At 66.1% G+C, this 55,710-nt stretch carries 52 protein-coding genes and 2 pseudogenes; 37 read left to right on the top strand and 17 right to left on the bottom strand.

The window, feature by feature from the left end:
• Positions 1-486, top strand: a pseudogene (locus tag KW83_RS21600) (transposase); the annotation flags it as partial.
• Positions 487-733: 247 nt separating this feature from the next.
• Here the strand turns inward: KW83_RS21600 and KW83_RS16705 are convergent.
• From KW83_RS16705 to mntR, 4 genes are all read right to left on the bottom strand, one after another.
• Positions 734-1,270 (bottom strand): helix-turn-helix transcriptional regulator, encoded by a 537-nt coding sequence (locus KW83_RS16705; protein ID WP_036181236.1) that lies wholly within the window; start codon positions 1,268-1,270, stop codon positions 734-736.
• Positions 1,267-1,851, bottom strand: a complete 585-nt coding sequence (locus tag KW83_RS16700) for a cytochrome b/b6 domain-containing protein (protein ID WP_051928608.1) — start codon at positions 1,849-1,851, stop codon at positions 1,267-1,269. The genes KW83_RS16705 and KW83_RS16700 overlap by 4 nt, the downstream gene beginning before the upstream one ends.
• Positions 1,852-1,858: 7 nt before the next feature.
• Positions 1,859-2,110, bottom strand: a complete 252-nt coding sequence (locus KW83_RS16695; RefSeq protein ID WP_036181235.1) for a PepSY domain-containing protein — start codon at positions 2,108-2,110, stop codon at positions 1,859-1,861.
• Between the two features lie 124 nt (positions 2,111-2,234).
• Positions 2,235-2,681, bottom strand: coding sequence for a manganese-binding transcriptional regulator MntR (mntR, locus tag KW83_RS16690; RefSeq protein ID WP_036181233.1), 447 nt, complete (start codon positions 2,679-2,681; stop codon positions 2,235-2,237).
• Between the two features lie 161 nt (positions 2,682-2,842).
• Between mntR and KW83_RS16685 the strand changes: the two genes are divergently transcribed.
• The 3 genes from KW83_RS16685 (at position 2,843) to asnB (ending at position 7,549) form a co-directional block, all read left to right on the top strand.
• Positions 2,843-4,132, top strand: a complete 1,290-nt coding sequence (locus tag KW83_RS16685; protein WP_036181231.1) for an Nramp family divalent metal transporter — start codon at positions 2,843-2,845, stop codon at positions 4,130-4,132.
• Positions 4,133-4,467: 335 nt separating this feature from the next.
• Positions 4,468-5,595 (top strand): glycosyltransferase, encoded by a 1,128-nt coding sequence (locus tag KW83_RS16680; protein ID WP_051928607.1) that lies wholly within the window; start codon positions 4,468-4,470, stop codon positions 5,593-5,595.
• A gap of 1 nt (position 5,596) precedes the next feature.
• Entirely contained in the window at positions 5,597-7,549 is a 1,953-nt protein-coding gene (gene asnB / locus KW83_RS16675; RefSeq protein WP_036181226.1) for an asparagine synthase (glutamine-hydrolyzing), read from the top strand.
• Positions 7,550-7,879: 330 nt separating this feature from the next.
• Here asnB and KW83_RS16670 read toward each other — a convergent pair whose 3' ends face one another.
• Complete coding sequence (locus KW83_RS16670; protein ID WP_051928606.1) at positions 7,880-8,926, bottom strand: LacI family DNA-binding transcriptional regulator; 1,047 nt, start codon at positions 8,924-8,926, stop codon at positions 7,880-7,882.
• Between the two features lie 150 nt (positions 8,927-9,076).
• On the opposite strand from KW83_RS16670, the gene KW83_RS16665 reads away from it, so the two are divergent.
• The 14 genes from KW83_RS16665 to phnE (KW83_RS16600) all read left to right on the top strand — a co-directional run bounded on the left by KW83_RS16665 (position 9,077) and on the right by phnE (KW83_RS16600) (position 21,710).
• The gene (locus KW83_RS16665) at positions 9,077-9,292 is read left to right on the top strand and encodes a hypothetical protein (protein ID WP_036181223.1); all 216 of its coding nucleotides are present in this window, start codon (positions 9,077-9,079) and stop codon (positions 9,290-9,292) included.
• An 11-nt stretch (positions 9,293-9,303) separates the two neighbouring features.
• Complete coding sequence (locus KW83_RS16660) at positions 9,304-10,449, top strand: TRAP transporter substrate-binding protein (RefSeq protein ID WP_036181220.1); 1,146 nt, start codon at positions 9,304-9,306, stop codon at positions 10,447-10,449.
• A gap of 120 nt (positions 10,450-10,569) precedes the next feature.
• The gene (locus KW83_RS16655) at positions 10,570-11,085 is read left to right on the top strand and encodes a TRAP transporter small permease (RefSeq protein WP_036181215.1); all 516 of its coding nucleotides are present in this window, start codon (positions 10,570-10,572) and stop codon (positions 11,083-11,085) included.
• Between the two features lie 10 nt (positions 11,086-11,095).
• On the top strand, positions 11,096-12,427 hold the full coding sequence (locus KW83_RS16650) for a TRAP transporter large permease (protein ID WP_036181214.1): 1,332 nt from the start codon (positions 11,096-11,098) through the stop codon (positions 12,425-12,427).
• A gap of 10 nt (positions 12,428-12,437) precedes the next feature.
• Entirely contained in the window at positions 12,438-13,745 is a 1,308-nt protein-coding gene (gene hisD / locus KW83_RS16645; protein WP_036181213.1) for a histidinol dehydrogenase, read from the top strand.
• The gene (locus KW83_RS16640; RefSeq protein ID WP_036181212.1) at positions 13,738-14,511 is read left to right on the top strand and encodes an SDR family oxidoreductase; all 774 of its coding nucleotides are present in this window, start codon (positions 13,738-13,740) and stop codon (positions 14,509-14,511) included. The genes hisD and KW83_RS16640 overlap by 8 nt, the downstream gene beginning before the upstream one ends.
• On the top strand, positions 14,508-15,470 hold the full coding sequence (locus KW83_RS16635; RefSeq protein ID WP_036181211.1) for an alcohol dehydrogenase catalytic domain-containing protein: 963 nt from the start codon (positions 14,508-14,510) through the stop codon (positions 15,468-15,470). Before KW83_RS16640 ends, KW83_RS16635 begins: the two co-directional genes overlap by 4 nt.
• A 12-nt stretch (positions 15,471-15,482) precedes the next feature.
• Positions 15,483-15,773, top strand: a complete 291-nt coding sequence (locus KW83_RS16630) for a UxaA family hydrolase (protein ID WP_036181210.1) — start codon at positions 15,483-15,485, stop codon at positions 15,771-15,773.
• A gap of 12 nt (positions 15,774-15,785) precedes the next feature.
• Entirely contained in the window at positions 15,786-16,964 is a 1,179-nt protein-coding gene (locus KW83_RS16625) for a UxaA family hydrolase (protein ID WP_036181209.1), read from the top strand.
• Positions 16,965-17,093: 129 nt separating this feature from the next.
• Complete coding sequence (locus KW83_RS16620; protein ID WP_036181208.1) at positions 17,094-18,119, top strand: YeiH family protein; 1,026 nt, start codon at positions 17,094-17,096, stop codon at positions 18,117-18,119.
• 181 nt (positions 18,120-18,300) lie between these two features.
• Positions 18,301-19,278: a phosphate/phosphite/phosphonate ABC transporter substrate-binding protein gene (gene phnD, locus KW83_RS16615; RefSeq protein ID WP_200879704.1), complete on the top strand. Its 978-nt coding sequence runs from the start codon at positions 18,301-18,303 to the stop codon at positions 19,276-19,278.
• A gap of 58 nt (positions 19,279-19,336) precedes the next feature.
• Positions 19,337-20,113: a phosphonate ABC transporter ATP-binding protein gene (phnC, locus tag KW83_RS16610; protein WP_036181206.1), complete on the top strand. Its 777-nt coding sequence runs from the start codon at positions 19,337-19,339 to the stop codon at positions 20,111-20,113.
• The gene (gene phnE, locus KW83_RS16605; RefSeq protein WP_036181205.1) at positions 20,110-20,904 is read left to right on the top strand and encodes a phosphonate ABC transporter, permease protein PhnE; all 795 of its coding nucleotides are present in this window, start codon (positions 20,110-20,112) and stop codon (positions 20,902-20,904) included. Before phnC ends, phnE (KW83_RS16605) begins: the two co-directional genes overlap by 4 nt.
• Positions 20,901-21,710, top strand: coding sequence for a phosphonate ABC transporter, permease protein PhnE (gene phnE, locus KW83_RS16600; RefSeq protein ID WP_036181204.1), 810 nt, complete (start codon positions 20,901-20,903; stop codon positions 21,708-21,710). Before phnE (KW83_RS16605) ends, phnE (KW83_RS16600) begins: the two co-directional genes overlap by 4 nt.
• Before the next feature lie 75 nt (positions 21,711-21,785).
• On the opposite strand, the gene KW83_RS16595 is transcribed toward phnE (KW83_RS16600), so the two are convergent.
• Positions 21,786-22,616, bottom strand: a complete 831-nt coding sequence (locus tag KW83_RS16595; protein WP_051928605.1) for a DUF6635 family protein — start codon at positions 22,614-22,616, stop codon at positions 21,786-21,788.
• A 793-nt stretch (positions 22,617-23,409) separates the two neighbouring features.
• On the opposite strand from KW83_RS16595, the pseudogene KW83_RS16590 reads away from it, so the two are divergent.
• The 4 genes and pseudogenes from KW83_RS16590 to KW83_RS19370 form a co-directional block, all read left to right on the top strand.
• Positions 23,410-23,738, top strand: a pseudogene (locus KW83_RS16590) (TRAP transporter large permease); the annotation flags it as partial.
• Between the two features lie 96 nt (positions 23,739-23,834).
• On the top strand, positions 23,835-25,346 hold the full coding sequence (locus KW83_RS16585) for an AMP-binding protein (protein WP_036181202.1): 1,512 nt from the start codon (positions 23,835-23,837) through the stop codon (positions 25,344-25,346).
• Between the two features lie 251 nt (positions 25,347-25,597).
• Complete coding sequence (locus KW83_RS16580) at positions 25,598-26,026, top strand: cytochrome P460 family protein (RefSeq protein WP_161785521.1); 429 nt, start codon at positions 25,598-25,600, stop codon at positions 26,024-26,026.
• Between the two features lie 5 nt (positions 26,027-26,031).
• Complete coding sequence (locus KW83_RS19370) at positions 26,032-26,691, top strand: DUF4405 domain-containing protein (RefSeq protein WP_235191454.1); 660 nt, start codon at positions 26,032-26,034, stop codon at positions 26,689-26,691.
• 129 nt (positions 26,692-26,820) lie between these two features.
• Here KW83_RS19370 and KW83_RS16570 read toward each other — a convergent pair whose 3' ends face one another.
• Complete coding sequence (locus KW83_RS16570; RefSeq protein WP_081904669.1) at positions 26,821-27,867, bottom strand: FUSC family protein; 1,047 nt, start codon at positions 27,865-27,867, stop codon at positions 26,821-26,823.
• 351 nt (positions 27,868-28,218) lie between these two features.
• Here KW83_RS16570 and KW83_RS16565 point away from each other — a divergent pair, with 351 nt between their 5' ends.
• A complete protein-coding gene (locus tag KW83_RS16565; protein WP_036181200.1) occupies positions 28,219-28,656 on the top strand; it encodes a universal stress protein in 438 nt (145 codons plus the stop codon).
• A 14-nt stretch (positions 28,657-28,670) separates the two neighbouring features.
• A complete protein-coding gene (locus KW83_RS16560; protein ID WP_036181199.1) occupies positions 28,671-30,197 on the top strand; it encodes an alanine/glycine:cation symporter family protein in 1,527 nt (508 codons plus the stop codon).
• A 78-nt stretch (positions 30,198-30,275) separates the two neighbouring features.
• Here KW83_RS16560 and ahcY read toward each other — a convergent pair whose 3' ends face one another.
• Positions 30,276-31,667 carry an adenosylhomocysteinase gene (ahcY, locus tag KW83_RS16555; protein ID WP_036181198.1) on the bottom strand — a complete coding sequence of 464 codons (1,392 nt, stop codon included), beginning with the start codon at positions 31,665-31,667 and terminating at the stop codon, positions 30,276-30,278.
• A gap of 285 nt (positions 31,668-31,952) precedes the next feature.
• Here ahcY and KW83_RS16550 point away from each other — a divergent pair, with 285 nt between their 5' ends.
• Positions 31,953-32,546, top strand: coding sequence for an HD domain-containing protein (locus KW83_RS16550; protein WP_036181197.1), 594 nt, complete (start codon positions 31,953-31,955; stop codon positions 32,544-32,546).
• Here the strand turns inward: KW83_RS16550 and KW83_RS21735 are convergent.
• Complete coding sequence (locus KW83_RS21735; RefSeq protein WP_268745551.1) at positions 32,543-32,674, bottom strand: hypothetical protein; 132 nt, start codon at positions 32,672-32,674, stop codon at positions 32,543-32,545. The genes KW83_RS16550 and KW83_RS21735 overlap by 4 nt on opposite strands.
• A gap of 142 nt (positions 32,675-32,816) precedes the next feature.
• Here KW83_RS21735 and KW83_RS16545 point away from each other — a divergent pair, with 142 nt between their 5' ends.
• Complete coding sequence (locus KW83_RS16545; RefSeq protein ID WP_036181196.1) at positions 32,817-33,686, top strand: LysR family transcriptional regulator; 870 nt, start codon at positions 32,817-32,819, stop codon at positions 33,684-33,686.
• Positions 33,687-33,695: 9 nt separating this feature from the next.
• On the opposite strand, the gene KW83_RS16540 is transcribed toward KW83_RS16545, so the two are convergent.
• Positions 33,696-34,250 (bottom strand): ActR/PrrA/RegA family redox response regulator transcription factor, encoded by a 555-nt coding sequence (locus KW83_RS16540; protein ID WP_036181195.1) that lies wholly within the window; start codon positions 34,248-34,250, stop codon positions 33,696-33,698.
• A gap of 413 nt (positions 34,251-34,663) precedes the next feature.
• Between KW83_RS16540 and regB the strand changes: the two genes are divergently transcribed.
• The 10 genes from regB to hslU all read left to right on the top strand — a co-directional run bounded on the left by regB (position 34,664) and on the right by hslU (position 48,905).
• Positions 34,664-36,073 carry a sensor histidine kinase RegB gene (regB, locus tag KW83_RS16535; protein WP_081904668.1) on the top strand — a complete coding sequence of 470 codons (1,410 nt, stop codon included), beginning with the start codon at positions 34,664-34,666 and terminating at the stop codon, positions 36,071-36,073.
• An 89-nt stretch (positions 36,074-36,162) separates the two neighbouring features.
• Positions 36,163-37,692, top strand: coding sequence for a PAS-domain containing protein (locus KW83_RS16530; RefSeq protein WP_051928602.1), 1,530 nt, complete (start codon positions 36,163-36,165; stop codon positions 37,690-37,692).
• A 49-nt stretch (positions 37,693-37,741) separates the two neighbouring features.
• Complete coding sequence (tsaE, locus tag KW83_RS16525; protein ID WP_235191453.1) at positions 37,742-38,212, top strand: tRNA (adenosine(37)-N6)-threonylcarbamoyltransferase complex ATPase subunit type 1 TsaE; 471 nt, start codon at positions 37,742-37,744, stop codon at positions 38,210-38,212.
• Position 38,213: 1 nt separating this feature from the next.
• Positions 38,214-39,140 (top strand): aminoglycoside phosphotransferase family protein, encoded by a 927-nt coding sequence (locus KW83_RS16520; RefSeq protein WP_051928601.1) that lies wholly within the window; start codon positions 38,214-38,216, stop codon positions 39,138-39,140.
• Positions 39,137-39,811, top strand: coding sequence for a nucleotidyltransferase family protein (locus KW83_RS16515; protein ID WP_036181191.1), 675 nt, complete (start codon positions 39,137-39,139; stop codon positions 39,809-39,811). Before KW83_RS16520 ends, KW83_RS16515 begins: the two co-directional genes overlap by 4 nt.
• Positions 39,804-42,734 (top strand): PD-(D/E)XK nuclease family protein, encoded by a 2,931-nt coding sequence (locus tag KW83_RS16510; protein WP_036181189.1) that lies wholly within the window; start codon positions 39,804-39,806, stop codon positions 42,732-42,734. Before KW83_RS16515 ends, KW83_RS16510 begins: the two co-directional genes overlap by 8 nt.
• Positions 42,731-46,075, top strand: a complete 3,345-nt coding sequence (gene addA, locus KW83_RS16505) for a double-strand break repair helicase AddA (protein WP_036181187.1) — start codon at positions 42,731-42,733, stop codon at positions 46,073-46,075. The genes KW83_RS16510 and addA overlap by 4 nt, the downstream gene beginning before the upstream one ends.
• A 52-nt stretch (positions 46,076-46,127) precedes the next feature.
• Complete coding sequence (gene trxA / locus KW83_RS16500) at positions 46,128-46,448, top strand: thioredoxin (protein ID WP_036181185.1); 321 nt, start codon at positions 46,128-46,130, stop codon at positions 46,446-46,448.
• Positions 46,449-46,859: 411 nt separating this feature from the next.
• Positions 46,860-47,417 carry an ATP-dependent protease subunit HslV gene (hslV, locus tag KW83_RS16490; RefSeq protein ID WP_036181181.1) on the top strand — a complete coding sequence of 186 codons (558 nt, stop codon included), beginning with the start codon at positions 46,860-46,862 and terminating at the stop codon, positions 47,415-47,417.
• Between the two features lie 180 nt (positions 47,418-47,597).
• A complete protein-coding gene (gene hslU, locus KW83_RS16485; RefSeq protein ID WP_036181179.1) occupies positions 47,598-48,905 on the top strand; it encodes an ATP-dependent protease ATPase subunit HslU in 1,308 nt (435 codons plus the stop codon).
• Here the strand turns inward: hslU and KW83_RS16480 are convergent.
• Positions 48,893-50,050 (bottom strand): amidohydrolase, encoded by a 1,158-nt coding sequence (locus KW83_RS16480; protein WP_036181243.1) that lies wholly within the window; start codon positions 50,048-50,050, stop codon positions 48,893-48,895. The genes hslU and KW83_RS16480 overlap by 13 nt on opposite strands.
• Before the next feature lie 170 nt (positions 50,051-50,220).
• On the opposite strand from KW83_RS16480, the gene KW83_RS16475 reads away from it, so the two are divergent.
• On the top strand, positions 50,221-51,153 hold the full coding sequence (locus KW83_RS16475; RefSeq protein ID WP_036181177.1) for an IS5 family transposase: 933 nt from the start codon (positions 50,221-50,223) through the stop codon (positions 51,151-51,153).
• A gap of 382 nt (positions 51,154-51,535) precedes the next feature.
• Here the strand turns inward: KW83_RS16475 and KW83_RS16470 are convergent, their stop codons facing one another.
• The 6 genes from KW83_RS16470 to KW83_RS16445 all read right to left on the bottom strand — a co-directional run.
• Positions 51,536-51,940, bottom strand: a complete 405-nt coding sequence (locus KW83_RS16470) for a TadE/TadG family type IV pilus assembly protein (RefSeq protein ID WP_081904665.1) — start codon at positions 51,938-51,940, stop codon at positions 51,536-51,538.
• Positions 51,937-52,410 (bottom strand): TadE/TadG family type IV pilus assembly protein, encoded by a 474-nt coding sequence (locus KW83_RS16465; RefSeq protein WP_081904664.1) that lies wholly within the window; start codon positions 52,408-52,410, stop codon positions 51,937-51,939. Before KW83_RS16465 ends, KW83_RS16470 begins: the two co-directional genes overlap by 4 nt.
• Positions 52,407-53,669, bottom strand: coding sequence for an AAA family ATPase (locus tag KW83_RS16460; protein WP_051928600.1), 1,263 nt, complete (start codon positions 53,667-53,669; stop codon positions 52,407-52,409). Before KW83_RS16460 ends, KW83_RS16465 begins: the two co-directional genes overlap by 4 nt.
• A 44-nt stretch (positions 53,670-53,713) precedes the next feature.
• Positions 53,714-54,601 (bottom strand): Flp pilus assembly protein CpaB, encoded by an 888-nt coding sequence (gene cpaB, locus KW83_RS16455; protein ID WP_051928599.1) that lies wholly within the window; start codon positions 54,599-54,601, stop codon positions 53,714-53,716.
• A 52-nt stretch (positions 54,602-54,653) separates the two neighbouring features.
• Complete coding sequence (locus KW83_RS19365) at positions 54,654-55,154, bottom strand: A24 family peptidase (RefSeq protein WP_051928598.1); 501 nt, start codon at positions 55,152-55,154, stop codon at positions 54,654-54,656.
• A 209-nt stretch (positions 55,155-55,363) separates the two neighbouring features.
• Positions 55,364-55,710, bottom strand: a 347-nt coding sequence (locus tag KW83_RS16445) for a transposase (RefSeq protein ID WP_036181171.1), incomplete at its 5' end; no start/stop codon positions are given.

The raw sequence follows: 55,710 nt of genomic DNA, 5'->3' as shown, positions 1-55,710 counted from the left end.
GTGTATAAGATCTCTGCTCCGGGGTCTGCCGATCGACCGGCCAAACCAAGCCTGGTGCGCGGATATCGCCTGCATTCCGATGCGGCGGTCGCGATCGTGGACCGGGCGACACGCCGGGTGCCGGCATGGCGGCTGTCGAACGCCATGGACGCCGAGTTTCGCATCGAGGCACCGGACGATGCTCTTCCGGGGCTCTTCGGCTCCGGGCGACCGGATTCGACACGGACCAGGGCAGCCAATTCACCAGCCCGCGGTTCACGCAAGCCCTGCCGGATGCGGCGGTGAAGGTCTGGGTGGACGGCCGCGCTCCGGATGGACAACGTCACGATCGAGCGGCCATGGCGGTCCCCGAAACACGACTGCGTCTGCCTGCGCGCCTTCGAAACAGGGTCCGCGGCACGGGCGGACATCGGCAGGTGGATCGACGTTCACAACACCGAGCGCCCACACTCCGCGCTCGGCGGACCGATAGAGGCCCACCAGGGCCCCGGTCTGAAGGCGGCACGATCAACCGGCAAGCCTGGCAGCGCCGCCAACCTGTCCGGGAACCGGGCGCCACCTCAGGGCCCCTATGGAGACGAATTTCTATGCAGCCTTGCGCTCGGTTTGATGACCGCAGCCGCCACGCCGAGAAACGGGCCGGCTGCAGAACCGCTGCCGTTGTCTGCGTCGAGCCCACCGGGCCGCACCTACCCAATACGTGACAGGGTATGGCTCTTTCGATGCCGTGCCGTCATGCCTTGAGATCCCCTCCGTCTTGCCGACCCTCACCGGCCAGCAACTCATCGAGAAACACACTGAACAGCTGGGCGCGACTCTCGACACCGGCCTTTGAATAGATGCGCGTCGATTGTGCCCTGACGGTTCCCGCCGCGGTCCCGCGAAGTTGCGATATCGCCTCGTTGTCGAATCCTTTGAGAATGAGCAGCCCAACGTCTTTTTCTGATGGCGTCAGATCCCACTCCTCAAAAAACGCATCTATGATTTCTGCCATCTCGCCGCGGGCGGCACGCAGCCCGCGATCCAGTTGTTCCATACGGGTCATGATCTTGCGCAATTCGATCATAAGAAAAACGACGCCGGCAATCAGTACGAGCGTTGCAATCGCCTCCATATAGAAATGGACCTCACTCAGATACTTGTCGGACTTGAAGTCGGAAACGACATCGCTGAAAAAGAATGCGGCACAGAGCGCCTGCACCAGAATGATGACGGCGAGCGTCGCTGCCCGCCGCCTGTCGTTCCTGGAGAGTTGCAGACCGTTTTTCATTCGACCGGCGTATCGTTCGGGATGCGCTTGGCGCCGTGTATCATCGCCTGAACAAGCGGGACACCCGAACGCCATATATCGAAGGCAACCCCCAGGATATGGGCTGCAATCGACACCAGCAACCAGTCATATGCCAGCTCGTGCGCCCGCTCTACCCAGACGACACCGAAGAACCTTATCGTGCCCATCATGTAGCCGGTCGTTGCGATCAACAGCAGCGTCGTCCAGATATTGTAGACCATCAAGGCTCCGAGCGGATTGTGTGACAGATGCACGGTCTTGTCACTGCGTCGCATTTTTTTCACGTAGTCCAGTGCCCGAAACGGATTCGGTGGGAAGGCCGCGAACCGCGCGGGCCGAGTGCCGATCACCCCCCAGAGCAGTCGGACCCCGACAAGCACCAGCATCGTGTAGCCCGCCCAAAGGTGGAGTTGGCTGTCTTTCGCGACGATGGCGGCGTTGATCACAACCATGAGGACGACGCCCCAGTGGATCAGGCGGACCAACGGATCCCAGACCTGAATCGTCTTGCCGCTGCGGGCGCTGTCGCGCCCGCTGCCAAGATAGTGTTCCCTCAGCATGACGGGATCACTTCGCCACGATTCTCGTGACCTGACCTGTTGCCGGATCGACGAACACTTCGCTGAGCGTGTCGCCCATCACGGCATAGGCTTCGATCTCGCCATCTTCCATCTTCACCTTGCGGACGTCATAGCCCATGTCGACAAGGCTGGCCTTGACCTCGTCCATCGTCGTACCAAGCTGGGCGTCCTTTGTGACTTCCGCGGCAAGAGCGGGCAGGGCGGCGACCATCGCGGTGGCAATCAAAAACTTGCGCATGTCTTATCCTTTCGGGTTGAGCCGCGACCGGGTCGCGGCGGTGCCCTCCAGATGCGGTCAAGGATCGAAGTAAAACAGCGGCATGTAGCTTATGCGACGCTGTATAAGCGCCAGCGTACGAGACCTAGGGGCGATGATCTGCCGCGAGCCGGTTCGCCAGATAATCCTCGAACGCGGTCAGCGTATGGCGGGACACATGATGTTCGATCCCCTCGGCATCCATTTCGGCGACGTCCTCGGGGACCCCGACAGCCACGAGAAATGCGACGACCGTACGATGCCGCGCTCTGACCCGCATTGCCAGCGCCGCGCCCGTTTCGGTCAGGAACACGCCACGGTACCGCCGCGAGGTGGCCAGCCCCTCGCGCTTGAGCCGGGCGATCGCCTTGGTCGCGGTCGGTTGGGCCACCCCCATTCTCTGCGCCAGATCGGCGACACGCGCCTCCCCCAACTCCTCGTGAAGATCCCCGATCATCTCCACGTAGTCCTCAAGCAGCGCGACGGACTGGGCTTCGCGCGCGCGCGCGAAATGGTCGGCCTGCTTTTTATCGGAAGGGCGTGTGTTCGACATGTGTCCTGTCAGCGAACGGTGTTGGCGGAGCTACCCTATAGCCATGGCTGAGTATTTCACCAACCGAAACTGGATCAGAACATAACACGACCATATAGTGCCCCTTGCAGTAATTATAGCCATAGCTATGTTTCGGTCTTCGAAACTTGCCGGAAGATGCCATGCAGAACCTTACCAACAGAACACGCAGCGGCATCGCGGGTGTCCTGAGCGGGGAGCGCCGGGGATGGCGGAGCAAACTGGTCTTCGCCGGACCGGCGATCATCGCCTCGGTCGCCTACATGGATCCGGGCAACTACGCGACGAACATCCAGGCGGGTGCGGGATACGGGTATTCCCTGCTGTGGGTGGTACTTCTTGCGAACCTCATCGCGATGCTGTTCCAGGCGCTTTCCGCGCGGTTGGGCATCGTGACAGGCAAGAATCTTGCCGAACTGTCGCGTGACAATTTCCCGAAACCGGTCGTGTGGATCATGTGGGTCATCAGCGAAGTGGCGGCGATGGCCACGGATCTGGCGGAATTTCTTGGCGGCGCGATCGGGCTGTCGCTTCTGTTCGGGCTGCCGTTGCTCGTCGGCATGGTCATCACCGCGATCGTGACTTACGCGATCCTCATCTTCGAAGGCCAGGGCTTTCGCCCGATGGAGCTGATCATCGGTGCGATGGTGGGCGTGATCGGCCTGTCCTACCTTGCGGAAATGCTCATTGCCCCGGTCGACTGGGCTGCGGCGGGTCTTGGCCTGATGCAACCGATGGTACCCGACGCCGCGGCCCTGACCATCGCCGTCGGAATTATCGGGGCCACGGTGATGCCGCATGCGATCTATCTGCATTCAGGCTTGATGCAATCGCGCGCGGACATCCGAAACGATCGGGATCGGCGAAAAATCCTCAACTATTCCAACGTGGAGGTCGTTCTGGCGCTGGCTGTCGCGGGCATGGTCAATATCGCGATGGTCATCATGGCCGCCAGTGCCTTTCACCAGGGATATTCTGAGGTCGCCGAGATCGAGACCGCGTATCACACCCTGACGCCGCTGCTGGGTGCGGCGGCGGCTGGCATGTTCCTGGCCTCTCTCATCGCTTCGGGCATATCCAGTTCTGTCGTCGGGACCATGGCCGGGCAGATGATCATGCAGGGATTCCTGCATTTCCATGTTCCGATCTGGATACGCCGTCTGGTGACCATGGTGCCCGCCTTCGCGGTTGTCGGCATGGGTGCTAACGCGACGCAGGCGCTTGTCATGAGTCAGGTCGTCCTTTCCATCGCGCTTCCGGTCCCGATGATCGCTCTGATCATCTTCTCGTCGCGCCGGGACATCATGGGCGATTTCATCCCCGGCGTAACCTTGCGCCTTCTGGCAAGATTGGGGGCCTGTGCGGTTCTGGCGTTGAATTTCGTCCTGCTTGCGGCTGTGTTCGGCATTCCCATCCCATTCCTGGCCGCGTAGAGAACCACACAGGCAGTCTGGCCATGCACTCCCGACCGACCGGCAAAACGAGCCGTCGCACCGCGGTCGACGGGTTTCCGCGGCGCACCTCGCGCCCCGGCTCCAGCGCGGGGCCGCGATTGCCGAAATCCTTGGGTCCCGGCCGCCTTCGCAGGGATTTGTCCTTTGTGCGCTCACGGTAGGCGAGATCTGCCGATCTTATTCGTGTTGAGCCGGAAATCGCCTGCTCGGTGGTCCAGTACGTCTTTCGGATAGGGGTCCGGCCCGATGAACAGTGGCTGTGTACACTGCAAGGTTTCAGGTACTGACGAGGATCGTGCAGCGAAGGGCGCCATATGCAGATTCACGTTATCACGGATTTCGACTCGATGGACGGCGCGCAGACAATGCTCGCTCGCATCCTGCGCGACGGCGCGGGGTCGAAAGTCGTGGTGGTGTCCTTGAACACCGTGTCGGACCAGGCGCGAGAGAGGATCGCCAATCCCGACATCCAGTTCCACGCCTTGAACATCGTGGGTGTCTCGACAGCACCGGCAGGCCTGTGGAAGCTGGCCAGAATCTTCCGGCGCCATCGCCACGCGACGATCCTGTGCTGGATGTATCACTCTGCCATCTTCGGTCTGGTCGCGGCGCGCCTCGCCGGTCATCGTGGCCGGATTCTATGGACCGTGAGACAGGCGCTGGACGATACAAGCTCGATGGGGCGCGGATTGCGGTCCGCTGTACATGTGGCCGCGCGGCTGTCGCGTCGCTGCGACGGGATCGTTTACAATTCGGAACGGGCCCGCAGCCAGCACGCGGCGGCCGGATTTGACGACCGGCGGGCATTGGTCATCCCGAACGGGGTCGAAATCCCTTCCGCGCCTGACCACTCTGCGCGGCAACCACGTGTTTTCGGTATCGCCGCGCGCCACAATCCGCAGAAGGACCATCCGACCTTCCTGGCCGCAGCGGCAAGACTGGCGCGTGAGATGCCCGATGCCCGGTTCATCGCGGTGGGGCCCCGAATGACACCGGACAATCCAGAACTCGCAAGGCAGATCCGAAGCGCCGGCCTGGATCCGTCGCGCGTCGATCTTCGGGGACCGGTCTCGGACATCAGCGCGTTCTACACCGAAATCGACGTGCTCGTCCTGTCATCCCGGACTGAGGGGTTTCCGAACGTGGTCGCCGAAGCCATGTCCTTTGGACGGCCCGTCGTGACGACCGATGTGGGCGACGCGTCCGCGATTGTCGGGGACACGGGAACGGTCGTGCCGCCGCGGGACGCCGGGATGCTTGCCGATGCGATGCGGCGGATGGCGCAGATCTCGCCCGAACGGTACGCAGATCTGTCCCGCCGGGCAACGCAGAGAATTCGCGGCCGATACGCACTGCCCGACGTCATCGCCCAGTACCAAAGTGTCATGGAAGACAGGGAGGCGGCTGTGAGCCCCGCGCGCGACCCGCTGGAGATCCGATAGCATGTGCGGAATTGCCGGCTTTATGGAGTCCAGATCACGCGACCGGGGACAGGCACGTGCGATCGCGGGCGCGATGACGGCCGCGATCCGGCATCGCGGCCCTGACGGCGACGGCCATTGGATCGATCCCGAGGGCCGCGTCGCCCTTGGGCATCGTCGCCTTGCGATCATCGACCTGTCGGAGACCGGTGCGCAGCCGATGCGCTCGGAGAGCGGCCGGTTCGAGATCGTCTATAACGGTGAGATCTACGGTTTCGCCGCCCTGCGGGCCGATCTCGAAAGACAGGGAGCGGTATTTCGCGGGCATTCCGATACGGAGGCGCTTCTGGCCGGCATCGAAAGGTACGGAGTCGAAAAGACGTTGCACAAGGCGAACGGAATGTTTGCCTTCGCCGTTTTCGACCGGCAGACCCGACGCGTGATCCTTGCCCGGGACAGGTTGGGAAAGAAGCCGCTTTACGTCGGCGTTTCCGGCGGCAGCCTCTGCTTTGCGTCCGAACTGAAAGCACTGCGTGCCCATCCGGCCTTCGCCGCGCCGACGACAGACCGGCGTGCCCGGGCGCTTTATCTGCGCTATGGCTATGTTCCGGCCCCCCACTCAATATATGAGGGCGTCATCAAGATGCCGCCCGGTCATTGGGTCGAGCTGTCGGTCGACGCGCCCCCCCGCGGCGTCCAGGATGTCCTGGACACCGCGAAACGCTTCTGGTCGTTCGACGCGGCGGTTGAGCGCGGGCGGTCCGAACCGATCACCGACCCGCGTGAGGCGCTGGAGCGCCTGGATGCCCTGCTGTCCCGTGCGACGGCGGAGAGGCTGGTGTCGGACGTGCCGGTTGGCGCTTTTCTGTCCGGCGGCATCGACTCCAGCCTGATCACCGCGATGATGTGCGAACAGGCATCGCGAACCGTGTCGACCTATACGATCCGGTTCGACGACGAAGACGTGAATGAGGCCGATGCTGCCGCCAAGACAGCCGCCTTCCTGGGAACGGCCCATACAGAGATGACCGCGACGGCCGCTGACGCGCTTGCCCTTGTCCCGGAGATGCCGGACGTTTTCGATGAACCGCTGGGCGATCCGTCGCAGCTTCCGACACTTCTGGTTTCGCGGCTGATCCGGTCCGAAGTCACGGTGGCGCTGTCGGGCGACGGCGGCGACGAATCCTTCGGAGGATACAATCGTTACTGGGCTGCGCAGAAGCTCGACAAATACCTTCGATACCTTCCGGGCGGCGCGTTCGGGGCGATCCAGCGCTTTCCGGATCGGCATATGGAACGCGCCGTGGCGCTTGCCGGGGCGGCGCTGCCGGGTCGCATCGGCCGGCAGATCAGTTCGGACAGACTGAAGAAGCTCGCCACCATCGCCGCGGCGCCGAGCTTTCGCGCCCGGTACGACAGATCCTTCACGATGTGGTCTGATGCGGATCTCAACGCCGACGCGCGCCTTGGCGCGAGCGGGCCGTTCGAGACGCAGGACGTCTCCGGGTTGCGCTCGAAAGTCGATCAGATGATGGCGCTGGACACCGCGATCTATCTTCCGGACGATGTGCTGGTGAAGGTGGATCGCGCCTCCATGGCCGCATCGCTTGAGGTGCGCTCGCCCCTGCTCGACTACAATGTGGTGGAATTCGCCTGGGCAATGCCACGCGACCTCACACTGAACGCCGGGGTCGGCAAGGTCGCGCTTCGCAAGCTTCTTGAGCGCAGGCTTCCGAAAGAGCTGTACGATCGTCCGAAGAAAGGGTTCGGCATTCCGGTCGATGCCTGGATACGGGGACCGCTGCGGGACATGGTCGGCGACGCGGTCAGCCCTGACAGCCTTGCGCGGATCGGGGTGCTCGACCCCGACTGCGCCGTGAAGAAGTTCTCCGAGCACATGGCCGGCAGCCGCAACTGGGGCCGCCACCTCTGGGCGCTGACGATGCTATCGACATGGCAGAGCCGTTGGGAGTGAGCCCAGAGATCCGGCCGGTTGCGGATCGCGCGTAGGAAGGGGCGCCAGCATCGGCCGGCCGCCAGCCCGCTGCCCAGTTTGCGCCGCACCGAAAACAAGTTCGTCACTGGCATGACCGAGATGGCTAGCGCCAGCTGTTGCAGCGACTTCTGGACGGGATCGTCGAACCGGCCCTCCGGGAGAAAAATTCGTGGCGGCACTCGCTGGGCTGGCCCGACAGAAGTCGACGGACCAGAAGATGCGAAACTCCGACGCGCCGGCCCGCCCCCCCCTATCCGGCCGGTGACCTTGCCGATGCCTACATTCGGCAAGTTCCGCAGAACGCCGCAATCAAGACGCTCCGGGGGCGCTCAGAGAGTCGCGCATGCGGATGCTGGTATCGAGCCGATAGCTACAGGGCTCTTCAGGTTCGGCGCGCAGGGACAGGAGCATCCGCGCCGCGCGTCGTCCCATCTCTCGGTGAGGAACCCGCACCGTCGTCAACCGCGGATGCGTGATCTTGGCGATTTCGATATCGTCGAAGCCGGTGATCGACAGGTCCCGCGGAACGCTCAGCCCCATCTCTCGCGCCTCCTGCAACGCTCCCGCCGCAAGAACGTCGTTACCGCACATCACGACCGTTGGCGGATCGGCTGCGGAGAGGATCTTCCTCAACCCCGCGCGGCCGTTCTCGTATGAATAGGTCGTTTCGTGAATTGTCAGAGCGGAGTCGTCCAGCCCCGCCTCCCGGAGCACGTCGAGCACCCCAAGCCAGCGGCCACGGGCGCGGTCGTTGCCAATACGCTGGGCCGTGATCAGGCCGAACCTGCGATGACCCAAGGCAAGAACCCGCGCGGCCAGGCCGCGCATCGCGGCGCGGTTGTCGAACCCGACGGACGGCACGGCCCGGTCGGGATCATGTGCCCAGGCGACCAGATGCGGAACGTTCCGGCGGTTCAGGAACTCATGGACCGCCGGTTCGCGGTCGTATCCGATCAGCAGCAGCGCATCGGCGCCGCGCGCGACCAGGGTTCTGACCTGCGCGTTCTCAAGATCGGCCTTGTAGAGCGAACTTGCGACCAGAAGCGTGACCCCCGCCTTGCCGAGCTCTTCCTGGAATGACTGCAGGCCCCGCGCGAAGATCGCGTTGTCAAGCGTCGGCACGATTGCGCCGACGGTGTCGGTCTGCCGAACGGCAAGGGCGCGGGCGCCGAAATTCGGCGCATAGCTCAGCCGATTGACAGCATCCTCAACCCGGGCGCGCGTTGCCTGCTGCACCAGTTGCGGCGCGTTGAGGCACCGGGAGACGGTCGCCGTGGACACGCCGGCGGCCGCGGCCACATCGCTTAGTGTGGCATTGCCCGCTCTGCGGCGGTGCGTATCGCGCTTTCTCGTCACCGATTTTTCCCTTCGCTGCCGCGCCTTACGCCAACGCCGCGCAAAAGTGCAAGGCGACAGATGACGTAGCGTGATGTAAGCGCTTGCAGGACGAAATGTAAGCACTTACAGTGATCTCGAATCGCACACTTTGGGAGGGGGGTAGGCCACGTGTTTCTCATCGCCGCCGCCGCGATCTTTGCCATCTACATCCTCAACGTGCTGGCCGGCGCCCTGTTCGCGTCACCGGTCCTGAGCGACCTGGCAGAAGCGCTCGTGCTTTTCGTGGCGGCCATCGTATTCACGGTGGCGATTCTGAAGCGCGAGGCGGCGGTCGATCCTGACCAACCGGCCACCCGCCTTCCGGCAGAAAAAGACAAACCATGAGGGAGGACACCATGGACACCGAAACGAAGGAGCTGGACCGGGCGGGTCGGCGTAATTTCCTGAAACTCGCGGGCAGCGGCGGCTTTACCGCGGCCATGGTCGCCGGTGCGGCGGGGATGCTGTGGTCGGATGCAGCCGTGGCCCAGACCCAGCAGGAGGAGCGGGAGCGCGAAGCCGCCGCGGAGGTCCAGATGACCATCGCCACAGCCTATGTGCTGGGCGCGTCTCGCAGCTATCCGATCATGCAGCTGGACCTCAAGGAGAACATCCAGAACGCCACCGACGGCAAGGTGTACGTCAAGCTTGCCCCTGGCGGGCAGCTTGGCGCAGGCGGTGCGCTGGTTCAGGCCGTGCAGTCGGGCACGATCCAGGGCGCGCAGCATTCGCTGGCGAATTTCGCGCCCTTCGCCAAGGTGGTGGACCTCATCAATCTGCCGTATTTCTGCGGCTCGAACCAACGCTTCACCAATCTGGTATCGTCGGACACCTGGAAGTCCGAGGTAAATCCCAAGGTCGAGGCCTCGGGCTTCAAGCCGCTCTTCTACGTTGTCATCGACCCCCGGGTCGTCGCCGTGCGACGGGGCGGCAACGCGGTGATGACGCCGGGCGATCTGGCGGGTGTGAAGTTCCGCGTTCCAGGATCGGAGATGCTGCAGCAATACTACCGCATGGTCGGCGCGAATCCGACGCCGGTGGCATGGGGTGAGACTCCGTCGGCGATCAAGCAGGGCGTGGCCGATGCGCTCGACCCGGCGGTGGGCGCGCTCTACGTCTTCGGGTTCGGGGACATCCTCAGCCACGTGACCTTTACCCAGGCGGTGCCGGACAGTCAGGTCTATTCGCTCAACCTGGAATGGTTCAACGGCCTGCCTGCCGACGTGCAGGAGGGGATCGAATTCGCCGGTGAGATGACCATGCACCAGAACCTCGCCAAGGTACCGTCCGCGCGCGCCTATGCCATGGCGGAGCTTCGCAAGGCCGGGGTCGAGTTCCATACGCTCGACGACGCCCAGATGGCCGAATGGACGGAGGCAGGCGGCTATCAGCGGTCCGAGTGGGACGCCTACAAGACCGACCTGGCCGGCTCGATGGAGGCCTTCGCCAAGTTAGAGGAAGCCGCCGACACCATGGGCCGGTTTTACGTGAACGACGCCTGACCGGAGCCGCGCGGGGCGGCCTTTCGCGGCCCCGCACGACCCTTGAGACCACGATCCATTCGCCAGCCCTGCCGGGGCCCGCACGAACGCCAACCGTGTCCGGGGGAGAGAGAGGATTCCATGTCGCGGCTGATCACCTTGCTGAATGCGAACGCCGAGCGCTGGCTGCTGCTGGTCTTCTACGTGATGCTCGTCGCCACGATGTTCATCGAGGTGCTAAGGCGCGAGCTTCTGTCCTATTCCTCGATCTGGGGCGAGGAAGTCGTCCGCTACTCCTTCATCTACCTTGCCTGGATCGGTGCCGCAGCGGCGGTCAAGGAACGCGGCCATATCCGCATAGATGTGCTGATGCAGTACGTGGGACCGCGGGCGAAGGCGGCCCTCTATATCTTCGGCGATCTGGTGATGCTCGCCGTGGCGCTGGTGGCCTTCTACTGGTCGCTCGAAACGGTACTGGTCTCGGCCAGGTTCGGGTCTGTCACCCATGGCCTTCGGATCAGCCAGGTCTGGTTCCTCGCCGCCGTGCCCATCGGTTTCGGGCTGGTGATGCTGCGCCTCGTCCAATCGCTGATCCGCGATGTCGCCGACCTTCGTCACGGGCGCCCCGTGTACGAAGGCGACAAACTCTTCGACTGAGGGTCGGGCCATGCTGTTCAACCAACTACAGGCCCAGACCGTCGAACTCGGCTGGGACTTCTACGGCCCGGTGCTGCTCTTCGTGGGTCTCATCGCCCTGGCCGTCCCGGTCTGGGCGGCGATCGGCGCCGCGGCCATCGCTATGCTGGTCATCTCTGGCGCGCTGCCGCTCAGCCTGGTGGGAGAGAGCCTGTTCCAGGGCATCGACGCCTTCGCGCTGACGGCCGTGCCGCTCTTCATCCTGACCGGCGACGTGCTGGTGCGAACGGGCCTGTCGCGCAAGTTCCTGGACGTCGCCGAGGCCCTGACCTGCTGGACCAAGGGCGGCTTCGGCTCGGCCACTGTGCTGGTCTGCGGGATGTTCGCGGCAATCTCCGGCTCGGATGCGGCGGGAGCGGCCGCGGTGGGCCGCATGACCATCGCCCGACTGGTCGAGAGCGGCTATCCCAGACCCTATGCCTGCGCGCTGGTGGCTGCCGGTGCCTGTACCGGCATCCTGATCCCGCCGTCGATCGCCTACATCATCATCGGCCTGGTGCTGGGCATCTCGGCATCGACCCTGTTCCTGGCCGCGGTGATCCCCGGCATCGCCATCCTGGTGTCGATCCTGGTCACCAACCTGATCATGAACCGTCTCTATGCCTGGGAGGGCGGCGCGCCGATGACCTTCGGCGAATGGGGAAGCCAGCTGGGCCGGGCGCTGAAATCCGGCTGGTACGCCTTCATCGTGCCCGGCATCATCTTCTACGGCATCTTCTCGGGGCGGCTGACACCGACAGAGGCCGGCGCCACGGCGGTGGTCGTGACCATCGTCATGGGCTTCATCCTGGGCACGCTGCGGTTCTCGGACTTTCCGGCAATGCTGGTTAATTCGGCCAAGGTAAACGGGATCATCCTGCCGATCATCGCCTTCTCCCTGCCGCTGGCGCAGGCGCTGGCGATCCTGGGCGTGCCCCAGGGGTTCGTCAGCGCCGCGACGACGGTCAGCGAACAGCCCTGGGTGCTGATCCTGATGATGATCCTGATCCTCATCGCCGCCGGCTGCGTGATGGAGACGACACCAAATATCGTCATCCTGGCGCCGATCCTGAAGCCGCTGGCGGATGACATCGGCATGAACGAGATCCAGTTCAGCATCATGATGATCACCGCACTCGGCGTAGGGTTCATCACACCGCCCCTGGGCCTCAACCTGTTCGTGGTGGCTGGGCTGACCCGGGAATCGATCCTGAAGATCGCCTACCGGGCGATGCCGTTCGTGTTCTTCATGCTGCTGGTCACGCTGATGATCGCCTATGTGCCGATGATCTCGACCGCCTTACTTCCCGACATCTACCAATAGGACGCTGACCATGGCACGAGAGTATCTCAAGAAAGCGACCCTGACGTCGGCCAGCGACGCGGGCGAGACCCAGGCCATCGTCAAGGACATCCTGGACGCCATCGAAACCGGGCGCGAGGATACGGCGCGCGCATACGCCGCCAAGTTCGACCGCTACGACGGCAACGTGCTGCTGACCCGCGAGGAGATCGACGCCGCCACGGCCCGCGTGCCCGAACGGCTCAAGGACGACATCCGCTTCGCCCATGACAACGTGCGCCGCTTTGCCGCGGCGCAACTGGCCACCGTTTCCGATTTCGAGACAGAGGTCCTGCCGGGCCTGATCGCGGGGCAAAAGGCGATCCCCGTGGACGCGGCGGGCTGCTACGTGCCCGGCGGGCGCTACAGTCACGTGGCCAGCGCGGTGATGACCGTGACCACCGCGAAGGTCGCGGGCTGCCGCACCATTACTGCGTGCTCGCCGCCGCGCCCCGGCATCGGCATCGCGCCCGCCATCGTCTATGCTGCCGATCTCTGCGGCGCGCATCACATCCTGGCCATGGGCGGCGTGCAGGGCGTGGCCGCGATGACCTTCGGCCTCTTCGGCCTGCCGCCCGCAAATATCCTGGTCGGTCCCGGCAACCAGTTCGTGGCAGAGGCCAAGCGCATCCTCTTCGGGCGCGTCGGCATCGACATGTTCGCCGGTCCCACCGACAGCCTGATCCTGGCCGACCGGACCGCCGACCCCGAGATCGTGGCGGCCGATCTGGTAGGCCAGGCCGAGCATGGATACAACTCTCCGGTCTGGCTCATCACCGACGACCGCGCCCTGGCCGGGCGGGTGATGGAGCTGGTCCCCGCCCTCATCGACGATCTGCCCCAGACCAATGCCGACAACGCCCGCAAGGCATGGCGCGACTACGCCGAAGTCATCGTCTGCGCCGACCGCGAGGAGATGGCGGAAGCTTCGGACAGCTACGCCCCCGAACACCTGACCGTGCAGGCCGAGGATCTGGACTGGTGGCTTGGCCGGCTGGCCTGCTACGGCTCTCTCTTTCTGGGAGAGGAAACGACCGTTGCCTTCGGGGACAAGGCGTCCGGCACCAACCATGTGCTGCCGACCTCGGGGGCCGCGCGCTACACGGGCGGGCTGTCGGTCCACAAATACATGAAGATCGTCACCTGGCAACGCGCCACCCGCGATGGTGCGAAGCCCGTGGCGGAGGCCACCGCCCGGATATCCCGGCTCGAAGGCATGGAGGGCCACGCCCGCACCGCCGACATCCGGTTGGCGAAATACTTCCCCGGCGAGAATTTCGACCTGACCGCGCATGAGTGACACCCCCGACATATCGACCGACCTGTTCGACCTGACCGGGCGCGTCGCCTGCGTCACAGGCGCGAGCGCGGGGCTGGGACGGCGCGCGGCCGGCGTCCTGGCCGCGGCCGGCGCGTCGGTGGTGGGCGTGGCCCGCCGGGCCGATGCGCTGACCGACTGGCGGAAGGAGACCCCCGGACCGACGGCCGCCGTCGCCGCCGATGTGGCCGACCGCGATGGGCTGGCCGATCTGGCCGCCGCGGTCTCGGATCCGTTCGGGGCGCCCGATATCGTCGTTCATGCCGCCGGGCTGAACACCCGCGAAATCGCCGATGCGGTGACGCCAGCGGGCTGGGACGCGACGATTGCCCTGAACCTGACCGCGCCCTTCTTCCTTTCCCAGGCGCTCGCCCCTGCCATGGCCGAAAAGGGCTGGGGCCGGATCGTGCTCTTCGCCTCGCTGCAATCCTACCGCGCCTTTCCCGGCGGCGTGGCCTATGGCGCGTCCAAGGGTGGCATCGCCCAGCTGACCCGCGCCCTGGCCGAAGCCTGGTCGCCCCGCGGCATCGGCGTCAACGCCATCGGTCCGGGCTTCTTCCGGACGGAACTGACGGCGGCGGTCTTCGCGGACCCCGAGCGCGCCGCCGACAACGCCCGGCGGACCTGTGTCGGCCGCAACGGCGCGCCGCACGATCTCGACGGGCCGCTGCTGTTTCTCAGCGCGCCCGCGTCCGACTACGTCACCGGACAAGTCCTTATGGTCGACGGGGGGTTCACGGTGAAATGAAAGCACTGGTCTATACCGCGCCGGAGACACTGGTCCTGCGCGATGTTTCCGATCCGCTGCCCGCGATGGGAGAGGAGCTGGTTCGCGTCGAAAGCGTGGGCATCTGCGGCTCTGACATGCACGCCTATCTCGGACACGACGCGCGCCGGACGGCGCCGCTGATCCTGGGACATGAGGTGGCTGGGGTCGCCGCCGGCGCCCGCGTTACCGTCAATCCGCTGGTAACCTGCGGGGCCTGCCCGGCCTGCATCGCGGGCCGCGACAATCTGTGCCCCGACCGGCAGATCATCTCCATGGCCCCGCGCGAGGGGGGCTTCGCCGAGGCCGTGGCGCTGCCGGCCGGGAACCTCGTGGCGCTGCCGCCGCACATGACCGCCGACCAGGGGGCGCTCTGCGAACCCCTGGCCTGCGGCTGGCACGCGGTACGCCTGGCCCGGGCCCATGTACCTGACGCCGACTGCGCGCTGGTCATCGGCGGCGGGGCGATCGGGCTGGGCGCGGCGCTTGTGCTGAAGGCGGCCGGCCTGACGGCCCTCCGCCTGGTAGAGCCCAGCGCCGACCGCCGCGCCTATATCCGCGACACCTGCGGACTCGACGCCGTGGCCCCGGAAACCGTCGCGGCCGAAAGCTTCGATATCGCAATCGACGGCGTCGGGATCGCGGCGACCCGCGCGCAGGCCTCTGCCCTCACCCGCCCCGGGGGCGCAATCGCGCATATCGGCCTGGGCAGTGGCGACGGCGGGCTGGATATACGGCGGCTGACGCTGCAGGAGATCGCCTTCATCGGCAGCTATACCTATACCGCCGACGATTTCCGCGCCACGGCGCAGGCGATGTTCGACGGCCGGCTTGGCCTGCTCGACTGGATCGAAACCCGCCCGCTTGCCGAAGGTGCGCGCGCCTTCGCGGACATTCGCGCCGGCCGGGTGTCCGCACCGAAAATCGTACTCAAACCCTGACAGGAGACCCCAATGGCCGAAATACCCCATCTTCTTGTGCATGAGGACGCCGACAACGTCGGTGTCGTGGTGGTCGAGGGTCTGACCGCCGGCACCGACATGCTGTGCTGCGTCACCCACGACAACTCGACCTTCCGCCTGACCGCCAATGCCGACGTTCCCATCGGCCACAAGATCGCGCTCAGGGACCTCAAGACCGGGGACACCGCCGTAAAATACGGCGAGGACATCGGCAAGGTGATCGCGGACGTGGCCAAGGGCGCACATGTCCACACCCACAACGTCAAGACGAAGCGCTGGTAAGGAACCCCGAACATGACAAGCTATTCCAACATGACCGTGCGCGCCTACAAGCGTGAGAACGGCAGGGTCGGCGTGCGCAACCACGTCCTGATCCTGCCCGTGGACGACATCTCGAACGCCGCCTGCGAGGCCGTGGCCAACAACGTCAAGGGCACGCTCGCCATCCCCCATGCCTATGGCCGGTTGCAGTTCGGTGAGGATCTCGACGTCCATTTCCGCACCATCATCGGCACCGGCGCCAACCCCAACGTCGCCGCCGTGGTGGTGATCGGGATCGAGCCGGGCTGGACCAGGCGCATCGCCGACGGCATTCGCGAGACCGGTAAGCCGGTTGCCGAATTCTCCATCGAGCAGAAGGGTGATTTCGAGACGATCCGCGCCGCAAGCTGGAAGGCCAAGGAATTCGTCCACATCGCCACCGAGCAGCAGCGCGAGGAATGCTCGATCTCTGACCTCTGGGTGTCCACCAAGTGCGGCGAGAGCGACACGACCACCGGGCTCGGCTCCTGTCCCACGGTCGGCAACATGTACGACAAGCTCCTGCCAGAGGGCATCACCGGCTTCTTCGGAGAGACGTCGGAGATCACCGGCGCCGAGCACATCTGCCAGAAGCGCGCCATCAATGCAGAGGTCGGCGAACGCTGGTACAAGATGTGGAAGGCCTACCAGGACGACGTGATCTTCGCCCACCAGACCGACGACCTGTCCGACAGCCAGCCCACCAAGGGCAATATCGAGGGCGGTCTGACCACGATCGAGGAAAAGGCGCTGGGCAATCTGGAAAAGATCGGCCGCACGTCGCAGTTCATCGACATCCTGGAACCGGCGCAGGCGCCGGGCACGGGCAACGGTCTCTACTTCATGGACAGCTCCTCGGCGGCGGCCGAGTGCGTGACGCTGATGGCCGCTGGGGGGGCCGTGATCCACACCTTCCCCACCGGTCAGGGCAACGTGGTGGGCAACCCGATCGTGCCGGTCATCAAGATCACTGCCAATCCGCGCACCGTACGCACCATGGCCGAACATGTGGATCTGGACGTGTCCGGCATCCTGCGGCGCGAGCAGACCATAGACGAGGCCGGAGACGCGCTGATCGAGATGATCCTGCGCACGGCAAACGGGCGCAGCACAGCGGCGGAAGCGCTGGGGCACCGGGAGTTCTCGATGACCAAGCTATATCGCAGCGCCTGACCGGAACCGGAGCGGCCCCACCGCCGCTTCGCACGCGCACGTCGGCGCGCCGACGCGTCCGCGCGCCGCCCATTCGGCCGCGCGCGCCGCGACCTCACCGCCCGCCCGACCGCACCAGGAGTCCTGCCCGTGACCCTCAATGACGTCCTGCCGGGGACGCGCGCGCTCCTGCCCGGACTCCTCGTCGCGCTGCTGATCGCGCTTTCCAGCCAATTCATCTCGAACCAGTACGGCGCGCCGTCGATGCTGCTGGCATTGCTTTTCGGCATCGCGCTGAATTTCCTGTCGGCCGAGCCACGCACCGGACCGGGCATCGCCTGGGCATCGCGGACCCTGCTGCGCATCGGAGTGGCGCTGCTTGGTCTGCGCATCACGCTGGAGCTGGTGACCGACCTGGGGGCGGCCGTGATCGCCATGGTGATCGCCGGCGTGGTGGCGACCATCGGCTTCGGTCTTGCCGTCAGCCGGTCCTTCGGCTTCCGGCACCGGTTCGCCTTCCTGTCGTCCGGGGCCGTGGCGATCTGCGGCGCCTCCGCCGCGCTGGCCATTGCCGCAATCCTGCCCCAGGATGAGCGGTCGGAGGACCGGTTGGTCTTCACCGTCGTGGGTGTGACCGTCTTGTCGACCCTGGCCATGATCCTCTATCCGGTCATGCTGGGATGGCTCGAACTGGACGACCGGGCCGCCGGGATCTTCATCGGCGCGACGGTACACGACGTGGCGCAAGTGGTCGGCGCCGGCTATTCGATCTCGGTCGAGGCGGGAGACACAGCGACGTTCGTGAAGCTTTTGCGCGTGATCCTGCTGGCTCCGGTGGTGATGATCGCCACCGTCGTCATCCGCAGTTCCGCGTCCCGCGCCGACATTTCGGACGTCCGCCCGCCCCTGGTGCCGGTCTTCGTCATCGGCTTCGTCTGCCTGGCGGTCCTGTCGGCCCTGGGACTGATCCCGGCACCGGTCGTGGATCTGGGCGATACCCTGTCGCGCTGGTTCCTGCTGACCGCCATCGCAGCGGTCGGGCTGAAAACCGTGCCTGGCGACGTACTGAAAGTCGGCATGGGCGCCGCATTGCTGCTGTTGGCCGAGACCGTGTTTCTGGCCGTCTTCGTCGCCGCGGCGCTCGGCGTCGCGATCCGCGCATCCCTGATCCTTTAGGCGGCCGCTCGCCGTATCTTCGGGCGGGGCAGGTGGCGACAGGGCCGCAACGGCGGTGCCGGGAAAGTCTTTCCGGCAATCGAACGTCTGATGTTGCACGTGACCTGGTTCGGTGTTGTCATCGTCGCAACTGTGGCGCTTTGACGGCCGCAGGCGAACGATCCACTGGGAGGAGGACATGATGCTCAGGACTTTGACACGCGCGACGGCGCTGCTGCTGGCGGCGATCGCCCTGACGGCCGGCGCGGCGTTCGCGCAGGAAGAGACGGCGGCGCTCGACAGCCAGTACAGCGATGCCGACGGGGACCTCGTCGCCGACGCGCCGGAAGACGAGAGCGCGCTGCGCGATCCCGATACCCTGGTCTTCGCCTATACGCCGGTTGAGGATCCGGCGATCTATGAGGACATCTGGACACCGTTCATCAGCCACCTTGAGGAGGTGACCGGGAAGGACGTCCAGTTCTTCGCCGTGCAGTCCAATTCCGCCGAGGTCGAGGCGATGCGCTCCGGCCGCCTGCATATCGCGGGCTTCTCCACCGGTCCGACGCCGTTCGCCGTGAACCTCGCCGGCGCGGTGCCATTCGCGATCATGGGGGCAGACGACGGCCAGTTCGGCTATAAGCTGCAGGTCTATACCCAGGCAGACAGCGCCATTCAGGAGGTGGCCGACCTGGCGGGCAAGCGGGTGGCCCATACATCGCCCACGTCGAATTCCGGCAATCAGGCGCCCCGCGCGCTGTTCCCCGATCTGGGCGTCGTACCGGGTGAAGACTACGAAGTGACCTATTCGGGCAGCCACGACCAGTCGATGCTGGGTGTCGTTGCGGGCGACTACGACGCCGCGCCGGTGGCCTCGGAGGTGGTGGACCGCATGGCCGAGCGCGGTCTCTACGATCCCGGCGACGTGCGCATGATCTGGGAGAGCGAGCCGTTTCCGACGACCTCCTACGCCTATGCCCACGACCTGACGCCTGAGCTGAAGGAAAAGATTGAAGAGGCGTTCTTCAGCTTCGATTTCGAGGGCACGGCGCTGGGAGAGGAGTTCACCGGCGTCAGCAAGTTCATCCCGATCACCTACAAGGACCAGTGGAAGGTGATCCGCCAGATCCAGAAGGCCAACGGGGTCGAATACACGCCCCAGGGCCTGGCGGCAGAGTGATCCGCCAGAACCACGGGGCCGGCGCCGCGCGGGGCCGGCCCCATCGGAGAGCGAGCGGATGCTGACGATAACCGATCTGGTCAAGCGCTACGGCGGCGGAGATCCGGTCCTGAAAAACCTTGACCTGACCATCGAAGGCGAAAGCGTGGTGGCGATCATCGGGTCCTCCGGAGCCGGAAAATCGACGCTTCTGCGCTGCATCAACCGGCTGGTGGAGCCGACGTCGGGCAGCGTCGTGCTGAACGGCACGGAGCTGACCAAGCTGCGCGGCGCCAAGCTGCGCTCGGCCCGGCGCAAGATCGGCATGGTGTTCCAGGGCTTCAATCTGGTGGATCGCCTGACCGTGATGGAGAACGTCCAGTCCGGACGGCTGGGCTATATCTCGACCTGGGCCGCGATCATGCGCCGCTATCCCAAAGAGGACATCCGCCGCGCCTATCAATTGATGGAGCGCGTGGGCATCGCCCATTACGCCGACACCCGCGCCGACCAGCTTTCCGGCGGCGAGCGTCAGCGGGTCGGCGTGGTGCGCGCGCTGATGCAGGATCCCGACATTCTGCTGGCCGATGAACCGACCGCATCCCTTGATCCCAAGACCTCAGAGCAGATCATGGGCCTTCTGCGCGATCTGGCGGGAGAGTTGAAGCTGCCGGTCCTCATCAACATCCACAACGTGACCGAGGCAAAGGAATACACCGACCGGATCGTCGGTATGCGCTACGGGCGGATCATTTTCGACGACCTGCCGGGCAAGCTCGATCAGGAAGAAATGGACCGGATCTATTCGGGCAGCCCCCATGCCGACCGAAGCGGCGATTTGCAGGAGGCGTCATGAGCGACCATCCCGAAACCTGGAGCCGGCCGCCTTTCATCGCCAACCCCTGGTTGCGCTGGGCCGTCTATCTCGGGGTTCTGGCCTATGTCGTCTGGGTTCTGGCGACGATTCCGGTCGACTGGGCGCGGGTGGTCGAAGGCGTGGAGCGGGCGGGCCGGATATTCGGCGGGGCCATCCCGCCCAGCTTCGAACGCAGCGGCCTTTTGATCGACGGCTTTCTGGAAAGCATCAAGATCGCCGTACTCGCGACCGCCGGCGGGGTAGCCCTGTCGATCCCCATCGCCTTCATGGCCGCGCGCAACGTGGCCCCGATGCCGGTCTTCTACCTGGGTCGGGCCATCATCATCGTCGCGCGCAGCTTCCACCCCGTGATCGTGGCGATCATCTTCGTCAAGGCGGTGGGCTTCGGCCCGTTCGCGGGCGTGCTGACGCTGGTGGTCTATTCCGTCGGTTTCGTCGCCAAGATGCTGGCCGAACGCATCGAAGAGATCGACTTCGGTCAGGTCGAGGCCTTGCGCGCCGCTGGCGCCCCGTATTTCTCGACGCTGTTCTACGCGATCTTTCCGCAGATCATGCCGCGCCAGATCGGATTGACGATCTACCAGCTCGACTCGAACCTGCGCGCCTCTGCCGTGGTGGGAATCGTCGGGGCTGGCGGCATCGGCGCGACACTGGCCAACGCCTTCGGCCGCTACGACTACGATTTCGCCCTGGCCATCACCATCGTCATCGTCGCTGTCATCCTCGTCTCCGAAGGTGTCAGCGGCTACATCCGGAAGCGTCTGGCATGACCAGCATCGCCGAACAGTTCGGGCGTGAGGACTGGTCCCGCCATACGCCGAAACAGAAGGCCCGCCGCTTCGCCATCTTCGCCGTCTGCGCCGCCGTTATCGCCTGGGCGCTGACGTCGATCGAGGTCGTCTGGGCCTGGGTCTGGGATTCGCCCACGCAGATGGGCGATCTCTTCGGCCGAATGTATCCCCCCGACGTGTCCAACCTGGGCGCGATCCTGCGGATCCTGCTGGAGACGGTGAACATCGCCACCATCGCCACCGCCATCGCTGTCCTCATGTCGTTGCCGGTGGCCTATATTGCCGCGCAGAACACCACGCCGAACCGTGCGACGCTGTGGCTGGGGCGGCTGATCCTGGTCACATCCAGGTCGGTCAACACGATCATCTGGGCGCTGCTCTTCGTCGCCATCTTCGGACCGGGCGTGCTGGCGGGGATCGTGGCGATCATGTTCCGGTCCATCGGATTTATCGGGAAGCTGCTGGGCGAGGCCATCGAAGAGATCGACAAGCGCCCGGTCGAGGCGCTGGAGGCCACCGGCGCATCGCGCTTTCAGGTCATCGCCTACGCCATCGTGCCGCAGGTCATGCCGACCTTCTGGGCAGTGTCGATCCTGCGCTGGGACATCAACCTGCGCGAATCGACGGTTCTGGGTCTTGTCGGCGCCGGGGGGATCGGGATCATCCTGCAGGGTGCGATCGACACGTTCAACTGGCCCGAGGCGGCAACCGTCCTGATCGCGATCCTCGCGCTCGTGATCGTCGGAGAGATCGTCTCGGCCTTTCTGAGGCGCCGTATATTGTAGCCGGCCGGGAACCGCGAACCGCATCCGAGCCATTGCCCGGGGCGGCAGCGGTGGTTCGGCATGTCCCGACAGATCCTACGGGCGGAATACCCTGACAAGGCTTACACCGGCATCGGCCAGGTCCGCGAGCCGCGCCAGGATGTGTTCCGGCGCCAGGCGGGGCGACGCGCCCTCGGCCAGGGCGATGCGCTCCAGAAGGCGCATCAGCCGGCGCTGGTGAATGCCTAGCCTGGCCTGGATGGGATCGGCGACGATGCCGGCGAAGGTGGTTAGGACGGACGCGGCCATGGCCAGCGCCACGCCCGTCGCCATCACGAACCAGAGCGGCTGCGTCACGGGAAAGGTGCCGTACCAGACCTTTCCCAGCCTTGCCCCCAACGGGAAGTTCTCTACCGCGGAAGAATAGACCACATACCCCGAGACATTGGGGGCAAGAGAGACGATACCGGGCGTCGCGGACCCGAAAAGGGCAATTCCGGCCGCAAGCACGACCAGAGTCGTCGTGATCTCCGAGACGGCGGAGCGGACGCCGGCATAGTCCTCGATCAGCTTGCGGATCTTCGGATCGAGCTCCGCACCCTGAAGCAGATCCAACCTGATGCGTTCGGTAACCGCCCTGGAAACCGAAGTTGGCAGCAGAACCCGCCGCGCCCCCAGCCACGCCGCCGGACGGCGCAGGCCCACGGACCGGAAAAGAAGCGCTGCCAGCTTGGTCAGCAGGAAGACCGGCGCAAGGGCGACGTTGACCGGCGCGCGTAGAAGATCCCAGCCCAATGCCGCGCCATGCAGTTTCAGGGTTCCGGCAAGACGAAAATGCCGCCCCACGAAGTCATCGACCTTGGCGCGCAGGGTGCGGCGGGCATCGGGGACCAAAACCGCCGGATCCATGTTGCGGAATGCAGCCAAGCCGGCCTCCGGGTTCTTGGGCGGTCCAAGGGGCAGACGTCACCACCCGCCACGCGAATGCGCCGTCTGCTGTCGTCCGCGCTACCGTTCGCCTGGTCCCGTGTCGGAAAGGGCAGGTCCCAAACGCGCAAAGGGCTCCGCACGAACCACCGCGCGTTGAATATTGCAGCGCAAGCAGAATAGCAAGGCAGGAGCGGCGTGCTCCGGGGCCGCCTTGGATGCGCACCTTTCGACTGTACCCGAGCGGTCTCGAACGCGTCGAAACCCGAATGGCGCGGCTTTCAGGGCGCGTCGGCGGTTCGCATCGGCGATGCCCGCGCGCACCGCCGGAGTACGGCATCCGGACTGATGACCGCAGCGTGGCGATCCGCATGAACCCAAGCTTCGGCTGCGGCCGTGCTGTCGAAGAAGGAGACCGGCACTGCGGTCTCGAACATGGACGACGGCATGGCTGAGGTCGCAGTCACCGGATATAGCCTCTACGCACATGTAGAGGCAGCGAAATGACAATCGCGGCGGAAGCCATGTTCTTCTGAACCGGTGGCGCGGATACTCTCGGGCAAGCACTACGCCGTCCTGGCCATCCCGATGCATGGGGCGCGTCCATGAGGGCGGGTGCGGATCTCCATGACGCGCCAGGTCATCGCTGACGCGCGCCCCGGCGGCTGATCGTATCGACTCTGCTGGCCTGCGTACCTTCCCGCCATGTCGAAATCCGCGCCTGCGAGCTGCGCCGCACTCCTGACACCACCGATTGCATATGGAGTGAGAAATTCCAGGCCCTGAAACTTTCGGCGTGCGCTACGCGATGTATGGCGGCATCGCCACACCGTCCAAAACGGTGGCGGCCGGCGCGTTGCTGGGCCCGCCGATCGCCAGGGCGATCTACCGACACCGGTCGCCGGTCGGGATCTGGACAGTGCTGCGCAATTTCACCCGCGGGTCGGTGCTGATCGTGTTCGCATTGGCGCCGCCGGTGTCTTTCCATACATGCTGGCGTCGCTCCTTGTCGCCCGATACGGCTGCCGATCATCCTGTTGGCCGGATCCGAACTGGTTTGCCGTCATCCTGACGATCAACGTGCAGATCGGTCTGATCTCACCGCCGGTGGGGCTCCGACTTTCAGCCCGGGCCGACGGGGGTGTCTTTCGGCAACCTTTTGATCAGCAAGGCGTCCCGGACCTTGCAATCCCAGGCGCAGATTGCGGAAGATCGGCCATGAGCAATCCGCTTCACGACTATCTCTTTGCCCCCCATGAGGAGCGCACGGAGACCTTGCTGCACCTGCCCGGCGGTGACGTTCTTACCCATGCCGACTTTGCCGCGCGGGCGGCGAAGATGGCCGGTGCCCTGACCGATCACGGATTGCGCCCCGGCGACCGCCTTGCCTGCCAGATCCGAAAATCGGCGGATGCCCTGGCGCTCTATGCGGCCTCGGTACGGGCCGGTCTGGTGCTGGTGCCCCTCAACACGGCCTATACGGCGGCGGAGATCGCCTATTTCGTCAGCGACGCGCAGGCTGCGATGCTGATCTGCGACCCCGGCGATACCGAAGCGCTGGCCCCCGTCGCCGCCGCTGCGGATACCCGGCTGATGACCCTGGGTCCGGACGGATCCGGCGCCCTGGCAGAGGCCACCAGTTCGGCTGAACCGATAGCGCCGGTGGCACGCGCTGGGACCGACCTGGCCGCGTTTCTCTACACGTCGGGAACGACCGGACGCTCCAAGGGCGCCATGCTGAGCCAGGACAACCTGCTCTCCAATGCGCGGGCGCTGACCGATGCCTGGCGGTTCACCGCAGACGACGTGCTGATCCACGCGCTGCCGATCTTCCATACGCACGGTCTGTTCGTGGCGGTGAACATCACTCTGGCCGGCGGCGGGGCGATGATCTGGCTTCCGACCTTCCGGGCGGACACCGTGCTGGCGGCGATGCCGCTTGCGACAACCATGATGGGCGTGCCGACCTTCTACACGCGGCTTCTTGCCGAACCCGGCCTGACGCGGAACGCTACGGCGCATATGCGGCTCTTCGTGTCGGGCTCTGCGCCCATGCTGCCTGAGACGCACCGCCAATGGACCGACAGGACCGGATTTCGCATCCTGGAACGTTACGGCATGACAGAGACCAACATGATCGCGTCCAACCCCTATGATGGCGACAGGCGTCCGGGAACCGTCGGCCTGCCGCTTCCGGGGGTCGATCTGCGCATCTGTCAACCCGGAACGGCCGATCCGGTCCGAGAAGGAGAGACCGGAATGATCGAGGTCCGGGGACCGAACGTGTTCCGCGGATACTGGCGGATGCCTGAGAAGACGGCCGCAGAACTGCGCAAGGACGGCTGGTTCGTCACCGGCGATCTGGGGCGGCGGGACGCAGATGGCTATCTGTCCATCGTCGGGCGGGAAAAGGACCTGGTGATCTCGGGCGGGTTCAACATCTATCCTCAGGAAGTGGAAGAGGTGCTGAACGGGCTGCCGGGCGTCCTGGAGTCAGCGGTCGTCGGCGTCCCGCATGCAGATATGGGAGAGGGGCTCGTCGCGGTCGTCGTTCCGGACGGCGATACGCCCCCGGACCTGTCCGCCCTGCGCGATGCCGCGGCGGAACGGCTTGCCCGATTCAAGCAACCGCGGGTCTACGTCATCGCCGCGGAACTGCCCCGAAACACGATGGGCAAGGTCCAGAAGGCGGAATTGCGCAAGCGACATGCGAATGCCTTCTCGTCGTGATCGGCCGACGGCAGGGTCAACACGACGACGACCCAGCGGCGGGAGGGAGCAATGCGACATGATCCGAAGTCCGATGAAGGCGAATAGACAAGTGAACTGACCCGTTCGAACGATGGCTCTATCCGAATTGGCCCGCACCTATCGAAGCCAAGCCCTATAGTGTGGTTCTGTCGCAGTTTTGGTGTGTGTTGCGTGATGCGCCTAGATCCTCCATCTTCCTGGCATTCATGACCTCCTGCGCGCAAATCCTCGTGGCGACGGTCCTGAGCCTTGCGTGTCTGCCGGCCGTGGCCGAACCGAACCAGATCAGATTTCCGGATCTCTCGACCCTGGAGCCGTACCTCTCGATTGATCGCGGTCCCGTGATCGAGACGGCTCTGACCACGCGGGAGGCGATCGAGGCCGTCCAGAGCGGCCTGCCCATCCCCGACGGAACCCCCGTCGTACTGTCGTTCCGCAAGAACGGAACGCTGAGGCGCTACTTCGTGATGGAGAAAAGCGCAGAACAGACGCAGGACATTCCCGAAGAGCTGCGGGCAGGCGACTGGCGGTTCCAGTGGTTCCAGGCCGACGGCACCGTCAACACCGAAGCGGACCTTGCCACCTGCAGCGCCTGCCACCGCCAGCGGCGCGGCCGCGACTACCTCTACACGTTCCACGAGCTTCGAGAGGCCGAGTGATCGGCATGTTCAAGCCGTTCCGCCTTTTGCTGGATTGCGGCGCCGCGCTCTGCCTTCTGCTGGCGATGGCGTATTTCTGGCAGGGCAACATCGCGCATGAACTCTTCGGCACGGCCTTCGCGCTGGTGCTTATCTGGCACAATATCAACAACAGGGCCTGGTACAGATGGTTCGCGCGGGGCCGGCACGACCTGCGGCGCGTGGTCGGCGTGGTCCTCAACATCGCCCTTCTGCTCCTTGTCCTGACGCTTCTGGCAACAGGCCTGTCGATTTCGCGCGGGCTCTATGCCGACCTCCCTCTTCCCGGCAGGTTCGCCCTGCGAGAGCTGCACTGGTTCGTTGCTTGGTGGACCGTCGTGATCGCCGGCGCGCATGTCGGATTGCACTGGCCGCGGGTCCGCACCATCGCCTCCCTCAAGGCGAGCCGCCTTCTATGGATCCCGGGCGCGTTTTTGCTGATGGCCGGTCTGCAGGGCACGCTCGCTCTCGGACTGCCGGACTTTCTGACATTCCGCTATGGCGGGGACTTCTTGCAGATGGCGGCAGATCCGGCGGCATTCTTCCGGCGCCTTCTGGCGATGATCCTCGGCGCGGCTGTCGCCGTCCACGGACTTCTCGTGGCGGTCGAGATCAGCCGCGGCCGGCTTGAAAAACGCCATCCGTAGGTCCGCGTTACCTGGTTGGCCGGATCAGCCGGGGCCGATGGCACCGCCGCCGGACAGCGTCTCCGCAGTCGGCAGAAAGATGCGTCGGGCAAGCGGCCGACGCGTGTCCATTGCGCCGGAGCCCGGCCGTCACCCAGCACGGCTGGCCGAGGCGCGGCTGTCCCGGCGCCGCTGACCCGACACAGGCGGGTCCTCAACCCCGGTTTCCTGCAATGCCTCCAGCGCCCCGGGCCTGACCAGTCGCAGGATCCCACCGCCCAACAGGCCCAGCGCCGCCGTCATGCCGGCCGCCGCCGCCATGGTGCCGATCCTCTCCAACGCCAGACGATCCACGGAAGAGACGAGTGCAAGCACTTCCAGAACGGCGACGGTCACGAGGGCGGTGAAGACCGTGTAGTTGCGCGGCAACATCCGAAAGCCGAGCGCCAGGCTGATACCGCCGAGCGCCACCATGATCCAAGTCTGATCCGTCACGGCTGCGGCCAACAGCGCCAGGGCCGTGCCGATCACCGTCCCCACGCTGCGCTTCACGGTCCGGGAGAAGAGCTGCCCATGCGGCGGCAGCACCAGGATCACGAAGGTCAGCGGGAACCAGAACCCGTGCTCGCCGAAATAGCGGTTTCCGACCCAGACCGACACGGTCAGACCGATGGCCAGTGCTGCGCCGAAAACCATCGCATAGGGCTCACTCTCGCGGTCTTCCGCACCGCTGGAACACACCTCACCGAACAGCCAGACAACCGCGATCGCCCAAGCCATCGCCAGAAGAAAGACCAGGAACATGAGCGGCATCTGTCCGGTCCCAAGGATCGGCGACGTGAAGATCGGCCAGGTCAGCAAGCCCCGGATCGCCGGCTTGGCCAATCCGAAAGAGCCGCAGATCCCGACCATCGCGCCCAAAAGCGGGGCGACGATCAACGCCATGTCCGGCTGGCCGAGGCTGAGGAGTCCGGCCATCCCCATCACCAGCGTGACCAAGGTCGAAACCTTCAGTCCGCCATCCATTGCGGCAAGGCAAGCCGGCATGGCCGCCACGAACGCGATGGTGCCCGGCCGCCCCAGCACGCTGACCGCCACGACCGCCGGGACGACCATGGCCAGGATCATCATTCCGACCTTGCGCCAAGGCATCGGTGTGTCGCTCTCGAAGGACAGTCGTTTCAAAGTGGCAAGCATGCGCGGGATATAGCCCGCTGATCGGCGGGACGAGGGCGCCGCAAGGCTTGGTTCACCGCGCGCTCGGTCATGGCCTGTCTCTCGTGACTCATCCGGCGCGCAGAGTCACATGCGGGCAGGTTTTGTGCATGTCCACCAGGTCGAACCGGACTTTCGCAATCCCCCCGGGCCTGCACGAAGTTCCGCAAGGGCACTCCCTGGCGCCTGCCCCCTCGCTGCGTGACGGCGTTTGAGCGTCGGCCAGCGGCGCGCTGCCCTGTTAACCATGCTTGACCGATGCCCGCCGGGACGCCAGCGTGAAAAGACAAGCATGTCACAAACCTGTGACACTACCGGAAAGGAACAGGGATAATGGGACAGGAGACCTTCGTCGTCGCTTATGACGACGACACGAGCGATACCGCCGTGCTGGATTGCGCCATCGCACGCGCGTCCAAAGCCGGCGCAAAGCTCGTCATCATCCACGTGCTCGAATGGTCGCAATACAGCTTTCTGTCGAATGAAGAGCTGGCCGAACGCCACAAGCGCCGCACGGAAGAGCTGAGCCGCGCCGAAAGCCACGTGATCACGCCGGCGCTCGAACGCGCGAAAGCAGCCGGAGTCGAAGCCACGGGCATCGTCAAGCACGGTTCGGTCGCGGATCTTGTGGTCAAGGCAGCTGCGGCGGAAAAGGCCGAATTCATCTTTGTCGGGCGCTCGGGCAGCGGCGAAGCGCGAGCCAGGATCTTCGGATCCGTCCCCTTGGCCATCGCCCAGATCGCGACCGTTCCCACCGTCATCGTTCCCTGAGCCGGAGAGATTTCATGAGACTTCTACTGACCCTGTTCCTTCTGGCACTCGCCCATCCGGCGGCCGCCCAGGGGATCGACGAAACCATCAACAACATTTTCGCCGATTACACCGGCTGGTACGTCGGCCTGATCTTCGCGAACCTGCCGGGAACGAATTTCTCCTGGATCGCCCTCTGGCTGGTGGTGGGCGCGGTCGTCTTCACCGTCTATTTCGGCGCGATCCAGTTCTCGGGCTTCATGCATTCGATCCGGCTGGTCAAGGGCGACTACTCCGACCCCAACGACGCGGGCGAGGTCAGCCATTTCCAGGCCCTGGCCACAGCGCTTTCCGGCACCGTGGGTCTGGGCAACATCGCAGGCGTCGCGGTGGCCGTCGGCATCGGCGGCCCTGGCGCCACGTTCTGGATGGTCGTCGCGGGCCTCTTCGGAATGGCGACGAAATTCACCGAATGCTCTCTGGGCGTGAAATACCGCAACGAATACCCGGACGGCAGCGTGTCGGGCGGCCCGATGTACTACATGACGAAAGGCTTCCAGGAACGCGGCCTGCCGGGCGGCAAGCTGTTCGCCATCGTCTTCAGCGTCTTTACGATTCTGGGCGCGCTCGGCGGCGGCAACATGTTCCAGGCCAACCAGGCCCATGCGCAGCTTTCGGGCGTGTTGGGCGGCTATCCGGGCTGGATCACCGGGGTAATCCTGGCCGGGGTCGTCTTTATCGTGATCGTGGGCGGGATCAGGTCGATCGCGCGGGTGACCGAGAAGGTCGTGCCGTTCATGGGCATCTTCTACGTCCTCGTGTCGCTGGCTATCCTGTTCAAGAACTACGACGAGATCTTCTGGGCATTCGGTCAGATCTTCGAGGGAGCCTTCACCGGACTCGGTGTCGCAGGCGGCTTTACCGGCGCGTTGATCCAGGGGTTCCGGCGCGCGGCCTTCTCGAACGAAGCAGGGATCGGTTCGGCGGCAATCGCGCACTCGGCCGTCCGCACCAAGGAGCCGGTGACAGAAGGCTACGTCGCCCTGCTGGAGCCGTTCATCGACACGGTGGTGATCTGCACGATGACCGCGCTCGTTATCGTTATCACCGGCGTTTTGAACCAGGATCCTGAGACCGGCCTGTATATCTGGAACGCAGAGGCAGGGCGCATCGCGACCGACGCCGGCGTGCAGGGTGTCGAGCTCACGTCCGCGGCCTATGCGGCATCGTTTTCATGGTTCCCGCCGCTCCTTGCCATTTCGGTGGTGCTCTTTGCCTTCTCGACGATGCTGTCGTGGAGCTACTACGGCATGAAGGCGACCACTTACCTTTTTGGTGAGGGAAAGGTGCAGGAGTTCACATTCAAGACGATTTTCTGCCTCTTCATCGTGATCGGTTCGGCTGCAAGCCTCGGTCCCGTCATCGACTTCTCGGATGCCATGCTCTTTTCCATGGCGATCGTGAACATCATCGCGCTTTACCTGCTGATGCCGATCGTGAAGCGGGAACTCACCAGCTATCAGCGTCGACTGCGCTCGGGCGAGATCAAGAAGTACGAGTGAGGCGCGGCGCGGACGTCCATAGAAAATCCGTGCCCTTCGAACATCGGAAAAGGGCCCCGCGGGGCCCTTTCCTTCTTCTCAGTAGCGGTAGTGTTCGGGCTTGAACGGGCCGTCCGGCGTCACGCCGATATAGGCCGCCTGTTCGGGGTCGAGCTTGGTCAGTCGCGCGCCGACCTTCTCCAGGTGCAGGGCCGCGACCTTCTCGTCCAGATGCTTGGGCAGGATGTAGACATCGTTGCCGTACTCACCGCCATTCTTCCACAGCTCGATCTGGGCCAGGACCTGGTTGGTAAAGGACGCCGACATCACGAAGGACGGATGTCCCGTCGCGTTGCCCAGGTTCAAGAGCCGCCCCTGGGACAGCAGGATGATCCGATTGCCCGAAGGCATCTCGATCATGTCCACCTGGTCCTTGATATTGGTCCACTTGTGGTTCTTCAGACTTGCGACCTGTATCTCATTGTCGAAATGGCCGATGTTGCCGACGATCGCCATGTCCTTCATCTCGCGCATATGTTCGATGCGGATGACATCGCGGTTGCCCGTGGTGGTGATGAAGATGTCGGCGCTGGCGACGACATCTTCCAGCAGCACGACCTCGAATCCGTCCATGGCGGCCTGGAGCGCACAGATCGGATCGACTTCCGTCACCTTGACCCGCGCGCCGGCGCCGCGCAGCGATGCGGCAGAGCCCTTGCCCACGTCGCCGTAGCCGCAGACCAGCGCGACCTTGCCGGCCATCATCGTATCGGTGGCACGCCGGATCCCGTCCACCAGCGACTCCTTGCAGCCGTACTTGTTGTCGAACTTGGACTTGGTGACGCTGTCGTTGACGTTGATCGCGGGAAAAGGCAGCTGACCCTTTTTCTTCAGCTCGTACAGGCGGTGGACGCCCGTCGTGGTCTCTTCCGACACGCCCTTGATCGCATCGCGGGTCTTGGTGAACCAGCCGGGGGTCTCTTCCATCCGCTTGCGGATCTGGGCGAAGACCGCCTCTTCTTCCTCGGACTGAGGCACCTCGATCAGGTCGGTCTCGCCGGCCTCGACGCGGGCCCCCAGAAGAACGTAGAGTGTCGCATCGCCCCCGTCGTCGAGGATCATGTTCGCGCCGTCGGCGAACTGGAACGACCTGTCCAAATAATCCCAGTGCTCCACGAGCGTCTGACCCTTCACCGCGAACACCGGCACGCCGCTTTCGGCGATGGCCGCCGCGGCATGGTCCTGGGTCGAGAAGATGTTGCACGACGCCCAGCGCACATCGGCACCCAGGGCGGTCAGCGTCTCGATCAGGACGGCGGTCTGAATGGTCATGTGGAGGCTGCCCACGATGCGCGCACCCGCCAGCGGCCTGGTTGCGCCAAACTCACTGCGCAACGCCATGAGGCCCGGCATTTCCGTCTCTGCGATGTCCAACTCCTTGCGCCCGTAGGCCGCAAGCGCGATATCCTTGACGACGTAGTCCTTGGCCATTGTCCGTCTCTCCGCTAGCGTATGCAAATGCGCTCGCGACGTAGCAGCGCATGGACCGGCAGGCAACGAGGATCGGCGCCCCGCTGCAAACGCATCGGCGGCAGGACGACGGAGCTGAACGGATGGGCGGGAACGCAGATCCCAACGAGGCATTGCGGATCGCACGACAAGGCGGCGAGCGCGGCCACCTGGTCCGCTTGCAGTCCCCTGGCGATCCCGGTGCCGGTGCTGCCTGCGGCGCACGCAAGTTCACGCAACCGATGGGCGCCCGGAGGGCCTGAGGGCATGGCGCGGCCGAAACGGGCGTGGCAGCGCATGCTGTCTGGGCGCAGGCTCGACCTGCTGGACCCCACGCCCATGGATATCGAGATCGAGGACATCGCCCACGGTCTGGCGTTCGTCGCGCGCTGGAACGGGCAGACCCGCGGGGATTTCGCCTATTCAGTCGCCGAACACTCTTTGCTGGTTGAGTCCATCTTCACCCGATCGGCCACGCGGCCTGAGCCGCGATGGCAGCTGGCCGCCCTGCTTCATGATGCACCGGAGTACGTCATCGGGGACATGATTTCCCCGGTGAAGGCGGCAGTCGGGGCCGAATACGGAACCCTGGACGACCGGCTGACAGCGGCGATTCATCAAAGGTTCGGCCTGCCGGCGACACTGCCCCTGAAGGTGAAGCGGCAAATCAAGGCGGCGGACCGGGTTTCGGCCTGGATGGAGGCGGTGCAGATCGCAGGCTTCGCCGAACCGGAGGCCACGCGTTTCTTCGGGCGGCCGTCGAACGGGCTCATGCAGGGGCTCGACATCGTGCTGCGTCCGCCGCGGGAGGTCCGCGCGGCCTTCACCGCGCGGCACCGGGAGCTTCTGGATCAGGCCTAGCGGCGGTCCGTCACCGCGAAGATGCTCAAAGGGCGGCGGGGACGCAGCCGGCGCCGCTCGACAAGGGGGGATTCCGCGCGGTTCTGACCCGTGGCGGTCAGGAATGTGGCGGCGAAGATGCTGAACATAAGGACTCTCCTTTGCGAGACGGCTGGACAGACCGGTTCGTAAGTCTCGCTTTCTTCGAACCGTGTCTTATGCTCAGGGAGTAGTCCGCCTGCGCCGACGGCGCGAGTCAGGAAGTCTTCAGACCTGTTAGATGAGGTGACAATGGACTGGGCCGGCGTTCCGTCCCTGCAAGCCCTGCGGGCGTTCGAGTCGGCGGTTCGGCACGGCTCGCTGTCTGCCGCAGCGCGGGAACTCAACGTCACCCATCCCGCCATCGCCCAGCATGTCCGCAAGCTCGAAAGCCATTTCCGTTGCCCGCTCCTGCTGCGCGACGGACAGTCCATGCGCCCCACACCAGAGGGCCGGAGCCTGGCGGCCGCCCTTACCGACGGGTTCTCGACCATCGCCGCCGCCGCGCGCGATCTGGAGGACCGCGATGCGGCGCGGCCGCTTCGGCTATCGCTGACCCCGTCTTTCGCCGCGAACTGGCTCATGCCCCGGATCGGGGACTTCTGGGCGCGCCATCCGGGGATCGAGCTGGAGCTGGTGCCCTCTCCCGAGATGGTCGATCTCAGGGTGCAGAACTTCGACTTGGCGGTGCGCTACGGACGCGGGCCCTGGTCCGGCGTTCACTCCGAACGGCTGATGGCCGCGGGCCACGCGGTCGTCGCATCTCCCGCACTCGTGCCCGGACCGGTCGCCAGCCTGGCCGAACTCGCCCATCTGGAATGGTTCACCGAAGCCAACAATACCGAAGATCTTCTCTGGGCCGAGCAGTGCGGCCTGCCGGTGGCGACCGTGCGGCTTCGGAGCATGCCGACCATCACCATGGTTCTGGAGATCATCCGCACCGGTCACGGGGTCGGCATCCTGCCTCGTGTCATAGCGGAGGCGGACATCGCCCGCGGCGGTCTGCACGTGGTGCTGGAGGAGGGCCGGACCGCCCTGGCCTATCATCTGGTCACGCGGCAGGATCGCCTGTCGCCGGACCTGCGGACCCTGACGCGCTGGCTCAGGCGGCAGGCGGAATGAGCGGGCCGATCAGCGCGGGCTGCGCTTGGCCAGGATACGCTGTAGCGTCCTGCGGTGCATCGACAGCCGCCGGGCAGTTTCCGACACATTGCGGTCGCATTGCTCGTAGATGCGCTGGATATGCTCCCAGCGCACCCGATCGGCGGACATCGGGTTCTCCGGCGGCGGGGGCAGGTCGTCGCCGGTCGCCAGCAGCGCCGCGGTGATCTGGTTCGCATCGGCCGGCTTGGCAAGATAGTCGGTCGCGCCGATCTTCACGGCGGCGACCGCCGTGGCGATGGCGCCGTAGCCGGTCAGAACCACCACCCGCGCATCGGCCCGCTTCTCGCGGATCGCTTCGACCACATCAAGTCCGTTGCCGTCCTCCAGCCGCAGATCGACCACCGCATAGGCCGGCGGGTTGCGCAACGCCATGGTGCGACCCGCGGCAACGCTTTCCGCCGTCTGGACCGTGAACCCGCGCTTTTCCATTGCGCGGGCAAGGCGCTTCACGAAGGCTTCATCGTCATCGACCAGCAGAAGGGACGTGTCCGGCCCGATCTCCTTGCTTGCTGCGTTCTCCATGCCGTCTCCCGGAGGTTCTCTCCAACGGATAGCTAGGCGACGGTCCCGCCGCGTCAATCGTGCCCGCATACACGCCTTGTCGGAGGACGGAGCGGCACACCCCCGCCCGGCAGCGGCAGTCCGACTGCCGGTCACCGCGCACCGGCGTGGCAAAGGCGGCATCCGGCAGCATCGGGGCGACAATCGTCCGATCCCTGCCGCAGACTTCGCGTTGTGCCGGATCATGGCCGGATGCGCGCGCCGGCCCTGTAAGGCAAGGCCGACGTCGCGGTGGAGTCGGTCCGATGACCGTAATCTTTGCCCTCCCCATGACCGGCCGGACCGGGACCGAGACGCGGCATACCCGGCGGACAATAGGGGACCACACACGCCGCATTGATCCAGCCCCCGGTGCCGCATTACAAGCCGGAGCCATGGCCAATCCGCATTTTCTGCCCGCCACGGATGCGCTCGACCCGCGCCATGCATTCGACCGGCGTGCGAATTGGGTCCGGATGCGTACGCTGGTCCTGCTGCGCTGGATCGCCATCTCCGGTCAGATCGTGGCTGTCATCGTCGGGCGCTCCACCTTCTCTCTGCAGTTCGAAATCGGGCTGATCTACGCCACCATCGGCGCCGCGATCATCACCAACCTGATGGCGGTGCTGATCTTTCCGCAAAACAAGCGCCTGTCGGAGACCGAGCTTCTGGCCGCGCTGATCCTCGACATGGTGCAGCTGAGCCTTCTGCTTGCGCTGACGGGGGGCCTCAACAACCCATTCGCCCTGCTGATCTTGGCACAGGTTGCGATTTCGGCCACCGCACTGGGACGCAACAGCACGATCGTCGTCTGCGCGATCGCGGTCGGGCTGATCACGACGCTGCTGTTCTTCCACCTTCCGCTAGAGGATGTCGAAGGCCGGATACTCCAGCTTCCACCGCTATTCCTTGCGGGGTTCTGGGCCGCCATCGTGATCGGTATCGTGTTTCAAGCTGCCTATGCGCGGCGGGTGATTTCCGAAGTTTCCACCATGTCGGATGCCTTGGCAGCGACCCAGATGGCGCTGGCGCGCGAACAGAAATTGACCGATCTGGGCGGTGTGGTGGCCGCGGCGGCCCACGAACTCGGCACGCCGCTTTCGACCATTGCCCTGGTGGCAGGTGAGATGATCGACGAGGCAGAAACCGACACCCTGCGTGATGATGCCGTGTTGATCCGCGCCCAGGCCGACCGGTGCCGCGAGATCCTGCGCAGCATGGGGCAAGCGGGGAACCAGGATCGCCACATCCGGATCGCCCCGGTTTCATCAGTGATCGAGGAAGCGGCCGAGCCCCATCGGGGCCGGGGCATCGACCTGGTGTTCGACTGCCGGGCAGAGGCCGGCTCCGACGCAAGTCAGCCCAGTATCGAACGCCGACCGGAGATCGTGCACGGCGCGCGCAACCTGATCCAGAACGCAGTCGATTTCGCGCAGGTGCGGGTCTGGGTGGACATCCGCTGGAGCGACACGGTCGTTGCGCTCAGGATTTCCGACGACGGCCCCGGTTTCCCGCCGGAGGCGTTGCCCTTCTTGGGCGATCCGTTCCTGCGCCACCGAAAGGACGGCACGCACCCCGACAGCCGGCCGGGATATGAAGGGCTAGGCCTGGGACTCTTCATTGCCAAGACGCTGCTGGAGCGATCCGGCGCCGAGATCACTTTCGCGAACGCCCGCGACGGGTTCGGCCACGCCATTCCGGATACCGCGCGGTCGGGGGCCATCGCCTCGGCGGTCTGGCCGCGTGAAACCCTGGCGGTCGCGGCGGACCGGAGTCCGCTGGGCCCAAACCTCCCGACCCGCTGATCGCAGCACGCAAGCGCGAATTAACACCCCATTAAGCTTAGTATGCGAATCCCTAGAAGAAAAACGCATGGGGGACGGATGTGTTGCTGATGGATGCTCTCATGCTCGGCCTTGTGCCGGGCCTCGTTTCCGTGTCCGCCGGCCTTGCGGCGGCGGCGTGGCTGATGCGGCCCCTGGGGCGTGTGCGTTTGATCGGGGAGCCGCTGCCCGCCACGACCTTCGTACTGGACGAGGGTGCGATCCTGGACGCCACCGAACCCGCCCGTGAGATTCTCGACCGTCTGGGACAGGATGGACGCTCTGCCGACAGGCTCGTGCAGTGGCTGTCGGACCGCTTTCCCGAACTTCCCCGTGCGCTCAGCTTCCTTGCCGAGCGGGGCGACCGCACGCTGGCGGCGCGTGACGGGATCGGCCGGCTGTCTCTCAGGCTCGACGGCGACCGTATCCGCTTGACGCTGAGCGAGGACCCGCACCTGCGGGTAGAGCTGGACCGCGCCTGCCACGAGGCCGCGCAGCAGGAGCTCGACAGCTTGCGGCGGATGGGGGACAGCATGCCGCACGCGATCTGGCGGCAGGACGAAACCGGACGCATCAACTGGGTCAACAACGCCTATCTGGAGCAGCTTCGGACCGTCACCCGGGCAGAGCCGACATGGCCCCCCGCGCCGCTATTCCTGGATCTGGATCTTGCGGCCGGCGAAACCCGCCGCGTGCAACTCGACCAGAACTGGTTCGATTGCACCGCGGTGCAGATGGAAGGCGGACTCATGGTCTCGGCGGTGCCGGCGGATGCGCTGGTTGCGGCGGAGACCTCGCTTGCGACGTTCAAATCCACCATGTCCCACACGTTCGCGCATCTGACCGTGGGTCTGGCGATCTTCGACCGCCACCGCCGGTTGACGATCTTCAATCCCGCTTTGACCGATCTCACGCGCCTGCCCATCGACATGCTCATCGCCCGCCCCACGGTCGAGAGTTTCCTAGACGCGCTGCGGTCGCGACAGATGATCCCCGAGCCGCGCGATTACGCATCCTGGCGCGACAAGGTGATGGACGTGGAGCGCACCGCCCAGAACGGCACCTACTGCGAGCTATGGCATCTGCCCGGGTCGCACACCTACCGGATCACCGGGCGGCCGCAACCCGACGGCGCCTTCGCCCTTCTGATGGAGGACATCAGCGCCGAGATCGGCCTGACCCGGCGCTTCCGCAGCGAGATCGAGACCGGCCGCGCCACGCTCGACGCCCTGCCCGACGCCGTTGCCGTCTTCGACACGGCGGGTACGCTGACCCTGACCAACGGGGCCTATGACCTGCTCTGGGGGGTCGAGACGGCCGACAGCGTGAGCCAGCTATCGCTCCGCGACGCGCTGGAAAGCTGGCGCAGCCGGTGCGAACCGGATCCCATCTGGGCGGACATGGCCACGCGGCTGGGCAGCAACGGCGTCAATCCCGACGGGCTGGACCTGCGGCTGGACGACGGCCGCCGAATTTCGCTTTGCGCCACGACGCTGCGGACCGGCGCGCTTCTGGTTCGCTTCCGTGCGCAGGAGGCGAAAGTGAGCGCACTGATGCCGACCCGTGCCCATCAGCTGATAGAGACCCGGCTCAAGGCGTAATCGGCTTGATGGCCGACCGCGGCGGCGTCATCCTGCGGCCATGGCCTCGATGACGCTTTACCTGCCGGATCCCGATGCCACGGATCGCCTGGCCACGGCGCTGGCGCCGCTTTTGCGTGCCGGCGACGCAGTGTTGCTGTCCGGCGATCTGGGGGCGGGCAAAAGCCACCTTGCACGCCGGATCATCCAATCCCGCCAAGCCCCCCATGGCCGGGTCGAGGACGTGCCGTCACCCACCTACACGCTCGTCCAGACCTATGAGGCGGACGGGGTCGAGATGATCCACGCCGATCTCTACCGTCTGGCGGATCCGTCGGAACTGGCCGAACTGGGGCTGGACGACGCCCTGGGACAGGCGATCGCGCTGATCGAATGGCCCGACCGGCTGGACATCTCCCCCGCTCTGGCGCTCGACGTCACCCTCACGCCAGAGGGTGAGGGACGGCGGATCACCATCGCGGGCCCAGATGCGGCCTGGGCCGAGCGCCTGTCCCGGTTGAAAGGGGCTCTGGGTGGCTGAGATGATCGCCGGACCGGCGGGCGATGCCTGGGCCGATGCCGTGCGGACGCCGCTGGCCGGCGATGCCTCCGCCCGGCGCTACACGCGGCTCAGCCGACCTGGGGCCACCGCCGTACTGATGGAGGATCCCGCGGGCGACATCGCGCCATTCCTGCGCGCCGCCCACCATCTTTACGGCCTTGGCCTGTCGGTCCCGGAGATCCTTGCCAGCGACACACGGCGCGGCCTGATCCTCATGGAGGACCTGGGCGATGCGATCTTCGCGCGCCGCATCGCCGCCGATCCGGCGCGCGAGGTGCCGCTGATGGCCGCCGCGACCGACCTGCTGGCGACGCTCCATGCCCAACCCGCACCGGACTGGGCTTCGCCCTACGGGCCGGAAGAGATGGCCGCGTTCCTCGCCCCGCTTTGGGAGCATCACGTTGCCGACCCGGACCCCGCGGCCGTCGTCGACCTGACCGCGACCCTGACCGATCTGCTTTTCGCCCATGCGCGGCAAACCGACGTGCTGCTGCACCGTGACTACCACGCAGAGAACCTCGTCTGGCTTCCCGAACGGCAGGGCATCGCCCGGGTGGGGCTTCTCGACTTTCAGGACGCGCTGGCCGGGCACCGGGCCTATGACCTCGCCTCGCTTCTGCAGGACGCGCGCAGGGACGTGTCGCCGGAGGTGGAGGCCGCGATGATCGCGCGCTATACCGCCGCCACGGGACAGGAGCCGGACGCCTTCCGGACGGCCTATGCGCTCCAGTCGCTGCAGCGGCACCTGCGGATTCTGGGCATCTTCTCCCGTCTCGCCGCGACGCGCGGCAAGCCTGGCTATCTGAACCTTGTCCCGCGCGTCCGCGCGCTCATCCGGCGCTGCCTGGCCGATCCGGCGACCCGACCGCTTCACGCGCCCCTGCGCGCGCTGGGGGTGGCCGGGTGACCCGCCCGCTGATGATCTTCGCCGCCGGACGCGGCACGCGCATGGGCGCGCTGACAAGGGACCGGCCGAAACCGATGGTCGAGGTCGCGGGTCGCCCGCTCTTCGACCACGCGCTGGACCTGGGCCGCGCGGCGGGCGCCGCGCCGATCGTCGCCAACATCCATCATCTGCGCGACCGGATAGAGCCGCATCTGATCGCCCGGTCGGTCGTCGTGTCCGCAGAGACCGACGCGCTGCTCGATACCGGCGGCGGGCTGCGCCACGCGCTGCCGATGCTGGGCGGCGGCCCTGTCTATACGCTGAACTCGGACGCCGTCTGGACCGGGCCGAACCCGCTTTGCGCGCTCGACGGCGCCTGGACGGGCGGAATCGGCGCACTCCTGATGCTGGTGCCGCTGTCCCGCGCCCTGGGGCGCGCTGGGGGCGGAGATTTCGCCATCGATGCCATGGGCCGGCTCAGCCGCGGCGGGGATCTGGTCTATACGGGTGCGCAGATCATCGACCCCGACACGCTGGCCCCGCACCCCGCGCCGGTCTTTTCCCTGTCGGAAGTCTGGACCCGCCTTGCCGCGGCGGACCAGCTTCGAGGCATCGTCCATCCCGGCCACTGGGCCGATGTGGGCCGCCCGGAGGGCGTCGCCATCGCCGAGGATCTTCTTTCCCGTGTTTGAGGCCCAGCCCACGCCGCGCGTCTTCGGCCTGCCGCCCGGCGCCGACTTTCCCGCCGAACTCATCCGAGGCCTTGAATCGCGCCTGGGCGACGCGCCGCCAGAGGACTGGGCGCGGGTCGAGATCTTCGTGAACACGGCACGGATGCAGCGCCGCCTGACGGCGCTCTTCGCGGCCGGCCCACCGCGACTTCTGCCGCGCATCCGCCTGTTGACCCGGCTGGCGGCGGACCCGCTTCTGACGGACCTGCCCCCGCCCGAACCCGCCCTGCGCCGCAGGCTGGCCCTGGCCCAGCTTGTCCGCCGCATGATCCAGGCGGACCCGACGCTGGCCCCGGTCAGCGCGGTCCATGACCTGGCAGGCAGCCTGGCGCAACTTTTTGACGAAATGGGGGCTGAAGGCGTCTCGCCCGATGTCCTGGAGCGGCTGGACGTCGCAAACCACTCCAGCCATTGGCAGCGCGCGCTGCGATTTCTGACGATCGTGCGGGAATTCCTGAGAGAAGATACCCTGCCCGGCGCGGACGCGCGGCTCAGGCTGGCGGCAGAGACCCTGGCCGCCCGCTGGGCGCTGTCGCCGCCCGCGCATCCGGTAATCGTGGCCGGTTCGACCGGCTCCCGCGGGCCGGTGGCGCTGCTGATGGAGGCGGTGGCCCGCCTGCCCCAGGGCGCCGTGGTCCTGCCGGGCGTCGATTTCGCGATGCCCGCCGCGATCTGGAACCGGCTGTCCGATCCGATGAGTTCGGAGGATCATCCTCAGTACCGCTTCGCCCGGCTGGCCCGCGCGCTGGACATGGAACCGGCCGCGATTTCGCGGTGGAGCGACTGCGTGCCGGTTCCGGCGCGCAACGCCCTGGTTTCGATGGCGCTGCGGCCTGCCCCGGTCACCGACCAGTGGATGCGAGAGGGCCCGTCGCTGGGCGACATGCGCCGCGCCACAACGAACATGACGCTGATCGAGGCCGCGGACCCGGCGGAAGAGGCAGAGGCCATCGCCATGCGGCTGCGTGGCGCGGTGGATGCGGACCGGATCGCCGCGCTCATCACGCCGGACCGGGGGTTGACGCGGCGGGTGCAGGCGGCGCTCGACCGCTGGGACATCGTGGCCGATGACAGTGCGGGGCTGCCGCTGCACCTGACCGCGCCGGGACGGCTGCTGCGCCAGACGGCCGCGCTGATCGGGACGCGTCCCGACCCGGAAGCGCTGCTGGCGCTTCTGAAGCACCCCCTCACCGGAACCGGGGGCGACCGGCGCGCGCATCTTCTGCGAAGCCGGACGCTGGATCTGTGGTTGCGCAAGGAAGGCGCGCCGGAGCTGTCGGGCGCGGATCTGCGGCGCTGGGCGGCGCGGGACCGCGCGCGCGGCGGCGACGCAGGATGGGCGGAGGCGCTGGCCGCATCTCTCGACCGGCTGGCCGCCATGGGCGCGGCGGAGACCGCCGCGCTGGTCGCCGGGCACCTCGCCGAGACCGAGAGACTGGCCCCCGATCTCTGGCAGGAGGCGCCGGGCCGCACGGCGCAGGAGGCGATGCGGGCGCTTGCCGACGCTGCCGGTGCCGCAGGGGCGATGACGCCGTCGGAGTACCGCATCCTGATCGACGCGCATCTGTCCGGCCAAGAGGTCCGCCGCCCGGACGCGGGCCGTCCGGACGTGATGATCTGGGGCACGCTGGAGGCACGTGTGCAAGGCGCCGACCTGGTGATCCTTGCCGGTTTGTCCGAAGGCACCTGGCCTGAGGCGCCGGCGCCCGATCCCTGGCTCAACCGGTCCATGCGGCAGGCGGCGGGCCTGCTGCTGCCGGAACGGCGGATCGGGCTTTCGGCCCATGACTTCCAGCAGGCCATCGCCGCCCCTGAGGTGGTGCTCAGCCGGTCCGCGCGGGACGCGGAGGCGGAAACGGTGATGTCGCGCTGGCTGAACCGGCTGACCAACCTTCTGGCCGGACTCACCGGCTCCGACGGGCCTGCGGCGCTGGAGGAGATGCGCGACCGGGGCCGCGTCTGGATCGACGCCGCCCGCGCCGCGACGACCCGTGTCGTCCCGGGCACCCCCGCCCGACGGCCTGCCCCGCGCCCGCCGCTGGCGACACGCCCCGCAGAGCTGTCGGTCACAGAGCTGGAGCGGCTGAGTCGCGACCCCTACGCCATCTACGCGCGCCGCGTCCTGGGCCTGCGCGCGCTGCAGCCCCCGCGCCCCACCGCCGACGCGCCCCTGCGCGGCACGGTTTTTCACGCGGTGATGGAGCGCGCGATCCACGAGATCCCGGACCCCGCGGACCCAGGTGCCCGTGCCGCATTCCTGACCATCGCCGACGACGTGCTGGCCGAAGTGCCCTGGCGGACGACGCGCCTGCAATGGCAGGTTCAGCTTGCGGCGGTGGCCGACTGGGTGCTGGCCGGAGAGGTGCGCCGGCGATCGGATGCGGCACCGCTTGTCCAGGAATGTTCCGGCCGGTACGAGGTACCGGGCCTGCGGGGCTTCGTCCTGACGGGAAAGGCGGACCGGATCGACCGGCGGGACGACGGGCGGCTGGTGATCTACGACTACAAGACCGGCATGCCGCCCAGCCTGAAGGTCATGCGCCACTACGACCGGCAACTTTTGCTTGAGGCGATCATGGCAGAGGCCGGTGCCTTCGACGGCGCCCCCGCCGCCCCGGTCGCCGCGATCTGCCATATCGGGCTTGGCCGCACCCGCAAGGACACGCCCCATCCGCTCCGCGATCCGGGCGGAGAGGACTTTCTGGATCCCGCCGTCACCCTGGCCCAATTGCAGGCGCTCATCGGCAGCTACCGCACCCGGGGCCAGGGCTACGTCTCTCGGCGCGCCATGCAGCGGATGGGGTACGCCTACGACTACGACCACCTGGCCCGTTACGGCGAATGGACCGACGCGGATGCCGCCGACCCCGGAGATGTCGGATGAACGACGCATCCCGCCGCCAGATCGAGGCCGCGCGGCCGGACCGCTCCACCTGGCTGTCGGCGAACGCCGGATCCGGCAAGACGCGGGTGCTGACCGACCGGGTCGCCCGGCTGCTGCTGAAGGGAACGCCGCCGCAGAACATCCTTTGCCTGACCTACACCAAGGCCGCGGCGAGCGAGATGCAGAACCGTTTGTTCAAGCGCCTGGGCGTCTGGGCCATGATGCCGGACGACCCCTTGCGCACCGCCCTGTCGGACCTGGGAGAGCCGGCACTGGGGGACGCGGATCTGGCCGCCGCCCGCCGCCTTTTCGCGCTGGCCATAGAGACGCCCGGCGGATTGCGGATCCAGACCATCCATTCGTTCTGCGCGGCGCTGTTGCGGCGGTTCCCGCTGGAGGCCGGCGTATCGCCCGACTTCGCCGAGATGGACGACCGGACCGCGGCGCAGCTTCGCGCGGATTGCCTGGAGGCGCTGGCCGAGACCGCGCCGGAGGCGGTCCGCGATGCCGCGCGGCTCAGCAACGGACCGCTGGAAGAGCTTGCCCAGACCGTCGCCGCGTCCCGGGACCGCTTCGCTGCGGTGACGGAGGCCGATCTGCGTCGCGTGCTGGATCTGCCGGACGGGCTGGAACGGGACGATCTGGCGGCCCGCGTGTTCCTGGGCGGCGAGGATGCGCTCTTTGCCAGGCTGGCCGGGGCCATGGGACAGGGATCGGTCAACGACCAGAAGGACGCGGGCCGGTTCGCAGGGCTTGTCCCGCCCTGGACCGCAAGCACGCTGGAGATCCTGGAGGGCTGTCTGCTCACCGGCGCCGGAGCCAGATCGCCCTACACCGCCAAGATCGACGCCTACCCGACCAGGGCCACCCGCGCGGCCCTGGGCGGTGACTGCGCCGCGCTGAACGATCTGATGCGCAGGGTAGAGGACGCCAGGACGGCCCGGCTGGCGCTGACCACCCTGGAGCGGTCGCTGGCGCTCAACCGCTTCGCGGTCCCATGGCTGGCGCTCTACCGGACGCGGAAGGAAGCGCTCGGATGGCTCGACTTCGATGACCTGATCCTGGGCGCGCGGCACCTCCTGACACGGCCGGAGGTGGCGGAGTGGGTGCTCTATCGCCTCGATGGCGGGATCGACCATATCCTTGTGGATGAGGCGCAGGACACCAGCCCGGCGCAATGGCAGGTGATCGAGGCGCTGGCCCGGGAATTCGCCTCCGGTCACGGCACACGTGGCGCGGGTGAGCGGTCGATCTTTGTCGTGGGCGACAAGAAACAGTCGATCTATTCGTTCCAAGGCGCCGATCCGGAAGGGTTCGACCGGATGCACGACCATTTCTCCGCCCAGCTGGGTGCGGAAGGGATGGCGCGGCTGGAATTGCAGCACTCGTTCCGGTCCTCTCCGGCGATCCTTCGGGCGGTGGATGCGGTGTTTTCGGCCGGGCTGGGCAGCGGCGTCAGGCATCTTGCCTTTCACGACGCGCTGCCGGGTCGGGTAGATCTGTGGTCTCTCCACGAAGAGCAGGAGACACCCCAGGACACCGACTGGGAGGATCCGCTCGACAGGCCGTCTCCCGTCAGCGCGACCGGGACGCTGGCCCGCGATCTGGCCGATACCATCGCCCGGATGATCGACGGGCATGAGACCGTGCCGGATGGCAGTGGAGGCCGCCGCAGGATCCATGCCGGCGATATCCTGATCTTGGTTAGGGGCCGCAACAAGCTCTTTCATCCGATCATCCGGGCCTGCAAGGCGCGCGGCATCGCCATTGCCGGCGCGGATGTGCTGACCCTGGCCGACGATCTGGCGGTGAGGGACATCCTGTCGTTGCTGCGGTTCCTGACGCTGCCGGAGGATGACCTTTCGCTGGCCGAGGCGTTGCGCTCCCCGCTTCTGGGCCTGTCGGAGGACGACCTCTACCGGCTGGCGCAGGGCCGCGACGGGCGGCTCTTGTGGCAGAACCTGCGCGACAGCGCTGCCCATCCGACCGCCATGGCGATCATCGACGACCTGATGGCCCAGGCCGACTTCCTGCGCCCGTTCGAACTGATCGACCGGCTCCTGCGGCGCCACGACGGGCGGGCAAGGCTGATCGGACGGCTGGGGCCAGAGTGCATCGACGCCATCGACGCGCTTCTGGCCCAGGCGCTGGACTACGAGCGGATGGACGTCCCGTCGCTGACCGGATTCCTGTCCTGGTTCGACGCGGGCGACGCCACGGTGAAGCGGCAGGCCGAAGCCGGCGGGCGGAACCTGCGCGTGATGACGGTGCATGGCGCCAAGGGACTGGAGGCACCCGTCGTGATCCTGCCCGACACGGTCCATGGCGGATCCGGCCACGTGCCGCGCTTCCTGACGGTGCCGGATGGGCCGGTGCTCTGGCGGCCCGCGAGGGAAGAGCGTGTGCCGGCGGTGACGCCGCTGCTAGAGGCAGCCGCTGCGGCGGACGATGCGGAATACGACCGGTTGCTCTACGTGGCGATGACGCGGGCGGAGACCTGGCTGATCGTCTGTGGCGCGGGGCAGCCCGCCGACGCGGCCAAAAGCTGGTACGGCCAGATCGCCCGTGGACTGGACACGCTGGACACCGCAGCGCTGGAGACGCCGAACGGCGCGGGCCGGCGGCTAGCGTCCGGGAGCTGGGATGCCGGTCCCGCGCCAGACCTGCCGGCCACGCGCGACGCAGGCGCTCCGCGCGTGGCCCTGCACGACTGGGCGCACCACCCTCCCGGCCCGCCGGCAGAGCCGCTGCGGCTGGTGTCGCCCTCCGGCCTTGGCGGGGCGAAGGTGCTGGACACCCTGTCCCCGAATCTGGAGGCCGACACCGGCCCAGAGGCTGGGGCCACCTTGCGCGGCAGCCGCATCCATCTGCTTTTGGAGCACCTGCCCCGCGCGACGCCGGACACCTGGGACCGGACCGCCCGCCGGCTTCTGACCGGCGACGGCGTGGCGGAGCCGGAGATCGCGGACCTGCTGGACGAGGCGCGCTCGGTCCTGTCCGCGCCGGAGCTTTCGGGCCTCTTCGCCCGTCCGGCACTGACGGAGGTGGCGCTGGTCGCGGACCACCCGTCCGGCGCGCGTATCGTGGGGTCTGTGGACCGCCTGATCGTGGCACCGGACCGCGTTCTGGCTATCGACTACAAATCGAACCGTACGGTCCCGGACACGGCAAAGGAAACGCCGGAGGGCCTTTTGCGGCAAATGGGCGCCTATGCCCATGCGCTTGCCCAGATCTATCCCGGCCGTATCGTTGAAACGGCGCTGCTGTGGACCCGCGTGCCGCGCCTGACGCCTCTGGACGCGGCCCTCGCCGCCGCGGCCTTCGCCCGGTCGGAACCTTGACGGGTTCGGGGCCGGTACATAGGTTCCGCCCCTGACCAATCAGGAGAATACCATGGCCACCGTCGCCGTCACCGATGAGACCTTCGACGCCGAAGTGAAACAATCCGACCTCCCCGTGGTAGTGGATTTCTGGGCGGAATGGTGCGGTCCATGCAAGCAGATCGGCCCGGCGCTGGAAGAACTGTCCGAGGAATACGAGGGCAGGGTGAAGATCGTGAAGGTCAACGTGGACGAAAACCCCAACGCCCCGGCGCAGATGGGCGTCCGCGGCATCCCGGCGCTGTTCATGTTCAAGGGCGGTCAGGTGGTGTCCAACAAGATCGGCGCGGCCCCGAAGGCATCCCTCGAAAGCTGGATCAAGGAAGAGATCTGATCCGCTCGGACTTTGACCCCGAGAGGATCCGCGCGAGCGCCCGCAGACCGTGCAGGCGCCGCGCCCGCAAGACGGTCAATTTCCTGGTGTCGCCGGTCAGCCGCGGCCATGTGGTGAGGCTCAGGCTCCGCTAGACCGGCCCGACTTCCGGGTTGGTGCCTCACCCTCTCGCGAGAAACGCAGTTACGTCCGCAACGTCGTCTTGCCCTTGCGTGCCTCCCTACCCCCGACGGCCTGGCTGCGGTATCGGCACCCATCTCTGCGGCCAGCGCCGTCCAGACCGCCATCGCGCTACCGATCGGGACCCGTGACGGTCGCGCTGCGCCCGCGCGATCCTTTCCGCGTTTCGGCGGCTGTTGTCCACGGCACCCTCTGGCCCCATATGCCCGCAAAACCCAAGGGATGCGAGACATGGCTTCAGACAGGTTCCCCGGCTGGCACGGCACCACGATCATCGGCGTCAGGCGCGGCGGCAAGGTGGTGATCGCCGGCGACGGGCAGGTGTCCCTGGGCGACACGGTCATCAAGGGAACGGCACGCAAGGTGCGGCGGCTGTCGCCGGGCGGCAGCGACGTGATTGCCGGGTTCGCGGGGTCGACCGCGGACGCTTTTGCTCTGCTGGAGCGGCTGGAATCCAAGCTGGAGGCGACGCCGGGCCAGCTTCAGCGTGCGGCCGTCGAACTGGCCAAGGACTGGCGCACGGACAAGTATCTGCAGAAGCTGGAGGCCATGCTGATCGTCTCGGACGGTCGCGAACTCTATGTCATCACGGGCGCCGGCGACGTGCTGGAGCCAGAGCATGACGTGGCCGGCATCGGGTCTGGCGGCAACTACGCGCTGGCCGCCGCCCGCGCGCTCATGGGCACGGACATGGATGCAGAAACCATCGCCCGGCGCGCGATGGAGATCGCCTCCGACATCTGCGTCTATACGAACGGCAACCTGACGGTAGAGGCGTTGCAGGCCTAGCCGCGCCGGGATGCGTCCGCGCGGCGGCCGGACTGGCCACCACGGAGCGATTTGCGGTCTGCGCGGAGATTGTCCCCGCTGGCGCGCGCTTCCCCAAGACGCCACGCCGGTCTTGAGACGGGTCGCCTTTAAATCCGCGGGCGGACTCGCTACCTGCCAGATCTACATCGAGAGGACCCCATGACCGACCTGACCCCCCGCGAGATCGTCTCGGAGCTGGACCGCTACATCATCGGGCAGAAGGACGCCAAGCGCGCCGTGGCCGTGGCGCTCCGGAACCGCTGGCGGCGCAAGCAACTGCCACAGGAGATGCAGGAAGAGGTCTATCCCAAGAACATCCTGATGATCGGCCCGACCGGCGTCGGCAAGACCGAGATCTCGCGCCGGCTGGCCAAGCTGGCCCGCGCGCCGTTCCTGAAAGTCGAGGCAACCAAGTTCACGGAAGTCGGGTATGTCGGCCGCGACGTGGAGCAGATCATCCGCGACCTGGTCGAGCAGGCGATCACCATGACCCGCGACCACATGCGCGAGGACGTGAAATCCCGTGCCGAAGCCAACGCGGAGGCCCGGGTGATCGACGCCATCGCGGGAGAAAACGCGCGTGAGGGCACCCGCGACATGTTCCGCAAGAAGCTCAAGGCCGGTGAGCTGGACGCCACGGAAATCACGCTTGAGGTGCAGGACACGTCGAACCCGCTTGGCAATCTGGAGATGCCGGGGATGCAGCCCGGACAGGCCGGCGGCATGAATCTCGGGGACCTGTTCGGCAAGGCGTTCCAGGGCCGCACCGTCCGCAAGACCCTGACCGTGGCCGACAGCTACGACGTCCTGCTGGCAGAGGAAGCCGACAAGCTTCTGGACGACGAGAGCGTCCAAAAGGAAGCGCTGAAGGCGGTCGAGCAGAATGGCATTGTCTTTCTGGACGAGATCGACAAGGTCTGCGCCAGGCAGGACGCCCGCGGCGGCGAGGTCAGCCGTGAGGGTGTGCAGCGCGATCTGCTGCCGCTGATCGAGGGCACCGTGGTGACGACAAAGTACGGGTCGGTCCGCACGGACCATATCCTGTTCATCGCCTCGGGTGCGTTTCACGTGGCCAAGCCATCGGATCTGTTGCCAGAACTGCAGGGACGCCTGCCGATCCGCGTGGAGCTTCGCGCGCTCACCGAACAGGATTTCATCCGCATCCTGACCGAGACGGACAATGCCCTGACCCGTCAGTACACCGCCCTTCTGGGCACGGAGAAAGTGACCGTCGCCTTTACGGCGGATGGCATCGCCGCCCTGGCCCGCATCGCCGCAGAGGTGAACGAGTCGGTCGAGAACATCGGCGCGCGGCGGCTCTACACCGTCATGGAGCGGGTGTTCGAGGAACTGTCGTTCGAGGCGCCGGACAAGGGCGGCACAGAGGTGTCGGTGGATGCCGCCTTCGTCGAGACACATCTGGGCGAGCTGTCGCGGTCGGTGGATGTGAGCCGCTACGTGCTCTGATCCCGCTCGATAAGCCGCGCCCAGATCGCCGCGCCGTGGGCGATCAAGGCGTCTGGAAAGTCGAATTGCGGGTCGTGCAGGGGCGGTTGCAGCTGCCCCGACCCCAGAAAGAGCATGGCGGCGGGGCCGAGCCGGGACAGCAGTCCGAAATCCTCAGACGGACGCCAGGGTTGGCCCGTGGGTCCGTGGGCCACGCCCAAATCGTCCAGCGCCCCGCGAAGGGCGGCCACCGCGGCGGGGTGGTTGGTGGCGGCAGAAAAGACCTCCTGATAGTCGATCGCGGGGGTCACGCCGGCGGCAGCAGCAGCCTTTCGGACCAGCGTTTCCGCGCGGCGGACCAGCGCCGCCATCCGGTCGTCGTGAAGGCAGCGCAGCGTCGCCCAGACCTCCGCCTCTCCGGGGGAGACGCCGAACGCCTTCTGCCCCATGGCGACCCGGGCGACGGTCACAAGGGCGAAATCGTCGTCCGGGAAAGGCGCCTCGGAGCCAAGCGCGGGCAGCGATTGCAGCAGATCGACCACCGCCATACGGGGTGAAACACCTGTTTCGGGCTGCGACGCATGAGCCGCACGCCCCTTGAGGCGCACGCGCATCCCACGTGACGCACAGGCCATCGGACCGGCGGCGAGCGACACATGGCCAAGAGGCAACCCCGGAAGGTTATGGAGCGACACAACCAGATCCGGGCGCAGTCCGGCGGTCCGCGGATCGGCGAGAACGGCACGAGCGCCGGCACCGTCCTCCTCGGCCGGCTGGAACAGCAGAATCGCCGCACCGTCCGGCCGGTCGCGCCCCAGGGCCCGGGCCAGCGCCACGAGAATCGCCATGTGGCCGTCATGGCCGCACAGGTGCGCGACGCCCGGCACCTCGGACGCGTGGGCCGCGCCGGTCTCTTCGGGGATCGGAAGCGCGTCGAGCTCGGCCCGGATCAGCACCCGCCGCCCCGGTCCGGTCCCGAATACCGCCGCAACGCCGTGACCGCCCAACCCGGTCAGAACCTCATCCGCACCCGAAGCACGCATTTCGGCGGCGATCAGACGGGCCGTCCCGGCCTCCCGCCCGGAAAGCTCGGGGTTGCGGTGCAGCCTGCGCCGCAGACGGGTGGCATGGGCCAGGTCGTCAGAATCAGGGGTAAAGCGACTCATGCGCACCAACATCCAGCGACAGCCTTCGGGTGTCAAAGCCGCGCGTCGGTTTGTCCTGCAAGACGCCTGTGGCAGCGAAACGTATCCCTGAAGAGCCCGCGATGTGGCTTTGTTGCGCAAAGACTGGGTGAGGGATTCATCTCGTGAATCCAGCGTGGTAGCTGTCCTGCATGAGCAGACCGATCCCGCCGAGCTACAAGACAAAGAACTGGCCGGCCTACAACGAAGCGCTGAAGCAGCGTGGTTCCCTGACGATCTGGTTCGATCCGGACATGGTCTGGGTGCCGCCGCCGACCGGCAAGCGAGGCCGGCAGCCGTTATATAGCGACGCCGCGATCCAGACATGCCTGACGATGAAAGTCCTTTTCGGCATGGCGCTCCGACAGACGACCGGGTTCATTGAAAGCCTCCTGCGCCTGGTCGGCCTCGACTGGGCGGTGCCCGACTTCAGCACACTGAGCCGGCGCCAGAAGACCTTGTCCGTGACTATTCCCTACCGCGGCTCAGATGGGCCGCTGAACCTGTTGATCGACAGCACCGGCATCAAGGCAGAGGGTGAAGGCGAGTGGAACGCCCGCAAGCATGGCGGCGCGAAACGCCGTCTATGGCGCAAGATCCACATCGGCGTCGACGAACAGACGCTGGAGATCCGAGCCATCGAGATCACCGGAAGCAACGTCGGGGACGCGCCCATGCTGCCCGAGTTGCTCAACCAGATCCCCGCCGGCGTGGAGATCGGATCGATCACCGCTGACGGAGCCTACGATACGCGCAAGTGCCATGACGCCGTCGCCGACCGCGGCGCCCATGCCGTCATACCGCCGCGCAAGAATGCCAAGCCGTGGAAGCCATCAACCCCAGCCGCCATTGCCCGGAACGAGGCTCTGCGCGCATCGAGATACCTCGGCCGCGCCATCTGGCGAAAATGGAGCGGATACCACCGCCGGAGCCGCGCCGAGACGAAGATGCATTGCGTGAAGCTACTGGGGCAGAGCATCATGGCGCGCGACTTCGATCGCCAGGTCGCCGAACTTCAGATCCGCGCCGCCGTGCTGAACGGCTACACCGCGCTCGGCATACCCATCACAGAGCCTGTGGGATAAGTGCGTCCGGGGAAAGGGGAAGTCCGGGATTTACGGTCTTTGCGCAACAAAGCCGGTCGGCACCCCAGTCCATCTCTGGATTGAACCAGATCGTCAGCGACCCGCGGCGCTTCGGCGCCTTCAAGTCAGGCGATGTCGGTTCTCTCATGCGGGTCTTTTTGTGCGACATAGCCGACCGACAGCACCGGCCGCCCTAGACCGAATTCGCACTGGCTGCCGCGCCGAAGCTGAGCGGACATCCAAACCTCCGTCTGATCGCCTGCGACTCTGTCGACGGGGCGACCGGCGTCACTGCCAGATCCGATACGAAGACCCTATTGCGAGAAACCAGTCATACCATCCGCCGCAAGGCCACCGCCCCCGAATGACGTTGGCTAAACAGCTAGAAAATTGGCACCTTGGTATCGTTCCCCACGGTGATTTCAAAGTCGAATAGGGTCGAGGCGACAAAGTCGAACGCATAGGTGGTCGCGATCGTGCGATAGGTGACCCCGCCGTCTGACGCATCGGAAAACGTCACCGTAAGCCGATCCGGATCTGCGTTCAGGATTCGGGCGGCGATGTACTGCTTCAAAGTCTCTGGTGTCGCGGTCGTGTCGAGCAGCAAAATCCGTGCCGCGGCCGTCGTCGCATTGGCAAGGGCATTCTGATAAAACACCAGTCGGGCAAATTCGAGTGTTCCGAGCAGCACCAGAACGAACGGCATCGCGACGAGCGCAAATTCCAGTGCAGATCCGCCGATCCTGTCACGTAGCAGGCAGCGCGCTGCCCGAAAGGCGCGTATCATCGAATTCTTACCCGGCTTTCCGCGCCTAGGCTGATGCGTGGTAGGACCATTCCGTCATAGGTCGTACCGGTGCTAAGCCGATAGAAGATCGCGGTCGGTTGAGCGCCGGGGCAGGTCGTGCTGCACGCCACTGTCGCCCCTGTATCGCCAGGACAAGCGCAGTAGCGCTGAACATCGAGCGTGAGGCTCGCGCGTTGGTCGGTCGCTCCCTGTCCGGCGTCGACGACACTGAGCGTGTCGCTGACAGCCGCTGCGCCGGGGTCTGTCATGGCGACCAGGGCACCGGCCCGAAGGATCGCGTCCAGCTTGATTCGCTCGTTCACAGCCCCCCCGACGTCGACCACACCGAGGAGCCCCGCCAGCATCATCGGCGCGATAAGCCCGAATTCGACCGCTGAACCGCCTCGGCGATCTTCCGCAATCCGGTTCAGAAGCCGGACACCAGGATTGGTCTTCGCAGTTGAGGTCATGAGAACAATCCCCGCAGATTTGGAAGCAGGCGACGGTGCCCGGACCAGGGTTTCGCCGCTCCCTGACTGCTCAGAGACCTGGTCAGGGAGACGATCTGTTTGGCCGCGATGCTTTTGGGCGCGCTGTCCGATACTGGACGTCCTTCGTTTTCGGCCTTACTGAATGCCGCTGCGTCAAAGGCGATTTGCTCGTGCACAGGAATGCCCACGCATTTTGCGAATTTCTCAGGCGAAATCTGCTGGCTGCGGGGTACGGCCACTTGTGACAGCACCAGGCGCGGCGCGGCGTCGTTCGGCCGCGCCCGGCGCATGCCCTGCACAATCTTGCCGCAGTTTCGCAGCGACACCAGATCCGGCGTTGCGACAATCATCGTCGTGTCGGCGAGGTCCAGGAAGCCCTGCACGTAGCGCGACCAGCCCGACGGCAGGTCCAGAACCACATGCGACGTCGTCTGCCGGGCGACATCGACGACCCGCCGCAAGTCGGCGGTCTGATAATCGCCCACATCCGCAAGATCTGCTGGAGATGGGAGCAGGGCAAACCGGGACCCCTTGCGCAGAAGCATTCGGTCGAGCACCGCCATGTCGAGCCGGTCGCCTTCGTCCAGCGCGGTGACGACCGTGCCGGGCCCTTCGAGATCGAGGCGCAGCGCCGATGTCCCGGAGGCAATGTCGAAGTCGATCAGCATCACCGAGGTATCGCACCTGTGCGCCAGCTCCCAGGCGACGTTCTGCGCAAGCGTCGATGTTCCGCACCCGCCCCGAGCGCCGAAGAACGCCGTGACCGGGGCGCGACGATCCACGCTCTCGTCGTTCAGAACGTCGCCGAGCGCATTGATCAGGCCAAGCGCGGTAACCGGCGTCAGCAGGTATTCGGCGATCCCTCTGCGCTTGAGATCCCGGTAGAGTGTGACGTCGTTGCAAGCACCCAGCAGGACCACGATCGTTTCGGGCGGGCAGAGCGCGGCCAGACGGTCGAGCTTCGTCATCAATGTTTCGGAACTGTCCTCAACCTCTATGAGCAAGAGCTTCGGGGTGAGCTCCTCAGCGTACTTCCGGATCGCCGTGTCGAGTCCCCCAATCTCACAGCCCAGCGTAACCCGTGACATGCGCCGATCGGCGATCACGGCCGCAAGCGTGTCGCGGGTTTCGTCGAGGATTGGAAATGCCCCCACGGTGATCTGCGGCATGAACACGGCAGGCCTGAGTTCCGGAACCGCCGGAGCCGTTGCCGTATCGATCTTCTCGAACTTGCTCATCGTCTATCTTCCTTTCGGGCGCTGCCCTCTGGCGGGTCCGAGCATCAGTTTTGAAGGCTCACGGTGCGGATTTCTCCTCCGTCGATGACCCTGACGGATCCCGGCCCCGGCTGAGGGCCCTTTCCGCGAGCGGCCCCCGACGCCTCAGCTTGTTTTCGGTCCGAGCCGGTCGCCTCGATGATCGCATCCGCGCCGATTGCGGTATCTCCGAAATCCGAAACGGCGCGCAGCGACAGCGATAGCGCACCGGAGGACTGGGCGGCCGTCAGGATCTCTGCCTGTTCGGGCGTGAGTTCGACGGTTGCCGTATCGCCGAAGGCGGTCACGTCCGATCCCGGCCTGACCGTGGCGCCGGTCTCGACATTCTTCGCGGCACTCCGGGCGGAGGTCTGCCCGATGGCCAAGACCCGCACATTGGTGAGGATCGTGCGGCTGAGCCCGGTCGCCTGACCGTCGCCATCGACGTCGCGCACGACCGTATGCAGGATATCGACCTTGTCATCCGGCAGGATGAAACCGCCGGCGGTATTGTCCTCGGTGATGCGGACACCGACCGCGCGCATTCCGGGTCGAAGGACCAGGGACATCAGTCCGGCACCGCCATCCACCAGGTTTTCGGCGCGCAGGGCGTCGCCCTTCAACAGGTCGGCGCGGGCGACCCGTCCGACGAGCTCTTCCGCCGCGCCGGGCCGCTCCTCACGCAGGATCGCCATTTCCGGAACGCCCTCGATCGGCAGAGGCTGCCAGCGGAGGTCATCGGCCGATATGACGGATCCGCGCGGCAACGCCTGCCCCAGCACCAGAACCTCGGCCCGGGGCACGTCCACGGCAACCTCCACGACCTGGGGCTGCTGGCCCAGGTAACGCACCGACATCCAGGCGGCGAGACCGCCGGCACCGAGCGCCACGAGCAGGATGATGATTCTCAACATTCCCCGATCATCGCGCCGTCACGATAACATCGCCTTAAAAACCGAATTCGATTCAAAGCCATACAGATACAAACACGACCGCCCCCGCGGCCACGATGGATAGGCCGTAGGGCACGCAGAGCGTGGCTTCGATCAGCGGACGCTGCGACGCGGCGATCGGAACCAGCCCGCGCCGGGACAGGACGCGCAGCGCAAGCACGGCCAGGGCCAGCACGCCGCCGAACAAAAGCGCCAGGTAGACGAACCAGAGGGCATCGCCCGGCGGAAACCAGATCGCCATTGCACAGATGAGCTTCACATCGCCGCCGCCGATCCAGCCACGCGCAAAGAGCATGGTGCCCAGCATCAGCATGGTGGCCGAAAGCGCCAGCGCGCCGGCGAACACGGACGGCGCCATCTGCCCTCCGATCACCAGGATGGGCGCTCCGAGCACCAAGGCGAGCACCAGCCGGTTGGCGATCCGCCGCCGCCGGAGATCGCCCAGCGCTGCGGCAAGGCCCGTCCCGAAAAAGATGCCGGACGCCGCCAGGAGAAACAGGTTTGCAACGGTCATTGGACGAACCTCCGGCAGGATGCGGTCGTCCCGAACCGGGCGCCGCGGGATGGCCAAGGCCTATCGCCCGCTCCCTAACGTGAGGCTAATACGCCACATCGAACTATCGCTTGGATTGTGTCGCTATACAGCGAATCGCTCTTGTGTAAAAAATCGGCTCTGTTGCACAAAGCTTTTAATACCCGAGATTCCCCTTTCCCCGGACGGATTCATCCCACGGCCTCTGTGACAGGGATGCCAAGGGCGGTGTAGCCGTTCATGACGGCGATGCGGACCTGGACTTCCGCGACTTGTCGGTCGAAGTCCCGCGCCATGAGGCGCTGCCCCAGCAATTTAACGCAGTGCATCTTGGTTTCGACGCGGCTTCGGCGGTGGTATCCGCTCCAGTTTCGCCAGATCGCKCGACCGAGATATTTCGAAGCTCGCAGGGCCTCGTTTCTGGCCACGGCACCCGCAGTGACGGTCTTCCACGGCTTGGCGTTCTTGCGGGGTGGGATGACGGCATTCGCCCCGCGGTCAGCGATGGCGTCGTGGCATTTGCGGGTATCATAGGCAC

The sequence above is a fragment of the Palleronia rufa genome (genome assembly GCF_000743715.1).
Taxonomy (GTDB): Bacteria; Pseudomonadota; Alphaproteobacteria; order Rhodobacterales; family Rhodobacteraceae; genus Palleronia; species Palleronia rufa.
Note: the sequence above shows the minus strand (reverse complement) of the source record. Positions and strands in the feature narration are given on the sequence as shown.

Coding starts and splice junctions, on each gene's coding strand:
- KW83_RS19370 (WP_235191454.1), top strand. CDS start 26,032: ATGTTCAAGCCGTTCCGCCTTTTGCTGGATTGCGGCGCCGCGCTCTGC.
- phnC (WP_036181206.1), top strand. CDS start 19,337: ATGCTGACGATAACCGATCTGGTCAAGCGCTACGGCGGCGGAGATCCG.
- KW83_RS16570 (WP_081904669.1), bottom strand. CDS start 27,867: ATGCTTGCCACTTTGAAACGACTGTCCTTCGAGAGCGACACACCGATG.
- KW83_RS16470 (WP_081904665.1), bottom strand. CDS start 51,940: ATGATACGCGCCTTTCGGGCAGCGCGCTGCCTGCTACGTGACAGGATC.
- KW83_RS16460 (WP_051928600.1), bottom strand. CDS start 53,669: ATGAGCAAGTTCGAGAAGATCGATACGGCAACGGCTCCGGCGGTTCCG.
- KW83_RS16700 (WP_051928608.1), bottom strand. CDS start 1,851: ATGCTGAGGGAACACTATCTTGGCAGCGGGCGCGACAGCGCCCGCAGC.
- mntR (WP_036181233.1), bottom strand. CDS start 2,681: ATGTCGAACACACGCCCTTCCGATAAAAAGCAGGCCGACCATTTCGCG.
- asnB (WP_036181226.1), top strand. CDS start 5,597: ATGTGCGGAATTGCCGGCTTTATGGAGTCCAGATCACGCGACCGGGGA.
- KW83_RS16475 (WP_036181177.1), top strand. CDS start 50,221: ATGAGCAGACCGATCCCGCCGAGCTACAAGACAAAGAACTGGCCGGCC.
- KW83_RS16660 (WP_036181220.1), top strand. CDS start 9,304: ATGGACACCGAAACGAAGGAGCTGGACCGGGCGGGTCGGCGTAATTTC.
- KW83_RS16520 (WP_051928601.1), top strand. CDS start 38,214: ATGATCGCCGGACCGGCGGGCGATGCCTGGGCCGATGCCGTGCGGACG.
- KW83_RS16530 (WP_051928602.1), top strand. CDS start 36,163: ATGGATGCTCTCATGCTCGGCCTTGTGCCGGGCCTCGTTTCCGTGTCC.
- KW83_RS16545 (WP_036181196.1), top strand. CDS start 32,817: ATGGACTGGGCCGGCGTTCCGTCCCTGCAAGCCCTGCGGGCGTTCGAG.
- KW83_RS16625 (WP_036181209.1), top strand. CDS start 15,786: ATGACAAGCTATTCCAACATGACCGTGCGCGCCTACAAGCGTGAGAAC.
- regB (WP_081904668.1), top strand. CDS start 34,664: ATGGCCAATCCGCATTTTCTGCCCGCCACGGATGCGCTCGACCCGCGC.
- KW83_RS16565 (WP_036181200.1), top strand. CDS start 28,219: ATGGGACAGGAGACCTTCGTCGTCGCTTATGACGACGACACGAGCGAT.
- tsaE (WP_235191453.1), top strand. CDS start 37,742: ATGACGCTTTACCTGCCGGATCCCGATGCCACGGATCGCCTGGCCACG.
- addA (WP_036181187.1), top strand. CDS start 42,731: ATGAACGACGCATCCCGCCGCCAGATCGAGGCCGCGCGGCCGGACCGC.
- phnD (WP_200879704.1), top strand. CDS start 18,301: ATGCTCAGGACTTTGACACGCGCGACGGCGCTGCTGCTGGCGGCGATC.
- hslU (WP_036181179.1), top strand. CDS start 47,598: ATGACCGACCTGACCCCCCGCGAGATCGTCTCGGAGCTGGACCGCTAC.
- KW83_RS16550 (WP_036181197.1), top strand. CDS start 31,953: ATGGCGCGGCCGAAACGGGCGTGGCAGCGCATGCTGTCTGGGCGCAGG.
- KW83_RS16585 (WP_036181202.1), top strand. CDS start 23,835: ATGAGCAATCCGCTTCACGACTATCTCTTTGCCCCCCATGAGGAGCGC.
- phnE (WP_036181205.1), top strand. CDS start 20,110: ATGAGCGACCATCCCGAAACCTGGAGCCGGCCGCCTTTCATCGCCAAC.
- KW83_RS16480 (WP_036181243.1), bottom strand. CDS start 50,050: ATGAGTCGCTTTACCCCTGATTCTGACGACCTGGCCCATGCCACCCGT.
- KW83_RS16650 (WP_036181214.1), top strand. CDS start 11,096: ATGCTGTTCAACCAACTACAGGCCCAGACCGTCGAACTCGGCTGGGAC.
- trxA (WP_036181185.1), top strand. CDS start 46,128: ATGGCCACCGTCGCCGTCACCGATGAGACCTTCGACGCCGAAGTGAAA.
- KW83_RS16685 (WP_036181231.1), top strand. CDS start 2,843: ATGCAGAACCTTACCAACAGAACACGCAGCGGCATCGCGGGTGTCCTG.
- KW83_RS16640 (WP_036181212.1), top strand. CDS start 13,738: ATGAGTGACACCCCCGACATATCGACCGACCTGTTCGACCTGACCGGG.
- KW83_RS16635 (WP_036181211.1), top strand. CDS start 14,508: ATGAAAGCACTGGTCTATACCGCGCCGGAGACACTGGTCCTGCGCGAT.
- KW83_RS21735 (WP_268745551.1), bottom strand. CDS start 32,674: ATGTTCAGCATCTTCGCCGCCACATTCCTGACCGCCACGGGTCAGAAC.
- hslV (WP_036181181.1), top strand. CDS start 46,860: ATGGCTTCAGACAGGTTCCCCGGCTGGCACGGCACCACGATCATCGGC.
- KW83_RS16705 (WP_036181236.1), bottom strand. CDS start 1,270: ATGAAAAACGGTCTGCAACTCTCCAGGAACGACAGGCGGCGGGCAGCG.
- KW83_RS19365 (WP_051928598.1), bottom strand. CDS start 55,154: ATGACCGTTGCAAACCTGTTTCTCCTGGCGGCGTCCGGCATCTTTTTC.
- KW83_RS16655 (WP_036181215.1), top strand. CDS start 10,570: ATGTCGCGGCTGATCACCTTGCTGAATGCGAACGCCGAGCGCTGGCTG.
- hisD (WP_036181213.1), top strand. CDS start 12,438: ATGGCACGAGAGTATCTCAAGAAAGCGACCCTGACGTCGGCCAGCGAC.
- cpaB (WP_051928599.1), bottom strand. CDS start 54,601: ATGTTGAGAATCATCATCCTGCTCGTGGCGCTCGGTGCCGGCGGTCTC.
- KW83_RS16680 (WP_051928607.1), top strand. CDS start 4,468: ATGCAGATTCACGTTATCACGGATTTCGACTCGATGGACGGCGCGCAG.
- phnE (WP_036181204.1), top strand. CDS start 20,901: ATGACCAGCATCGCCGAACAGTTCGGGCGTGAGGACTGGTCCCGCCAT.
- KW83_RS16540 (WP_036181195.1), bottom strand. CDS start 34,250: ATGGAGAACGCAGCAAGCAAGGAGATCGGGCCGGACACGTCCCTTCTG.
- KW83_RS16465 (WP_081904664.1), bottom strand. CDS start 52,410: ATGACCTCAACTGCGAAGACCAATCCTGGTGTCCGGCTTCTGAACCGG.
- KW83_RS16630 (WP_036181210.1), top strand. CDS start 15,483: ATGGCCGAAATACCCCATCTTCTTGTGCATGAGGACGCCGACAACGTC.
- KW83_RS16695 (WP_036181235.1), bottom strand. CDS start 2,110: ATGCGCAAGTTTTTGATTGCCACCGCGATGGTCGCCGCCCTGCCCGCT.
- KW83_RS16560 (WP_036181199.1), top strand. CDS start 28,671: ATGAGACTTCTACTGACCCTGTTCCTTCTGGCACTCGCCCATCCGGCG.
- ahcY (WP_036181198.1), bottom strand. CDS start 31,667: ATGGCCAAGGACTACGTCGTCAAGGATATCGCGCTTGCGGCCTACGGG.